Annotated in this window: 53 protein-coding genes (2 of these 53 running past the window's edge); 44 read left to right on the forward strand and 9 right to left on the reverse strand. The window is 37.6% G+C overall.

The window, feature by feature from the left end:
- Window positions 1–646, reverse strand: partial view of a tyrosine-type recombinase/integrase gene (locus IGI67_RS12875; RefSeq protein ID WP_207107170.1) — the 5' portion only. 563 nt of this gene lie to the left of the window's left edge; only the first 646 of its 1,209 coding nucleotides appear in the window; the start codon lies at window positions 644–646; its stop codon lies off the left edge, out of view.
- Window positions 633–836, reverse strand: coding sequence for a DUF3173 domain-containing protein (locus IGI67_RS12880; protein WP_207107171.1), 204 nt, complete (start codon window positions 834–836; stop codon window positions 633–635). The genes IGI67_RS12875 and IGI67_RS12880 overlap by 14 nt, the downstream gene beginning before the upstream one ends.
- 742 nt (window positions 837–1,578) lie before the next feature.
- On the opposite strand from IGI67_RS12880, the gene IGI67_RS12885 reads away from it, so the two are divergent.
- The 10 genes from IGI67_RS12885 (at window position 1,579) to gtfA (ending at window position 14,059) form a co-directional block, all read left to right on the forward strand.
- Entirely contained in the window at window positions 1,579–2,571 is a 993-nt protein-coding gene (locus tag IGI67_RS12885) for a LacI family DNA-binding transcriptional regulator (RefSeq protein ID WP_207107172.1), read from the forward strand.
- Window positions 2,572–2,641: 70 nt separating this feature from the next.
- Entirely contained in the window at window positions 2,642–3,028 is a 387-nt protein-coding gene (locus tag IGI67_RS12890) for an RDD family protein (protein ID WP_207107173.1), read from the forward strand.
- Window positions 3,029–3,323: 295 nt separating this feature from the next.
- A complete protein-coding gene (pgmB, locus tag IGI67_RS12895; RefSeq protein WP_429957965.1) occupies window positions 3,324–3,986 on the forward strand; it encodes a beta-phosphoglucomutase in 663 nt (220 codons plus the stop codon).
- Window positions 3,987–4,010: 24 nt separating this feature from the next.
- A complete protein-coding gene (locus tag IGI67_RS12900; RefSeq protein ID WP_207107270.1) occupies window positions 4,011–6,311 on the forward strand; it encodes a glycoside hydrolase family 65 protein in 2,301 nt (766 codons plus the stop codon).
- Window positions 6,312–6,323: 12 nt separating this feature from the next.
- Window positions 6,324–7,595: a sugar ABC transporter substrate-binding protein gene (locus tag IGI67_RS12905; protein WP_207107176.1), complete on the forward strand. Its 1,272-nt coding sequence runs from the start codon at window positions 6,324–6,326 to the stop codon at window positions 7,593–7,595.
- A gap of 93 nt (window positions 7,596–7,688) precedes the next feature.
- Window positions 7,689–8,591: a carbohydrate ABC transporter permease gene (locus IGI67_RS12910; protein WP_242550197.1), complete on the forward strand. Its 903-nt coding sequence runs from the start codon at window positions 7,689–7,691 to the stop codon at window positions 8,589–8,591.
- A complete protein-coding gene (locus IGI67_RS12915) occupies window positions 8,591–9,427 on the forward strand; it encodes a carbohydrate ABC transporter permease (protein WP_207107177.1) in 837 nt (278 codons plus the stop codon). The genes IGI67_RS12910 and IGI67_RS12915 overlap by 1 nt, the downstream gene beginning before the upstream one ends.
- A 16-nt stretch (window positions 9,428–9,443) precedes the next feature.
- On the forward strand, window positions 9,444–11,414 hold the full coding sequence (locus IGI67_RS12920) for a glycoside hydrolase family 65 protein (RefSeq protein WP_207107178.1): 1,971 nt from the start codon (window positions 9,444–9,446) through the stop codon (window positions 11,412–11,414).
- 23 nt (window positions 11,415–11,437) lie between these two features.
- Window positions 11,438–12,544 (forward strand): ABC transporter ATP-binding protein, encoded by a 1,107-nt coding sequence (locus IGI67_RS12925; protein ID WP_207107179.1) that lies wholly within the window; start codon window positions 11,438–11,440, stop codon window positions 12,542–12,544.
- Between the two features lie 72 nt (window positions 12,545–12,616).
- A complete protein-coding gene (gene gtfA / locus IGI67_RS12930; protein ID WP_207107180.1) occupies window positions 12,617–14,059 on the forward strand; it encodes a sucrose phosphorylase in 1,443 nt (480 codons plus the stop codon).
- A 318-nt stretch (window positions 14,060–14,377) separates the two neighbouring features.
- Here the strand turns inward: gtfA and IGI67_RS12935 are convergent, their stop codons facing one another.
- Window positions 14,378–15,694: a TerB N-terminal domain-containing protein gene (locus IGI67_RS12935; RefSeq protein WP_207107181.1), complete on the reverse strand. Its 1,317-nt coding sequence runs from the start codon at window positions 15,692–15,694 to the stop codon at window positions 14,378–14,380.
- Window positions 15,695–16,191: 497 nt separating this feature from the next.
- On the opposite strand from IGI67_RS12935, the gene IGI67_RS12940 reads away from it, so the two are divergent.
- From IGI67_RS12940 to IGI67_RS13030, 19 genes are all read left to right on the forward strand, one after another.
- The gene (locus tag IGI67_RS12940) at window positions 16,192–16,446 is read left to right on the forward strand and encodes a hypothetical protein (protein WP_429957966.1); all 255 of its coding nucleotides are present in this window, start codon (window positions 16,192–16,194) and stop codon (window positions 16,444–16,446) included.
- Between the two features lie 46 nt (window positions 16,447–16,492).
- The gene (locus IGI67_RS12945) at window positions 16,493–16,813 is read left to right on the forward strand and encodes a DUF961 family protein (protein WP_429957967.1); all 321 of its coding nucleotides are present in this window, start codon (window positions 16,493–16,495) and stop codon (window positions 16,811–16,813) included.
- An 11-nt stretch (window positions 16,814–16,824) separates the two neighbouring features.
- Window positions 16,825–17,220: a DUF961 family protein gene (locus IGI67_RS12950; protein ID WP_429957968.1), complete on the forward strand. Its 396-nt coding sequence runs from the start codon at window positions 16,825–16,827 to the stop codon at window positions 17,218–17,220.
- A 16-nt stretch (window positions 17,221–17,236) separates the two neighbouring features.
- A complete protein-coding gene (locus tag IGI67_RS12955) occupies window positions 17,237–17,725 on the forward strand; it encodes an antirestriction protein ArdA (protein WP_429957969.1) in 489 nt (162 codons plus the stop codon).
- Between the two features lie 6 nt (window positions 17,726–17,731).
- Window positions 17,732–19,159, forward strand: coding sequence for an FtsK/SpoIIIE domain-containing protein (locus tag IGI67_RS12960; protein ID WP_429957970.1), 1,428 nt, complete (start codon window positions 17,732–17,734; stop codon window positions 19,157–19,159).
- Between the two features lie 473 nt (window positions 19,160–19,632).
- Window positions 19,633–20,808: a replication initiation factor domain-containing protein gene (locus tag IGI67_RS12965; RefSeq protein WP_429957971.1), complete on the forward strand. Its 1,176-nt coding sequence runs from the start codon at window positions 19,633–19,635 to the stop codon at window positions 20,806–20,808.
- A 120-nt stretch (window positions 20,809–20,928) separates the two neighbouring features.
- Window positions 20,929–22,989: an MSCRAMM family protein gene (locus tag IGI67_RS12970; protein WP_429957972.1), complete on the forward strand. Its 2,061-nt coding sequence runs from the start codon at window positions 20,929–20,931 to the stop codon at window positions 22,987–22,989.
- Between the two features lie 80 nt (window positions 22,990–23,069).
- Window positions 23,070–23,783, forward strand: coding sequence for a class A sortase (locus IGI67_RS12975; protein WP_429957973.1), 714 nt, complete (start codon window positions 23,070–23,072; stop codon window positions 23,781–23,783).
- A gap of 11 nt (window positions 23,784–23,794) precedes the next feature.
- Window positions 23,795–24,358, forward strand: coding sequence for a hypothetical protein (locus IGI67_RS12980; protein WP_429957974.1), 564 nt, complete (start codon window positions 23,795–23,797; stop codon window positions 24,356–24,358).
- A 9-nt stretch (window positions 24,359–24,367) separates the two neighbouring features.
- Window positions 24,368–24,748, forward strand: coding sequence for a hypothetical protein (locus IGI67_RS12985; RefSeq protein WP_429957975.1), 381 nt, complete (start codon window positions 24,368–24,370; stop codon window positions 24,746–24,748).
- 360 nt (window positions 24,749–25,108) lie between these two features.
- On the forward strand, window positions 25,109–25,987 hold the full coding sequence (locus IGI67_RS12990; protein ID WP_429957976.1) for a conjugal transfer protein: 879 nt from the start codon (window positions 25,109–25,111) through the stop codon (window positions 25,985–25,987).
- The gene (locus IGI67_RS12995) at window positions 25,984–26,325 is read left to right on the forward strand and encodes a TcpD family membrane protein (protein WP_429957977.1); all 342 of its coding nucleotides are present in this window, start codon (window positions 25,984–25,986) and stop codon (window positions 26,323–26,325) included. The genes IGI67_RS12990 and IGI67_RS12995 overlap by 4 nt, the downstream gene beginning before the upstream one ends.
- An 11-nt stretch (window positions 26,326–26,336) precedes the next feature.
- On the forward strand, window positions 26,337–26,801 hold the full coding sequence (locus IGI67_RS13000; protein ID WP_429957978.1) for a TcpE family conjugal transfer membrane protein: 465 nt from the start codon (window positions 26,337–26,339) through the stop codon (window positions 26,799–26,801).
- Complete coding sequence (locus tag IGI67_RS13005) at window positions 26,776–29,292, forward strand: ATP-binding protein (protein WP_429957979.1); 2,517 nt, start codon at window positions 26,776–26,778, stop codon at window positions 29,290–29,292. The genes IGI67_RS13000 and IGI67_RS13005 overlap by 26 nt, the downstream gene beginning before the upstream one ends.
- 14 nt (window positions 29,293–29,306) lie before the next feature.
- Complete coding sequence (locus IGI67_RS13010) at window positions 29,307–31,235, forward strand: CD3337/EF1877 family mobilome membrane protein (protein ID WP_429957980.1); 1,929 nt, start codon at window positions 29,307–29,309, stop codon at window positions 31,233–31,235.
- Window positions 31,232–32,344 (forward strand): phage tail tip lysozyme, encoded by a 1,113-nt coding sequence (locus tag IGI67_RS13015; protein ID WP_429957981.1) that lies wholly within the window; start codon window positions 31,232–31,234, stop codon window positions 32,342–32,344. Before IGI67_RS13010 ends, IGI67_RS13015 begins: the two co-directional genes overlap by 4 nt.
- Window positions 32,345–32,357: 13 nt before the next feature.
- Window positions 32,358–32,975: a hypothetical protein gene (locus IGI67_RS13020; RefSeq protein WP_429957982.1), complete on the forward strand. Its 618-nt coding sequence runs from the start codon at window positions 32,358–32,360 to the stop codon at window positions 32,973–32,975.
- Entirely contained in the window at window positions 32,968–33,285 is a 318-nt protein-coding gene (locus IGI67_RS13025; RefSeq protein ID WP_429957983.1) for a thioredoxin domain-containing protein, read from the forward strand. The genes IGI67_RS13020 and IGI67_RS13025 overlap by 8 nt, the downstream gene beginning before the upstream one ends.
- A gap of 2 nt (window positions 33,286–33,287) precedes the next feature.
- Window positions 33,288–33,689, forward strand: a complete 402-nt coding sequence (locus IGI67_RS13030; RefSeq protein ID WP_429957984.1) for a hypothetical protein — start codon at window positions 33,288–33,290, stop codon at window positions 33,687–33,689.
- A gap of 84 nt (window positions 33,690–33,773) precedes the next feature.
- Here IGI67_RS13030 and IGI67_RS13035 read toward each other — a convergent pair whose 3' ends face one another.
- Together IGI67_RS13035 and IGI67_RS13040 are read right to left on the reverse strand one after the other, a co-directional pair.
- Window positions 33,774–34,058 carry a hypothetical protein gene (locus tag IGI67_RS13035; protein ID WP_429957985.1) on the reverse strand — a complete coding sequence of 95 codons (285 nt, stop codon included), beginning with the start codon at window positions 34,056–34,058 and terminating at the stop codon, window positions 33,774–33,776.
- A 265-nt stretch (window positions 34,059–34,323) separates the two neighbouring features.
- Window positions 34,324–35,343 carry a LacI family DNA-binding transcriptional regulator gene (locus IGI67_RS13040; protein ID WP_429957986.1) on the reverse strand — a complete coding sequence of 340 codons (1,020 nt, stop codon included), beginning with the start codon at window positions 35,341–35,343 and terminating at the stop codon, window positions 34,324–34,326.
- A 173-nt stretch (window positions 35,344–35,516) separates the two neighbouring features.
- On the opposite strand from IGI67_RS13040, the gene IGI67_RS13045 reads away from it, so the two are divergent.
- The 15 genes from IGI67_RS13045 to IGI67_RS13115 all read left to right on the forward strand — a co-directional run bounded on the left by IGI67_RS13045 (window position 35,517) and on the right by IGI67_RS13115 (window position 53,183).
- Window positions 35,517–37,187, forward strand: coding sequence for a sugar phosphorylase (locus IGI67_RS13045; RefSeq protein ID WP_429957987.1), 1,671 nt, complete (start codon window positions 35,517–35,519; stop codon window positions 37,185–37,187).
- A 94-nt stretch (window positions 37,188–37,281) separates the two neighbouring features.
- Window positions 37,282–38,571, forward strand: a complete 1,290-nt coding sequence (locus IGI67_RS13050) for an ABC transporter substrate-binding protein (protein WP_429957988.1) — start codon at window positions 37,282–37,284, stop codon at window positions 38,569–38,571.
- 9 nt (window positions 38,572–38,580) lie between these two features.
- The gene (locus IGI67_RS13055; protein WP_429957989.1) at window positions 38,581–39,456 is read left to right on the forward strand and encodes a carbohydrate ABC transporter permease; all 876 of its coding nucleotides are present in this window, start codon (window positions 38,581–38,583) and stop codon (window positions 39,454–39,456) included.
- Window positions 39,449–40,288 (forward strand): carbohydrate ABC transporter permease, encoded by an 840-nt coding sequence (locus tag IGI67_RS13060; protein ID WP_429957990.1) that lies wholly within the window; start codon window positions 39,449–39,451, stop codon window positions 40,286–40,288. Before IGI67_RS13055 ends, IGI67_RS13060 begins: the two co-directional genes overlap by 8 nt.
- Window positions 40,289–40,312: 24 nt before the next feature.
- Window positions 40,313–41,362 (forward strand): zinc-dependent alcohol dehydrogenase, encoded by a 1,050-nt coding sequence (locus IGI67_RS13065; protein WP_429957991.1) that lies wholly within the window; start codon window positions 40,313–40,315, stop codon window positions 41,360–41,362.
- A 40-nt stretch (window positions 41,363–41,402) separates the two neighbouring features.
- Window positions 41,403–42,203 (forward strand): sugar phosphate isomerase/epimerase family protein, encoded by an 801-nt coding sequence (locus IGI67_RS13070; RefSeq protein ID WP_429957992.1) that lies wholly within the window; start codon window positions 41,403–41,405, stop codon window positions 42,201–42,203.
- 39 nt (window positions 42,204–42,242) lie between these two features.
- Window positions 42,243–43,274: a Gfo/Idh/MocA family protein gene (locus IGI67_RS13075; protein WP_429958642.1), complete on the forward strand. Its 1,032-nt coding sequence runs from the start codon at window positions 42,243–42,245 to the stop codon at window positions 43,272–43,274.
- On the forward strand, window positions 43,271–45,442 hold the full coding sequence (locus IGI67_RS13080; RefSeq protein ID WP_429957993.1) for a glycoside hydrolase family 65 protein: 2,172 nt from the start codon (window positions 43,271–43,273) through the stop codon (window positions 45,440–45,442). The genes IGI67_RS13075 and IGI67_RS13080 overlap by 4 nt, the downstream gene beginning before the upstream one ends.
- Before the next feature lie 4 nt (window positions 45,443–45,446).
- Window positions 45,447–46,568, forward strand: a complete 1,122-nt coding sequence (locus IGI67_RS13085) for a glycerate kinase (protein WP_429957994.1) — start codon at window positions 45,447–45,449, stop codon at window positions 46,566–46,568.
- Window positions 46,561–47,202, forward strand: a complete 642-nt coding sequence (pgmB, locus tag IGI67_RS13090; RefSeq protein ID WP_429957995.1) for a beta-phosphoglucomutase — start codon at window positions 46,561–46,563, stop codon at window positions 47,200–47,202. The genes IGI67_RS13085 and pgmB (IGI67_RS13090) overlap by 8 nt, the downstream gene beginning before the upstream one ends.
- A 24-nt stretch (window positions 47,203–47,226) precedes the next feature.
- Window positions 47,227–48,336 (forward strand): ABC transporter ATP-binding protein, encoded by a 1,110-nt coding sequence (locus IGI67_RS13095; RefSeq protein WP_429957996.1) that lies wholly within the window; start codon window positions 47,227–47,229, stop codon window positions 48,334–48,336.
- Window positions 48,337–50,096: 1,760 nt separating this feature from the next.
- On the forward strand, window positions 50,097–50,738 hold the full coding sequence (locus IGI67_RS13100) for a hypothetical protein (protein WP_429957997.1): 642 nt from the start codon (window positions 50,097–50,099) through the stop codon (window positions 50,736–50,738).
- A 28-nt stretch (window positions 50,739–50,766) separates the two neighbouring features.
- Window positions 50,767–51,003, forward strand: a complete 237-nt coding sequence (locus IGI67_RS13105; protein ID WP_429958643.1) for a hypothetical protein — start codon at window positions 50,767–50,769, stop codon at window positions 51,001–51,003.
- A 126-nt stretch (window positions 51,004–51,129) separates the two neighbouring features.
- On the forward strand, window positions 51,130–52,368 hold the full coding sequence (locus IGI67_RS13110) for a glycosyltransferase family 2 protein (protein WP_429957998.1): 1,239 nt from the start codon (window positions 51,130–51,132) through the stop codon (window positions 52,366–52,368).
- A gap of 371 nt (window positions 52,369–52,739) precedes the next feature.
- Window positions 52,740–53,183: a CPBP family intramembrane glutamic endopeptidase gene (locus tag IGI67_RS13115; protein ID WP_429958644.1), complete on the forward strand. Its 444-nt coding sequence runs from the start codon at window positions 52,740–52,742 to the stop codon at window positions 53,181–53,183.
- A 596-nt stretch (window positions 53,184–53,779) separates the two neighbouring features.
- On the opposite strand, the gene IGI67_RS13120 is transcribed toward IGI67_RS13115, so the two are convergent.
- The 4 genes from IGI67_RS13120 to IGI67_RS13135 form a co-directional block, all read right to left on the reverse strand.
- The gene (locus IGI67_RS13120) at window positions 53,780–54,553 is read right to left on the reverse strand and encodes an ABC transporter permease (protein ID WP_429957999.1); all 774 of its coding nucleotides are present in this window, start codon (window positions 54,551–54,553) and stop codon (window positions 53,780–53,782) included.
- Window positions 54,546–55,493, reverse strand: a complete 948-nt coding sequence (locus IGI67_RS13125) for an ATP-binding cassette domain-containing protein (RefSeq protein WP_429958000.1) — start codon at window positions 55,491–55,493, stop codon at window positions 54,546–54,548. The genes IGI67_RS13120 and IGI67_RS13125 overlap by 8 nt, the downstream gene beginning before the upstream one ends.
- A 77-nt stretch (window positions 55,494–55,570) precedes the next feature.
- A complete protein-coding gene (locus IGI67_RS13130) occupies window positions 55,571–56,209 on the reverse strand; it encodes a TetR/AcrR family transcriptional regulator (RefSeq protein WP_429958001.1) in 639 nt (212 codons plus the stop codon).
- Window positions 56,210–56,794: 585 nt separating this feature from the next.
- Window positions 56,795–57,671, reverse strand: the 3' portion of a protein-coding gene (locus tag IGI67_RS13135) for an IS30 family transposase (protein WP_429958002.1). 116 nt of this gene lie beyond the right edge of the window; the window shows 877 of its 993 coding nt (coding positions 117–993); its start codon lies off the right edge, out of view; it ends in the stop codon at window positions 56,795–56,797.

The raw sequence follows: 57,671 nt of genomic DNA on the forward strand, positions 1-57,671 counted from the left end.
TAAAATAGACCCAAAGCATTATAAAACATAGGTGTTCGTAAAAATCATCAATACAAATTTCCGCAATCACTTTTTCAAAGTCTTTTTTCGTCCAATAGGGTACGACTGCTTTCCCTTTTGGAATAGCCTTTACACGCTTCGAAATATTCGCCTCTAAAAATTGCATCTCAACTGCCATATCTAGACTCTTCCGAAACATCCCGAAAACGAGACTGGCATAAGCTTGCGAGTAACCAGCCCCTTTTGCTGAAAGTAACCATGTTCGAAATTGTTGAACATCTGCAATAGAGATTTCTCGGAGTTCTAAATGACCAAAGCGATCTCGCATGTTTTCCAGCGTTTTTTTGCGTACATAAAAGGTACTTTCTTCTACATCTGTTTCATAATAGGGAATGTAGACAGCATCCATAAAACGACCGTACGTCATGTGATAATCCGCATAACCATTTGTTGAGAGGGATTCATTTTTGACTCGGATCAGTTCTTTATGTGCTTGTTGGGCAGAAGTGAATTTCTTACCTTGTTGATTTTTTCGTCCTTTTTTTCGAATCTTTTTTCCTGTAATTCGATCTTTTCCTAAATAGACTTCATAATAAAATTGTCCATTTTTATCGACATAAACACCTGCATATTTAGTTTTTGCCAAGAGTGTTTTCCTCCAATTCTAGTTCACAGCCTAGAATTGATTCAACGATCTCTTTTGGCACTCGTCCTAAACGCTTATTATTATAAAACGGGTACCCTTTTTGTACCATAATTCTTTTCCCTTGTCTAATAAGCACCATGGCAGTGTGCTTGGAGAAGCCAATTTCCATCAAATCATTCTTCGTAATCATCTCTTTTATTATGATTTCCTCCTATTAAGACTAATTCCTTTACATCTATAGCATTAGTTGCAATACATATCATCGTTTGATTCTCCTTTAGTAATTTAAGTTGTTTCGTCATTTTTGAACTGCCTTGGAATCGGCACACAGGAATTTAACCTCTCCCTGTAGTTAGCAGCGAGACACGTTTTGAGTGTGAGTATCATTATAGTAAGTTGATGTCATGGTGTCTTGATTCTCCAAATCAAGACTAAGATCAGATATCTGTTCGCTCAGCGGAAGCTTCTTGGCGTATCTGTCTGATAACTCGATCAACTAACAATGTTGTCCAAAAATGAGTATTTGATTGTCAAAGAACTAAATTTTATCTTCGTATATAAACAAACTTGAACGGCTCATTTTTGAAACCATTACCAAATTCCTTAAAGGAATATTTAGATTAGATATGTATAAAAGCTATCTGAATGCAAAAACATGATCAGTTTGGGCTATGTGTCATACCTGATAGGGAGACTGATTAATGAATTGAAAATCACTAGTGATTAGAAAAAAACTTGATGTATGAAGTTATTAAAAGTGAAATAGCATTGAGAGATTTTCAAATAGATTCAAAAAAATTTGATTTTTTTTTTTTTCTCTATAGAATACAATTATCAAGTTCACTAGGCCTGTGTATACTACTATCAGAAAAAAAATAGATTGAATGGATCTGCTATTACAAAATTTAAAAATGAGTAAGGAGTAAGATAACTTGAAAAAAATAACGATTCGAGATGTTGCTAAATTAGCAAATGTCTCAGTGAGTAGTGTCTCACACGTTTTTAATCATTATGATGATATTAGTGAAGAGACAAAAAAGAAAGTATACGAGGCATCAAAAGAGTTGGGCTATGTACCAAATTCTGCGGCACGTAGTTTGTCTAGTAAGCAGTTGAAAACTGTTGCACTTATTTTAAGTGATATTAATGTTATTGCCAGAGGTGTGGCAATGCCTTTGGAAATAATCTCTGGTGTCAGTGATTATTTGGATGATACTGAGTATGAGTTCGTTTTCTATTCCACGAACTTGAAGAAACAGAAGGAAAAAACTTTAAGCCAATTTTGTAATGAACATAATATTTCAGGCGTGATAATACAAGGTTTAAGGACTACTGATCCTTATTATGAAGAATTAAAGCATTTCAATCTTCCTGTAGTGGCGATTGATTTGCATTTTGATAATGAGTCAATAGGAATTGTTAGTGTTGACAATGAGCGAGCTACCTATGAAATGACCAACGTTCTTCTTGGTAAAGGTTATCAAAATATTTTGTTTTTGAATGGTGATCCCAAAGCATCTGTATCCCATGAACGAGAATTAGGGTATAGAAAAGCTATAAAAAAACCCTCGGTTGTGTATGCTGATTATAGTGAAAAAAAAGCTTTTGATTTGGTATTCGATTTGTATGAGTCTAAAGAGCTTCTTAAGTATGATGTAGTTTTTGCTGCCAGTGATTTAATGGCTATTGGATGTTTGAAAGCATTAAAGGAATTAAATCTGATTAATCAAATAGCACTAGTAGGTTTTGATGATATTACATTAGCTTCTTATACAACACCGACGTTGACCACGGTTCGACAAGATGTTTTAAAAATAGCTCAAGTAGCTGCAGAGAATGTAATCGAACATATAGAAACAGGTATAGCTAAGCATTCACTAGTAGATTTTGAGTTAATTGAAAGAGAAAGCGCAAAAATTTTTTAAAAGTGGTTGACATTGGAAGCGGTTCAAAATATAATCCGAATATACCTAAAACGTTTTAGGGGTGATAAAAGTGAAATTACTGATTCTTATTCAAAGGGTTTTGGCAACTTTTATAGACTTGATTGTTATCTATATACCGGTGTATTTTTTGGTGAACATCATGGTAAAAGGTTTCTTTACCCCTGGGATTCTGACTGCTACACTTTTCGTGATTTATAATGTTTTAGCTATTCATTCCTTTCAAGGCCAGACGATTGGTAAGTATTTTGCAAAGATCAGAGTAAAAGATGTGGGAAGAAGTATTATGGAAGATAGTATACGTGAAGTGATAAAGCTTCTGTATTTCTTGCCGTTGTTAGGGGTTATAACGGGTGTATTAAGCTTATCCTGCTATTTTATTCGTGGAAGTTTTCTGCATGACATTATAGGGAAAAGCGAGGTGGTTATTCTTGGGTGAAATTCCAACACTCTCGCTTCTCTCAACCGTACTTGTTACAGTTGCGATTAGCTATTTCGTTGCGTGGTTTTATCGGAATCATTACAATCCTCAAAAGATGCTGATCGCCTATCTTGTTTATGCGCTCCCTTTAAGTATTTTAGGATATTTTTTACATCTAAATTTTATCTTAATTGTCGGTATTTACCTCTTTGGCGGAATCATCTTAATCTTTAGAAATAGTACCTATTTTAACCAGTAATTTTTTTTACAGTTCTCCTAAAACGTTTTAGGAAAAAGCAAAAGGAGTTTTTCTATGTTTAAAGCAGTTCTATTTGATTTAGACGGTGTCATTACGGATACAGCGGAATACCATTTTCTAGCTTGGAAAAAGTTAGGTGAAGAGCTGGGTATATCAATCAACAGAGAATTTAATGAACAATTAAAGGGAGTCTCAAGAGAGGAGTCCTTACAACGCATTCTAGCCTTTGGGGATAGGGAGCATGATTTTTCACCGAAAGAAATTACCACTTTGGCAAATCGTAAAAACGATAATTATGTTGAAATGATTCAAAAAGTTTCTTCAAAAGACGTTTATCCAGGCATTTTAAAATTATTACAGGATTTAAAAGCGATTAATATAAAAATTGCTCTTGCTTCAGCGTCCAAAAACGGTCCATTCCTTTTGGAAAGAATGGAATTGACAAGCTATTTTGATGTTGTTGCTGATCCTTCTAAAGTAGCGGCAGGAAAACCGGCACCAGACATTTTTCTTGCAGCAGCAAACGGAGTTGGTGTAGGAGCTGAGTACGCAATTGGTATAGAAGATGCTCACGCGGGAATCCAAGCAATAAAAGCTGCGGGTATTTTACCGATTGGAGTAGGTGATCCAGAAGTATTGGGAAATGATTTATCAATTGTTAAGGATACCAGTGAATTAACTTTAGAATATTTAAAAAATGCATGGAATACAAGGTAGAAAGAGGGACAAGATTTGACGAAAATGAATTATGTTAAAGAAAATCTTTGGCAAATTGAAGAAGTAGGTTTTGATAGTCGCTATTTAGGAAAAACAGAAAGTATCATGGCACTAGGAAATGGTTACCTTGGTAGTCGGAGTGCTACGGAAGAGCATTATACAACAGAGCGTCGAGATACTTTTGTAGCTGGTACATTTAATAAATTTGCTGAAAATGAAGTGAGTGAACTGCCGAATATACCTGATATGTGGTGGATGGATTTTATTATTAATGGTGAAATTTTTTCATTAGAAAAAGGAATAACGAGCAACTTCAGCAAGCGATTGAATCTAAAAAATGGCGAATTGATCCGAGAGTTTGATTGGGAGTTTGCTACAATAAAATTGCATTTTACTTTCCGTAGATTTGTTTCCAAAGCACGCCGGCATTATTTATCGAGTTTTGTAACAGTTGAAAATTTAACAGATATACCAATCAGTATTCAAATTCGTTCTGGTATCGACGGACAAGTGACAAATTCAGGCAGTCAACATTTTCATGAAGGAGAAAAGGGACTAGTAAATGGAAAGTATATTCAAATGATGCCACAAACGAATGAAAGTGAGATTGATTTTGTTTTTACAATCGGGCATCGACTCAATGCTAAAAATGTCAGTGAACGTATTGAAATGGGACGTCGTCAAATTTTTATGAATTATTTCTTTGATCTCCCGTCGAATAATTCAGCGACTATTGAAAAGCGAATGAGTGTGTATACTTCTATTGATAACGACATTTCAGATCATGAAATTTCTGAAATCCGGGAAACAGCAATATCAGAAATGGAAGCGCTTGAAGTCTTTTCTTTTGAAGAGTTATTGCAAGAATCAGCTGAAAAGTGGAGCGAGATATGGGAGAAGCATCCCATCGAGATTGAAACGGAGAATTTTAAAGATCAGTTAGCTATTCACTTTGCTAAATACCATTTACACATAATGACACCTGCTCATAATGAACACATGAATATTGGTGCGAAAGGTTTAAGTGGCGAGGGATATAAAGGGCACACTTTCTGGGATACAGAAATCTTTATGTTACCCTACTTTAACTTCACTCATCCAGAGATCGCGAAGAGCTTAGTTACTTATCGTTACTTAGGTCTGGACGGTGCACATAAAAAGGCAAGAAATAACGGTTATGAAGGTGCTCAATATCCATGGGAAGCAGCAAATCCAACAGATGGCGAAGTAACACCTGTTTGGGGTGCGGCAGATATTGTTACTGGGCAATCGACAAAAATTTGGTCAGGTTTTATTGAACAACATATCACCAGTGATGTGACCTTTGGAGTAAAGCAATATATTGATGTGACTGGAGATCAAGAGTTCACTGAACAAAAGGCATATGAAATTTTATTTGATACTGCAAAGTTCTGGGGCAGCCGTTTAGAATATAATACTGAAAAAGATTATTATGAAATCAAAGATGTAATTGGACCAGACGAATACAAAGAACACGTAAATAATAATGCCTATACAAATTATACCGCCCACTGGAATGTTACTTATGCGTTGAACCTGGCGAAAGAGCTTAAGGAACACGATCCAGAAACTTTTGAACGACTGAATCAAAAACTAGAATTAGATAATGTCCTAGCAGATTTAGCGAGAAAGGTGGATAAAATTTTTCTCCCACAACCAACGGATGAAGGGATTATTCCTCAAGACGATTCTTATTTATCAAAGAAAACTATTGATCTTACGAAATATAAATCAAAAGATGGCGTTGATGGGCTATTTCACGATTACAATTTAGAACAAGTAAATGAAATGCAAATCACGAAACAAGCGGATGTATTATTGCTCTTATATTTGTTTGAAGGTCTTTTTCCTCGAGAAATGAAATTAAAAAACTTTGAATACTATGAACCGAAGACGACTCACGATAGTTCACTGAGTTTATCGACGCATGCGATTCTATCAGCGGATCTTGGAAAATTAGATGAATCATATGAGTTTTTCGAAAAGGCTTGTAACATTGATATGGGTGAATACATGAAGTCTTCAGATGATGGAATACATGCTGGAAGTCTTGGAGGAATCTGGCAGATGATTGTCTTTGGATATGGCGGTGTTCGTATGATCGATGGAAAACTACGTATCGAACCGCATTTGCCGAAAGCATGGAATAAATTGACTTATGGATTTGATTATCATGGCGAATCTATCACTGTTGTTGTTATGAAGGAAGGCTTTGAGTTAACCAAAGAAGATAATGGAAACGATGTGGTGTTTTTCTCAAATGGAGAAGCATATACATTAAAAAATAAGCTGTCAATTTTATAGGAGGAAATTCAGATGAAGAAATGGAAAAAGGTATTAACATTAGGAGCATTGACACTTGCATCAATTACTTTGGTGGCTTGTGGAAATAAAACGGACAATGGCGCAGATGAGACTGATTTCAAAGATAAAACGTTGAAATTAGGTGTATGGGGCGGAAATGAATCAGAAGAAAAGACATTAAAATCTTTGATCGCTGATTTTGAAAAAGAAACTGGAGCAAGCGTCAAATTAAAAACGTATACAGACTATAACACGCAAATACAGACTGATCTAATCGGGAAAACTGCACCAGATGCTTTTTATGTAGACTCCTCTTATTTTCCATTTTTGGCTAGTAAAGGCGCGCTTGCACCGTTAGATAAAAAGACGTTTTCTTCTGATGAGTATTATAAAAACTTGACAGATGCTTTTACGGATGATGGAGAATTATACGGAATACCTAAGGATTTTTCGACATTAGCATTATATAAAAATACAAAAATGTTTGAAGACGTGGGAGTCGATCCTGAATCAGTTCCGACATCTTATGAAGAATTAACCACTTGGCTGCCAAGCTTCCAAGAAAAATTGGATGCCAAATATGGTGTGGGAAAAGTCAAAGCGATGAGCTATACAGATGAACTATCTCGTTCGTATCACTTGGCAGCACGCGCTGGGGCAAAGCCAATTAAAAACAACGGCAGACCAGATCTTGAAAATAAAAAAGTAGTTGATAATCTTTCGATCTTGAAAAAATTAATTGATACTAACGCTGTTGCAACACCACAAGAATTAGGTGCAGGCTGGAACGGTGAAGCTTTTGGAACAGGAAAAATCGCGATGATGGATGAAGGCAACTGGGTATATCAAACTTTGAAAGACGAGTTCAGTGATATTCAGTTCTCCGTTTCACCAATGCCTACTTATAAAGGTAAAGAAGGCGGTATGATGTTCACTGTTGGTTGGGGAAAATATGCTGGTACGAAGAGTTCAGCTTTAGCAGATGAATGGATTAAGTTCGCAACTGGAAAAAAAGCAATGACTAAATGGGTCGATGGAACAGGTACTTTACCTACACGGGAAGACGTAGCTACTACTGCTAAAATTAGTAAAAATGAAGACTTAAAAGTTCACTTAAATGCGGTCGATTATTCAACTGTTTGGCAGAATGGTACCAGCTTAGCAACAATCAATAAAGCGTATCAAAATTACTGGCCAGAAGTTTCTTCAGGAAAATCTAGTTTAGAGGACGCTATGAAAAAAGCTGATAAACAAGCAATTGACGATATCGAAAAATCAGAATAATTGAATAGGCAGGGGTTCAATTCCTCTGCCTACTATTTATTTAAACAAGCGGATGATAGTTGGAATAAAATAGGCGGTCCAAAGGAGGATGACATGGCAACAAAGGTAAGAAAGTCTAAAAGAGAGATCAATGAGATGTTGCAGGGGTATGCATTTATTACGCCAGCAATTTTAGTGCTATTGGTATTTTTTGTTATTTCGATTGTTTTTGCTATCTATTTATCATTCAATAAGGTGGATTTATTTACTGGAGAATACACATGGAATAATTTTGAGAACTATGTCAATATTTTTAAAGATCCTCGAAGTATCATCGCATTAAAAAATACAGCGACCTTTGCGTTATTCGTTGTACCAATCCAAACAATTATTGCTCTTGTAATGGCTTATGTGTTAGCAAGTCGTGATGTCAAAGGAAAGAAAGTTTTTAGAATGGTATATTTTCTACCGACTTTGACCAGCTCAAGCGCGTTGACAATCATTTTCATGTTCCTCTTCAACATCAATGGGCCAATTAACAATTTTCTGATGAATCTTGGATTGTATCAGACACCGATAAACTTCTTACAAGAACCTACTTACGCTTTAAAGGTGATCATGGCGATGAATATTTGGTCGACTGTTCCATATTTTATGACGATTTATTTAGCTTCTTTAGTTGATCTACCCTATTCATTGTATGAAGCAGCAGAAATTGATGGAGCCAATGCGTTGGAGAAACTAAGATTCATTACTATTCCGTATCTTCGTCCAATTACGACTTATGTTTTATTGACAGGGATTATCGGAACTTTCCAGATGTTTGATCAAGCTTATATTTTCAGTAACGGTAGTGGTGGTCCGAATAATTCAACATTGACACTTAGTCTTTTGATCTATCAGAATGCTTTTGGTCAGATGCCTACTATGGGATTTGCAGCGGCTTTGGCAGTAATTTTATCAATTATCATTTTTATGGTCAGCCGAATTGCTGAGAAATTGAATGGAGGGAACTAATGAAAAAGACGGGTAAACAAAAATTTTTGAAGATTTTACTTTATGTCATTATGATCTCGTACGCGCTGATCACTTTTTATCCATTCATTTGGGCAGTTGCCGCAAGTTTCAAACCATTAAAAGAAATCGTTTCTGGAGGAATGAGTATTTTTGGAGGTGATTTCACACTTGCCAATTATGAGTATATTTTAGGTCGAAGTGAAAACTTTCCACGTTGGTTTATGAACTCATTAATCGTATCGATCATTGGGACTGCAATAAATTTATTTTTGAATACGATGGCAGGTTATGCGTTGGCGCGGATTAATTTCCCAGGACGCGAACGAATCTACTGGGGGATGTTAGCCATGCTAATGGTGCCAGCCCAAGTATTATTAATTCCGAATTATTTAATTATATCCAGTTTAGGGATGAAGGATACATTTGCAGCGTTGATTTTACCAGCGGCGATCAATATCGGGAATATCTTTATGATGCGTCAGTTCTTTTTGAGTTTTCCAAAAGATGTGGAAGAAGCGGCAACAATCGATGGACTTTCACGAACAGGAACTTTTTTCAGAATCGTTATGCCATTAGCTAAGCCAAGTATTTCTACACAGGCAGTATTTGTTTTCATGAGCTTTTGGAATGAATTCTTAAAACCCATGTTGTATATGACGACACCGTCAAAGTACACGTTGACGTTGGGACTTCAAACCTTTAAATCACAAAATGCTGGACAACGTTGGGATCAAATCATGCCAGCTAGTATTATCTCCATTGTACCGATCATTATTTTGTATATCATATTTAATAAATATTTCCTACAAGGTGTCCGAATGGACGGAGAGAAATAGGAGAAGCAGACAGACTATGAAAGATTTTATTTTAACGCTAGACGACATAGGAAATAAATCCGTTCAAAACATCGAGACGCTATTTGCTCAAGCAAACGGAACTTTAGGAGTACGTGCAAGTCTTCCTATTCGAACAGGAGAAAGTACACCTGGGACATTTTTGAATGCCTTTTATGAGAGTCACGACATTGTTTATGGTGAGAATGCCTACGGCTATGCAAAGCAACATCAAACGATGGTAAATCTATTTGATTTGCGAAGCATCGAGTTAATGATTGATGGTAAAAGTGAGTTTTTGTTGAGTGATCAATCAGTTGTATTAGATATGGAAAAAGGACTATTGTTTGAGAGTTATATTTATGAAACTGGTGATGGAAAAAAATTTGAATATCTGCTTGAGAGTTTTGCTAGTCACTCTGAACGAAGCGTGTATGCTCAAAAAATTCAAATAAAGGCACTCAACTTTTCAGGAGTAGTTAAGCTGGTCAAAAAAGGACGGCCGGTCTCTGTTAAAAAAGGAGAGGCGTTTGATCCCCGTATTAAAAATTCGAGCACTGAGTTGATTCAAGAAGGAAATAAATATACTACGCAAAATAGTAGGCTAAGTATCTATGTGAAATTTGATTCTCTTTCAGAAGAACGTAGACTGAATGAAGGAGAGTCGATTTCTTTTACTCAGCTTTATCACATTTCTCGTGAAAATCATTTTTCTTCACTCAGTTATGATGAGTTAAAAAATAAACAGGTCGAGATATTTGCTAATTTCTGGAAGAGTTCAGATATTGAAATTGAAGGAAACACTCGTTTGCAAAAAGGAATTCGTTTCAATATGTATCATCTATTCAACTCTGCTGGACGTGATGGAGCTAGTAATTTTTCTGCCAAAGGCTTAACTGGTGAAGGATATGAAGGACACTACTTTTGGGACACTGAGATGTACTTACTGCCCTTTTTTATCTATACACAACCAGAAATAGCAAAAAGTTTATTAAGCTATCGAGTGAGTATTTTGCCAAAAGCACAAGCTAGGGCAAAAGAGTTAGGGTTTCAAGGAGCACTTTTCGCTTGGCGGACGATTAATGGAGAGGAAACATCCGCCTATTATCCAGCAGGAACTGCACAAGTTCATATCAATGCTGACATCGCATATGGCTTTGAGTTATTTGAGAAAGTTACTGGAGATACAGATTTCATTGAGGAAAATAGTACTTTGATCTTTGAAACAGCTAGATTTTGGTTGGATTACGGTTTTTACTCTAAACGGGGATTTGAGATCCACGAGGTCACAGGACCTGATGAATATACTGCTTTAGTGAACAACAATTACTATACAAATAAAATGGCACAAAATAATCTTTTCTATGCAGCAAGACTAGCTAATCGATTAAAGTCAAATGAAGATGAAGCGAAATATTGGTTTAATGCTGCTGAAAATATGTATTTTGGTTTTGATCAGGAATTACAGATTATTCAACAGGATGATAGCTTCTTAACTAAAGAACCGTGGGACTTTGTGAATACGCCAAAAGAGAAGTATCCATTGTTGCTACATTATCATCCAATGAAGATATATAAACATCAAGTATTGAAGCAAGCAGATACGATCTTAGCTCACATGTTATTTGATGAGTCGCAAGAACAAGTTAATCGGGATTTTGCTTTTTATGAACCTTTGACTACACATGATAGTTCATTATCGAGAACCGTTTATGGTGTTGTCGCTAGTAAACTTGGACGTAGTGAGTTGGCTTATAGATTTTTCAAAGAAGCTGCCATAATGGATTTGGAAGATTCTCAAGGAAATGCGAGTCATGGAATTCATGCTGCAAACATGGGCGGTTCATGGTTAGGACTAATTTATGGTTTTGCAGGACTTTCATACGAAAATGGGGAGATCAAGACTAATAATAATTTACCTAAAGAAATAAAATCAATGAAGTTTACGATAACGATTCAAGGAGAAAAGAAGCATATCATTATCGAATAAATATTAGAAAATGAGGGATAAAAATGACTACAATGACTCTGTCGCATATCTATAAAAAATACCCGAAAAACGAGAATTATTCTGTCGATGATTTCAATTTAGAGATTTCAGATGGTGAGTTCATCGTATTTGTAGGACCGTCAGGTTGTGGGAAATCAACGACTTTAAGGATGATTGCAGGCCTTGAAGATATTACAGAAGGAGAGTTCAGGATAAACGAAGCTGTGATGAATGATACGCCGCCAAAGGATCGAGATATTGCTATGGTCTTCCAAAATTATGCGTTATATCCACATATGACGGTGTTCCAGAATATGGCTTTTGGGCTAAAACTTCGTAAATATCCAAAAGAAGAGATCAAAAGACGGGTAGAGGAAGCGGCAGAGATTTTAGGATTAACTAATCTATTAGAACGAAAACCTGCTGATATGTCAGGGGGACAACGCCAGCGCGTAGCAATGGGACGGGCGATTGTTCGTGATGCAAAAGTGTTCTTGATGGATGAACCACTTTCCAATTTAGATGCAAAATTGCGTGTTCAGATGCGTGCGGAGATCGCAAAGATTCATCAACGCATCGGAGCAACGACTGTTTATGTGACACATGATCAGACCGAAGCAATGACATTGGCAAGTAGAATCGTTATTATGAACGATGGAAAAATTCAACAAGTAGGAACACCGCAGGAATTATATAATCATCCGGCTAATAAGTTTGTTGCTGGATTTATCGGGAGTCCAGCAATGAATTTCTTTACTGTGACATTTGATGGTGAGCAAATCTCAAATAGACAAGGTTTAGATTTGAAAGTACCTGAAGGTCAAGCAAAATTACTGAAAGAGAAAGGATATGTCGGAGAAGAAATAGTATTTGGTATTCGTCCAGAAGATATTAATTCTGAGGCATTAGCGATTGATACCTATATGGATAGTACAGTCGAAGCACAAGTAATTGTTTCCGAGCTTTTAGGGCATGAGTCGATGCTCTATTCAACGATTGGTAATACAGAGTTTATCTCCAAAGTTTCTGCACGGGACTATCACAAGCCAGGAGAAACGATAAAACTTGCTTTTAATGTTAGCAAAGCTAGCTTTTTTGATAAAGACTCGGAAGATGTGATTTCGTACTAGGAATGACCAAATGTTTTAATTCAAAAAAGCGCTTGAATAACGATGATAGCGAACTGCAAAGGAGTCAATGGAATGACAATTGAGAATAAAGCGATGCTAATTACGTATGCAGACAGCTTGGGGAAAAACTTAAAAGAGTTAACCCAAGTGATGGAAAACCATTTTAGTCAAGCGGTAGGTGGTGTACATTTGTTGCCCTTCTTTCCTTCAACAGGTGATAGAGGTTTTGCCCCTAAAGATTATTCGGTTGTCGATCCTGCATTTGGTACATGGAAAGAAGTGGAAGATCTAGGAGAAAAGTACTATTTAATGTTTGATTTTATGATCAATCATATTTCTCGCGAGTCGTTCTTTTTCCAAGATTTTAAGCAAAAACACGATGAGTCAAAGTATAAAGAAATGTTCATTCGAATCAATCAATTCTTTCCAGAAAATCGACCAAGCCCAGAAGATATTGATCTTATCTACAAACGTAAAGACAAGGCCCCTTTTCAAGAAGTTTGTTTCGCTAATGGATGTACCGAAAAAGTCTGGAATACTTTTGGAGAGGAACAAATTGATTTAGATGTCACTAAAGCAGTTACGAAGGAGTTTATTCGTAATACGATCAAGGATATGGCTGCACATGGTTGTTCATTGATCCGTTTGGATGCCTTTGCTTATGCTATCAAGAAATTAGATACGAATGATTTTTTCATTGAACCGAACATCTGGGAACTGTTAGATGAAGTTCGCATGGAAGCTGAGAAGTATGCGATTGAATTGCTGCCGGAGATCCATGAGCATTATTCGATCCAATTCAAAATCGCTGATCATGACTACTTTATCTATGATTTTGCGTTGCCGATGATTATGCTACATGCACTATATAGCGGAAAAACAGAGCAGCTTGCAGCTTGGCTAAAACAAAGTCCTATGAAGCAATTCACTACACTAGATACTCATGATGGAATTGGAGTCGTGGATGCTAAAGATTTATTGACAGATCAAGAGTTAGACTTTACTTCTGAAAAGCTTTATGAAGTTGGAGCGAATGTCAAAAAAATATATTCATCTGCTAGCTATAACAATTTGGACATTTATCAAATCAACAGTACTTACTACAGCGCTTTGGGTGAACAGGATGACAGTTATTTACTCGCACGTGTCCTACAAATTTTTGCACCAGGTATTCCTCAGATTTATTATGTCGGATTGCTTGCAGGAAGAAATGATATTCAGTTATTAGAGGAAACAAAGGAGGGGCGGAACATCAATCGTCATTATTATGATATTGAAGAGATTGCAGAAGAAGTTCAGCGCCCAGTGGTGAAGAAGTTGCTGGAACTGTTAGAATTTCGGAATAAGGAGCTAGCTTTTGATTTGAATGGATCAATCGAAGTAAATACACCGTCTGAGCACACAATCGAGATTGAACGTAAAAACCATGCAAAAACTGAAAGTGTAAAGTTAATTGCAGACTTGAGTTCAAAGAAATTCTCAATTTATAAAAATGATCAACAATTTTCATTTTAAAATACAAATTGTTTACTGAACTAAATAATGGACAAATTTGTTTTTCATCAGTGCTGGCAATTTGTTAGAAATGGGAAAAAAATTTATTTATTTCCCATAAGAAAAACAGGAGAGAAACGTTGAAATTTCAACGATTATAGAGATTAATCAAGTATAAATTTAGTAGTTACTACCCCCCTAGTTAGATACTGGGGGTTAATACTTTGTGACGCGCTACGCGCGCCACAAAGACGAGCTTCTCAGCTCGCCGCTTAGCACTAAGGTGCAGCGCCGAGCTGAGGGCTCGATGAATTGAATTAACGCAACTAATTGTAACAATTATTTCATCTTATTCTCCAATTTGTCTTTTTCATTCAATTCAATAGCTTTTGCTAGTCGCTCAGTTAGCTTGGGAATATTCCCAGCATTCTTGATTCCTATTTTTAAGATTTCAACTTCATCCGAGAAACGCTTTTGTTTTCGATAAAGAATCCCTAGTTTTTCATAGAGAGCTGGTGCATCAAAATTTGCCTTTACTGAACGCAGTAACCATTCTTCTGCATCTTTCAAATTTCCTTCTTTATATAATTCTATTCCTCTCATTTCTTCATCAAAACCATCGGAAATTGCCTCTTTGGATAATAGTATCCGCTCCTTTAATGATAATCCATCATTTGGAGTATATATTTCATCCTTCTTTTTAGTATCTTTTGCTTCTTTTTTCGGGTGTTTATTTGGCTTCTTTTTTCTAAGTTCAGCTAGTTCGACTTTAGTTTTTTCGTGGGCTTCCTTTATTAATAAGTAAAAATCTGAATGTATTTTGGAAGAAAGAATCAAATTAGGATATTGAAATTCTCGCTCTGGAATAGAGGTATTGGCTAACATCAACCTAATCAATTCCTTAGTGTCTATTTTAATAGCTTTATCCAAGATATATTCATCTCGTCCATACTTTTTTTGCAATAACTTTTTAAGATTATTACTGAACAATTCTGGATCAGATTTAATATATCTTTGGTTCGAGAAACCAACCGCTTTTGCCATCACCATTAAATCTTCGGGACTAAAACTACCAATGAATGATCCTTTTACTAAAAATAAAAGTTCAGGTTTAAGATAATTAAGATTAATTTTGTACAAAATTGAAGGATCTTTCGTTTTCATTGCTGCAAAAATCAGAGCATCGTTTGAGTAACTCAAAAAGGATTTATTTGTATGATAATGCTGGAGTTTAACAATCATATCAATTGATTCAGCAAATTTTCGATTCATATAAATGTTTCTTTCCAATCCGTAGTAAAAAACAAAAACGTAACCGATATCAATAGGATTAGTAATGTCTGTTAAAAATGATAAGTATTTGAAACGTTGTTCAGGTGACATTTCAGAATAGGAAGGGTAGTAACCTAAAGGAATTTCGTTTCCTTGCCGAACAGGTAAAGAGGTAGTGATTTCTGATGGTTCAAAATCACTACTCAACTCAAAAGAGATGGGACCATTTTGAGTTTTGTTCCAAACTGTAGGTTTATCAGAAATGAACAGCAAATCTTTTACATCTGAAGGTATTGAGTTTGTATAAACTGCTATCTTATTTCCTCTATGTTTCTTTTGCTTATTAGAATTGTTATCCTTTTTAAAAAAATTAAATAACCCCATAGTATTCTCCTTTACATTTTTACATAGTCAAAATAAGTATAACAAAGACTTAGATAGTAAAAATGAATCTAGAAGATTTTGAATCAACAAATTTATGGAATGTAGAATATAAAAAAGAGATATCATCTAAGACGATATCTCTTCAAGTAAACCAGACTTTGTTATCTTAAAATCCCTGGCGGAATTTTGGCGGACAACTTTGTCAGTTTATATGGTTTTTACCCGTTTCTTCGAGTGTCAAAAGCCCGTTAAATCAACGTTTTGATATCAAACGAAGCATATCAATTATTCCCACTCCGTATTTGACCAATGCAATATCATGTAAAATGCTTGATATCAAGGCATTTTAAGAGAGAAAGAAATACAAAAATAATTGAAATTTGATATAAGGCGTGCCATCTGTGTGCCACATGATATGAAGAAAGAGCCGATTTGAGAAATCATTTCGTCTCTTTCTTTTTCGCCAAATTGAAAATTTCTCTAGTGAAGGTGAGAAAATGCGGAAACCAGCTTTAGCAAGACGTATCGCAAAACTTTTAATTATTACAGGTTATTTAACCAATTGGCAAGATCCGATTCTTTCATTTGGTCCTAGGCAATCAGAGGTACATCTTTTCTATTATCTGATGAGTTATTCCGTGAAGGAATTGAATGAATTATTAGATGATCTAATTCATATATTGGACAATTCGCCCATACTCATAGATCAGAAAAATAAAAGGGACGAATTAAAGGAGGCGAGAAAAATGTAAATAAATGTATTTTATACTTAAAAAAAAATATTTAGGAGATGGAGAAATGGAATTTTTAAAAATTAAACCAAAAGAAACCTTTGGAACAGTCTCATTTGTAGGAGTACCGATGAGAGGGGCGGAATACAATCAAGGAAGTGGAAATGCAAGGAAACGAGTAGGAACTTACTGCCGCTTCTTGAGCTCCAAGCAATCTGAAACGATTGAAGTCGTGGTTCCCACGCGAGTGAACTTGAGTGAATTCAACTATGGTGAGGTTGTCGAATTGGAGGATGTTCGAGCTGAACCAGTGTCTGAAGGGACAGAAAATGGAGCTATTTCGGGTTGGCGACTATTTGCTCAAAAAGTAAACAGAGGAATAGAATAGGAGAGGATTAGATGGTAAAGAAGAATGAACTTAATGCTGGAATGGAAATTGATTCAAAAGAAACGTTTGGAGAATTACTCTTTCTGCGGATGAAATCCCCAAAAACAGTAGTAAATGAAGATACCGGAATGCGAGATAATGTCGCAAATAGATACGTTGTTCAATCAAGTAAACAGTTGGCGGAAGAAATTATTACAATTCCTATTGAAACGCCAGTAAGAGAGCTTGTTGCTGGGGATAAGGTGGAAATTGTATCTCCAACGACGAATCTATATAGTTTTGGTAATGGAAACTTTACGAACAACTACATTCAAGTATTTGCTGAAGATATTCGTAAGATTGAGACTTCAAGAAAGGCTACTCCAAACGTCACTGAAGGAAAAGAATCTAAAGCACAACTGAAGTAGTTTGAGGTGGGACAAAATGGTTCGAATTTTTGTTGAAAATCTAGGAATGAGGAATTCTGGATTGATAAAAGGAATGTGGTTCGATCTTCCAGTATCTTTCCAAACAATAGCTGAGAAAATTGGACTGAATGAACAGTATGAGGAATACATCATCACTGACTATGAGGCCCCATTCCCCATAGGGGAATTTGACTCTATCGACAAATTGAATCAAATGACAGAAGAGCTGGATGAACTTCCAACATATATTGAAGCCTACGTAAAGCAATTGATTGAGGAATACTATGGGAGTTTTGAAGAATTGCTTAATGATTGGGAGAATATCATCTTTGTCGAAGGAGTAACGAATGATAAACTTTATGGTCAGTATATTATCGATGAAGGGTATTTCAATGTTCCCAGTGAATTAGAGTTCTATATTGATTATGAATCACTCGGGCGTGATTGGCGGATCAATGGGAATATTTTGTATGTTGATGATGGCATGTTTATAATAGTCGGGTGAAATGCAATGAATAAATGGATCCATTACCGCGGAATAAGAATCAGAAATTTCCATAAAAATATCTATAATCTATATCTTCTTTTGATGGCACTACCCTTTCTAGTTGGGATAGGCTTTTTTTATTACCCAAAACTGGAACGAATTTTTGTAAAGAGCCAAGGAAAGAACGTTGACTATGGTGAAATACTTTTACCTAGCGTGGAAATTTTATTGATAATTAGTATGCTTTTTGCTGTGTTGGCACTCGTAAGAAGAGATTCTAAAACAAAAGGAGTGTTCTTCGCCCGAGTATTGCATCGACAGATGCTGGCTAGAATGGTGATCAGTCGTAATTGGGTAGATCGCAAAACACATAAAGGAACGGATGGAAAAGTAAGAGAAAGGATTCGTTTCCCCAATGTATATTATTGGAATGGAAACCACATAACCGAAATAACTGTTCCAACAGATGGAAAAAAGTATCATGAACAAATGCTGAAACTGGGGCCTATTCTTGAACAAATGTTTTTTGCAGATCTCATTGAAACAACTAGTGAATTAGGTTATACAAAATACAAATTATTAATTGGCTTAGGAACGAACAGATTATCTGTGGAAGAGGTAATGGTTACTAAAACATCGATTCAATTGATGAGGGATTTCGTATGGGAGTATGCGAAATACCCACATATGTTGATAGGTGGTGGAACAGGCGGAGGAAAGAGTTTTTTTCTTTTCATCCTTATTCAGAATCTAGCCAAGATAGGAACAGTGTACATTTGTGATCCAAAGAATGCGGATTTAGCCTCTATCGGAGAATTACCTGTTTTTAAGAATCATGCTTTTACTGGGCTGGAACGGATTACGCGGTGTCTAAAAGATGCTGAGAAGGAAATGTTGGAACGCTTCGTCTATATGAAGACGCACGCACAGTATAAATGGGGAGAAGATTACACCTACTATGATATGGAACCGTACTTTATAGTTGCTGACGAGTGGAGTGCGCTGATGGCTGAGGTAAATGGGGACTTCAGGGGACGCTCAGAAATTATGAGACCATTGACACAAATTATTCTTAAAGGGCGACAGGCGGGAGTATTTGTCATATTGGCTACACAGCGGCCAGATGTCGAAGACATCGATGGAAAACTACGGGATCAGTTTAGTGTTCGTCTCTCACTTGGAAAGCTTGAGGCAACAGGCTATCTTCAGATATTTGGGAAAGCTGGAGAGAAGAAAAACTTCTTTAATAATAACATTCGTGGAAGAGGATATATTAGTTTATCTGAAGATCCAAGAGAATTTTATGCACCATTAGTACCGAAAGACTATGACTTTAAAGCAGCATTGCTAAAAATTCCCCATATGATCGAAGAAGATTATGGACGGGTACCATTGGATAAACAGGAAAAGGACACGATTGAACAAGAATTAGATACAAACGGTGGTGTCTAAGGCACGCGTTAGATTAGAGAGTAAAGGTATGGGAGGGGGTTCCCTAGCGAATGCTGGGTTGAAAGGATTTCCGAAGTTGTTGCATTCTGTGCAGAACGAACAAGGTCTCCTTGTGAGAGCTGGGTGCCAAAGCACCCAGCGGTGAATGCAGCAATGTCCCAAAGGTCTCCTTTGGGACATTGCAGGCAGAATCCATACAAATTCGTGAAAGACGAAGGTTTTGAGGCACTTTCAAGCATTCGTAAACGGGAAAACCTGGCTTGGCAGGCAAAGCCTGTCAAGCCTTACCCCCCGTATTCTAACAGGGGGGTAGTGAAGACAGAAATCGAAGAAAAAAGAAAGAATAAAGCTTGAGTTAAAGCCTTTTTTCTTAGGCGCACGTTCAAATTGAAAAAGGGCCATTTTGTCAACTAAATATAGAACAAATGAATAATTGATGGAAAGGAGGAAAGCAGATAAGCAAACGTGAGAGAATGGTGCTTGGAACGAGTATTCGCGCATCAAGAAAACGATTTCGTATGACGCAAAAAGAATTTTCAGAAAAAGTAAATGTGAGCCGTCAAATTATTTGTGATCTGGAAAATGGAAGGAATAAGGTCTCGGAAGAGACGTTACAAAAAATTCTAGATTATATTGCGGAAAGGGAAAGACAAAGTCCCCTAGAAGCAATCATTGACTATTTGAGGGTGAGTTTTCCATTAAAAAAGGCAGATAAAATTTTTACGGAGGTGTTGGGAATCCGCCAAGAGTTTTTTGAAGAAATAGAGTCACACATGTACGGATACGTTGGAGGCTACCGTCTTGACTATATTCAGGTGCTCTATTCAAAAAATAATGATGAGCGTGGTGTGCTCGTTCAATTATCTGGTCAGGGGTGTCGACAGTTTGAAGCCTTTCTTGAAGCACAAGGACGAACTTGGTTTGATTTTTTCTATGCTTGTCTCGATTATCGATGCAGAGTGACGAGATTAGATTTAGCTATAAATGACTATAAAGAATACTTAAGTATTCCTACTCTGTTAAATAAAGTATTGAGGCAGGAATTAATCTCACGATTTAGAAAATTTGAATTCAATGGATCAGGAAGTATTGCAGAAAAGCGTCAAGAAGGAACGAGTATCTATTTTGGGTCAAAAAGAAGTGAATTTTATATTACCTTCTATCAAAAAGATTACGAACAAGCACGAAAATTAAATATTCCAGTAAACGAAGTTCCGATAAAGAATCGCTATGAACTGAGATTCAAGAATAAACGAGCGATGTTAGTTATTGATCAATTTCTTCGAACAGGGGATCTGCCTTCGATCATTCTAGGGATTATGAGAGATTACATGCTGTTTACTGATAGTAAATTCGGGGTTTTACGAAAGCACTGGAAAATAAATAAGAAATGGGATTTCTTTTTAGGGGATGCGGAAAGAATGCGCTTAGCGGTAGAACCGAATGATCAATTGTATGAACGTTCTAAGAACTGGTTCAAACGAACAGCGGCAGCTACTGCAAAAATGATACAGGAAGTGGATGAGTTAAAAGGGACACAAGAGTATCAAGAGATGTTAGATGAAATTGAGTTCAGTGAAAAGCAGCTACACATCATTGAGGTGCAGACAATGAAACTCAAAGATATGATTGTGGAACCAAAAGAATAACTACCTGCTATAAGGGCTCTAAGGCGAATGAAATGTAGGCGTCTATTTTATTATCTGATGCAACGAAGATCATCAAAGATAAATTAAGAACGTAAAAATAGTAGAAAAGAAGGGAAAAACGTGAGTAAAAAGAAAGTTCACTTAAAAAAGATACTGTCGTCATTGACCTGTTTAATAAGTGTTTTGGGCTTGGGATTTGTAAACGTCCAGGCTACGGAACGCTCTCAACCTGTGAAGATGGGAATGACTCCTTATGAAAGTGGAACCGTCTATTACGATTTAGATCACATTTATACATTGTCTGGAACCAGACATGGAGAAGCTTGGTCCGATCGAACTGCAAGTATGGCGGTCTTGAAAGAAAATGGGGATCGAGAAATGGTTTTTTGTATCCAACCAGGCGTACCTCTATCTGGAGGACCTACGACAGAGGATTATGAGTCAATTCCTACTGATCAGGTATCAGAACGAGCACAATTGGCCTCAAGCTTGTGGACGAGAGTCTTTCCAAATAAGACACAACACGAAGAAATGGTCGCTCGAGCGTTGGTGTGGGAAAGCCTGCCGGAATATGGAATAAAGGTAACGAGTATCAGTGGTATTCCTGACTTCTCCACATTAAAGGCAAAACTATCAAAAGCAATAGATGACTATTTGAAGAAACCAAGTTTTGATGGTAAAACCACTCTGCTAAATTATGGAAAGACAACTAAGCTTGATTCTGGTGGTGTGGATCTTCATTTATATGACACAGTTACAAACAATGATGCGAATGTCGCATTTAGTGTAGCAACTGATGGCTTATCTGCTTCAGTAACACCTAAGGATAAAACAAAGGTTAATGGAACTTATGCAGCGAAAAGTAGTTTTGCAGAGGGAACTCCGATTGCGTGGACAAAAGAAGGCTCTCAAACAGTCATGATTTCTAGAATAAAACATACGGCGAACTTTTTAACAAAATTCTTAATTCAACTATCCGGAACAGTGAATGTAAAGAAAGTAGACGATAACGGAAAAATATTAAAAGGCGCAGAGTTTACATTAACAGATCAGAAGGGAAATCAGACAAAGAAAGTAACTGATGATAAAGGATTAGCTAGTTTCTCTATCCAATCGGGAAATGTTTATCAATTGGAAGAAACAAGAACCCCAGAGGGGTTCCACGGATCCTTTATACAAAAAAATATTACGCTTAAGGAAGACGGACAGACCTTTGACTATACGACCAAAAATTCTCAAAATAAGGGAATCATTTTTATCAATAAGAAAGATGAGGACGGGAAAGACTTAGCTGGTGCAGAGTTTACTCAATATGGAAAAGATGGCAAAACTATTGCCGTTAAGAAGACAGATAACGATGGAAAGGTATCGTTTGACCTACTATCGAACAACACGTATGAAGTGAAAGAAACCAAAAATCCGTTAGGTTATCACGGAACATTCGACAAAAAAGATATTACTCTGGCTAATGATGGACAGATCTTTGAGTATACAGCGAAAAATGTTCAAGATAAAGGAAGGATTATCGTTCATAAGATAGATGAAGCTGGAAAGGGACTAGCCAACGCTGAATTTACTCAATATGGAAAAGATGGAAAAGTGGTTTCTGTGAAAAAAACAGATATAGAGGGGAATGTCGCTTTCGATATTCAATCAAACAATACGTATGAAGTGAAGGAAACAAAAAATCCATTCGGTTATCATGGAATGTTCGATCAAAAAAATATTACGTTAGCCAATGATGGTCAGACTTTCGAGTATTCAGCCAAGAATATCCAAGATAAGGGAAAAATCATTATTCATAAAAAAGATGAATCTGGTAACCCTGTGGCTGGCGCAGAATTTACTGAGACAAATAAGGCAGGAAAAACAGTTGCACTAAAGAAAACGAATCGAGAGGGCATTGTCACTTTCATTATTCAATCAAATGATACGTACAGTGTGAAAGAAACAAAAGTACCAGATGGCTATGATGGCTCATTTGAAAAGAAGAATATCACACTGAAAAATGATGGGCAGGTATTTGAATATATGGCGATTAACAATCATAAACATGAGGAACTACCTCAAACAGGTTCAACGAATTACCAAAATAAAGGGTTCTTGGGATTAGTTGTTGCAGGTATTGCGACTGCGATCGGTGTAGCTGTCTACTTCATTCGTAAATATAAGCAGGCGTAAAGCAAAGAATGGGGGCATCCGCTAGGGTGCTCTCAAACTGTAGGCAAAGTCCATTTTATGATTTTTCAGAGGTGAGTATAATGAGAGTTTGGACCAAATATCGTAAAGGACAACTAGCATTCTTTCTGTCTATTTTTTTTACTGGATTAAGTATTTTCACTTACTACATGTACCAACAGCAGCGATTCAATAATGTCACCAAAGAGAAGCAACAGATCGCTTTAAAGGTAATGAAAAGAAAGAATGACCATCAAGCACTTTCGGTAGTAAATTCAGCTGTTTCGGGTAAGTCTTCTGCTCTTCATAGGAATCAAAAGAAGGTTGATTACTCTGGAAAAGAGGTTAAAAGATTAACATTATCACAAATGAATCAAGTTGATGCGAAGAAAGTGACCCGTTCATTTGGTACAGGATTACTTGAAATCCCAAGTATTGGAATGAACTTACCCATTTTAGAGGGAGTGAGTCAAGCCAATTTAAGTGTTGGTGCTGGAACGATGAAAGCTGGACAAGAACTAAAGAAAGGAAATTTTTCATTAGCTGGACATTATATGACGGATGCTGGACTCTTATTTGGTGGAATCAAACGTGTTAATTATGGTGATTCAATTAAGATCATGTATAGAAATAATCGAGCCATTTACCATGTAATTGAAACAAAGAGAATCACTAAGAGTGACAGCTATGTTACCTTTGATTCACAAGGGGAGGGACTTTTAACACTGGTTACTTGTGATCAGGCAGTGGACGGTACGAAGTACCGTTTTATGGTGCGTGCTGCAATTGTTGATTAGAGGTGAGGTCAATGACATACGTAGAAACTGGTTCAGAGATCCAGTTAGCAGAATACCTTTATAAATATGAGGAAATGGTTCGATATATCTTGGAAGAGAAAAGTTTTGCATCCGTAGATTCTGAGCGAACAAAGGTTTTATTGCAGGCTGAATTACGTAAAGCTGAAACATCATGGTATGAATACTATTCATCCAATTATCGGGCCCCTGATTATTCCTATTTACAGCAACAAGTGACAGATTTCGGCGTTTACCGTTTAGATTTATTTGATTGTCGTGATGAAAAATTAACTGTGGATAATTTTGTTTACTATTACATTGAATTGTTAAAGTCTGAAAAATTGCTATCTGGACAAGTCTTCTCAAATCAGGATGTACAATTTATTGAAAAATATGAACGAGATCAAGCACAAAAATATTTTGAAGAGCATGATCAATATTTGAGAGGATATGAGAACGATCGTATTTCAGTAAATGAAACAATGCAACGGCTCGGTTATCAGCAGTTGAAAAATCACTTTGTAGAAGACCCGCTGATTCGTTCTTATCAGATAGTTTCTGACAGAATTCTTTGAGGAAGAGAAATGAAAATAGAATATAGTTTGCCATTAAGCCGTATTTTGCATAAAAAATACGGTTTTTCAGTTTTTACCAGTAATCCAACATTACAGCAAATGCAAGAGTATTTGCGGGTTTGTCGGTTATTAAAGAGATATGATCTTCCGTTTACTCCGTACGTGTCCGTGGTCTATGAACGACAGTTGTCCATCGTGACCAGCCTCATTATTGAAGGAAGTATCGCCCATACGGATCTGGGATTATCACTGGGTTATCGTTATGACTTTTACAAGGCGAGATACATTGGCTCTGAAATTCCACAGGATATTAAACTATATTGTGAACAAGTTGGGTATAAAGAGTTATTGCATGTCGTTAGCCGATTCAGGTTTTTAGAAAAGAAATGAGAATCGGTTTATGAATGGATCGGAACCTATTCCTATGAGGACCAACCAATTGTAACGGTAGGATGTTAGGAGAAGTCAGCTTATAGCCACTACTATAAGCTAACAGCTATCATTGATGGAAAACCTTTGTCAATATGTTTCCGCATATTGCTACAACAAATTAGTGGGTGCTGTATATCTATAGTTTAACAAGAAACAAGTCAAAATGGAAAGGACGTTCTTATGCAGTTCATTAAAAGAAGGAAGGTACCAAAGTCCGAAGCCCTCCAGGAGAAAAAAGAACTAAAACCAAAGACCGCTAGGATTATTTTTATGATTCTAGCTACTTTTTTGCTCATCTCTGCTCCGTTAGGATTTTTAATGGGAAAGCGTGCAAACGTGAATGCGACGAGTAATAGAGCAGCTATTAAGGTGATTCAAAAGACGTTGCGTGGAGAAAGCCAACAGGAATTTGATCGTCTTCTAGCCCAACGGTTTCTCGCATCTTTTATTCCACTATATATGAATAAATCCAATAGTAGTGAAGAGCAATCCAAGCGAAATGAGCAGCTAGAAGAATACTATGCGTCAACAATTTCAACAGAAGAAGAAGGAAACAGCGTACAAACATTGAAAAATCAAACCTTATACCATTTCAAAAAAGAATCTGGAGCAATGATTGCGCAATATATGGTTCATTATACTGTTTCTTATCCTGTTGAAAAGGAAAAAATGGTTCAAAGAAAAGAGGGAAAAAAGACAATTTCAGAAAAACAACGTTACACGGATCAAGAAGAAGCAGATCAAACAGTGTTATTGAATATTCCTTTGATCCAAAAGGATCAACGATTCAAAATAATAGGATTGCCTTACTACACGTCTGTTCCTGAATTGGTTGCAAAAAAAGTAACTGAGAGAAAAGTGGATTTCAGTCAGTATAAGAAGCTTTCAGAAGAAGAAGCAGGAGGAGTCACGGCATTTCTGAAGGAATTCTATCTTTACTATACGTCAGGAGACAAGAAGCAGGTGACGTATCTAATGAAGAGTCCGGAGGTAGCCCCAAAGGGCTATGAAATCTCTGATTCGGAACCATCCGTTTATAAAGACAAAGGGGGATACAAAGTGACTGACACAGTGACGTTGAAGGAAAAAGGATCGAAAAATACTCATAGAGAATCGTTTATGTTTGATATCACCAAAAAAGGTGAGGTCTTCTATATTAAGCAATTTTCACATGAATTAGGGGGAGTCACTAAATGAAAAAAAGAATGAAGCATCTGTTAAATAGTCCATTGATAGTTCGTAGTAAAGTGCTCTGGACGGCAGTTATTAGCTCACTAAGTTTAATTATAAGTATGCCAGCATTTGCGGATGGTGGCCCTTCTGCCAAGAGTTTTTCAAGCTATATATTATCTGACTGGGTATCCCCGCTTTTCGCAATTGCTTGTGTGGTTGGGATCATTCGCTTTTTTATGAACCAAGATATCGCAAAAGCAGTCATTTTATTTGTGGCAGGAGGCATCATTTATTTCTTTATTAAAGACCCGTCGGCCTTTTTAGATAAATTGGGCTTTTTTGCGACAAAATTTGGGTTTTAGAGGAGGTTCAAATGGAGAAAAAGAAAGGAGAAACTTCAAAAGTAAAGCTCGTATTTGACTATCGAGAGCCGTTTCAGTCTCCGTATATGGTAAAAGAACTGACAAAAAAATTACGGTTGCGAAATGCGATTTCTGGACAAACCATTTTTGTGGCAGGGATTAGTTTTGTGATGACGGCATTCGCTTTATTTTCAACGATAGGTTTCAACCATTGGACATTAGGATTGTCTGTCTTGATCCCGTTTGGGTTAGTGGAAGTATTCAATCGAATTGAACCGGATGGGAAAAAAGTCCACCGATTCATCATTGATTATCTTTCCTACTTATGGACATTTGTCTTTCCTAAAAAAGGGATTCATCAAGGAAGAAAGTTAACTATTGTCAAACATCGAATCTCTTATGACCGAAAGAAAGTATCGGATATCCAAGTGAAACGAAAGGGGGGATCCCATGAGATTGACCGTACCAGTTGCTAAAGTGTATGAGAATTTTTTATTAACAAAGAGTAATGACGTCTGGGCCTATTATGAAGTACCAGCCGTCAGCATTACCAATCAGAATAGAGAGAAGCAAGAAAAACATAAAGAGGTCATGAGCCAATTCTTGCAAGGACTACGCCGGTACCGCGACATTGATATGAGTCTACAACCGATAACTTTAGATATTGATGGGCGGGTCAAAGAGCTTTCTGGGGATTTTGCGAATGAATACAAAGAATTAGCAGAAAACATCACGGAACGAACGGTTCAAATTTTGGATCGGGAGTTAGGCTTTATTACTTCTGAGCGTTGGATTATTGGGGTGAAATTGAGTGAAGTTTTTGCCTCAGAAACGCTAAAAGGGAAAATGGGCGAAATGGCAGATCAATTCGTTAGTCGAACGTTGTCTGTCGCAGGCTATGAAATGATGATTGATGAAACGTTCTTTGAACGATATGGCAGCTTAGAGGAAATGTTGTTTCAACGCTTTGGGGCCGTTCAAGGACACCGCTTATCCGAACAAGAATTGATGCACCATGTACATTATCCGTTTGCTAGAGGGTTAGAAAGTGCTTTATCGAACATGTCGCAAAGCTTTACAGGTTCTTATTCACTTACGGATAGTATTATCGATACCTATGATGACCAAGGCCTAATCGAACTGTCTGCGCCTGAAGGTAAAAGTTATGTGGCAATTTTACCAATTTTTAAGTTTGCTAAAAACCTACGGTTTAATCATGTAGTGGATCGTGTCCAAGAGTTGCCATTTCCTGTGGAGTTTGCATTTAAGGGTCGGTTTGAGTCGTTAAAAGGAACGAATGGTCTGCAAGGGAAAAGCAATCGAGCGAACAAACGATTGAAAAATTTTGCGATTGAGTCTCTGAAAACGGGCGATTCTGAAACGAAAAACGGCAAATTAAATCGGTATATTCTGCTAGACCTGGATGAAAAAATCGAAGAACGTGTGCCGGTGATCAAGTGGCAAGGAGCATTTGTGGTGTTTGGGAAAACAGCGAAAGAATGTCGAAAACGAAAAAATGAAGTGATCGATCGCTGCGAGTCTTTACGAGTAGAAGTGGTTAGCGGAATTGCAGATCAAGCAAAACTATTTCATTACTTCTTGGCAGGACAAAAGAGTGATCTAATCAAGAGTTGGGCACATTATACAACCGCTGAGGGAATTTCCGAGTTGATGTTAGGAACCAGCAATCGAATCGGCGACAATGTTGGCTTTGCGATAGGGCGTGTCTCTGAATTAAGTAACGTATCTGGTTTGAAACCGGACGCGATTGCTCGAGCGTGTCGAAAAGTAGTTTTATTGAATCCCAATTTAGCCAATCAGTCAGATGTGGCGGGTAAAGCATCAAGTTCACCACATATTGCGATCACAGGTCCCACCGGCGGTGGGAAATCCTTTTTAGCAAAATTAATTTTCTTTTATTGCAGCTTATTGAATGGTCGTGGACTCTATATTGATCCCAAATCTGAGTACAAGGAATGGCTATTGAAAGTCGCCAACAATCCATATTATCAAGAGAATTATCCGTTATTTGTAGACTACATTCGTTCTTTTAACTTTGTGACATTGGATGCAAACAACCCGGAAAACCATGGAGTGTTGGATCCCTTCAATTATTTAGAAGGCGTGTCTTTACAAGATACGGTTGAAACAATTTTTGAACAGATTTATGACTTTTCCGAGCGTGAAGACGCTCAAACCGATATGATCAAAGGAATTAAGCATGTTCGTTCTTTAAAAGGAGAAGGACAGTGTGTCGGCATATTGACTATTGTGGATTATATGCTCGACAGCAACAATGAAGAAACGAAAAAGACGGGACGTGCTTTGTTTGAGCGAATCGAGGGTTCGATTTTAGAATTGGCGTTTTCGCGAGGCGAGATCAAAGGGTTGGATGTGACTTCAAAAGTGACGATTTTAGAAGTTGCTGGATTGGATGTGCCGAAATCTACAGAAAGTATCCGGAATTATACCTCTAGCCAGAAAAAGTCCGTGGCTTTAATGATGTGCCTCGGGCGATTCTGTGAACAATTTGGCCTGAAAGATCGGAATGAAACAACGTACGTTCTTTTTGATGAAGCATGGCTTTTTTCGAGTTCAGATGGTGGAAGAAAGATCATTAAAGCCATGCGACGCGTTGGGCGAACCTATTCCAATACGTTAGTATTGATTACACAATCCATCAAAGACACACAAACAGATGATGACTCCGGAAACTTTGGCCGGATCTTTGCGTTCGATAATCCGGATGAACGAGAAGAGATCCTGCGGCATCTCGGGTTGGAAGTAAACGAGAAAAATCTTGAGTTTCTAGAAAAAATGCCGCAATACCATTGCGTGTACTTAGATATTTATGGCCGCTGGAATCGAATGCTGGTCTACTGCCCATTTGAGGAAGTTACTGAAAGTTTACGGACGGTTGCACGAAATAAGAGTGCTTCTGCAGAAGAAAGCTACAGAGCCGCATAGCGGGAGGAGAGAAAATGTTTGATAATTATTTTGAGTTAGATTCGTTGCTCTCGTTACTTAAAAAGGCAGGTTTTTGGTCGGGATTTGATGAAAAAGCCGTTGGTGGATTGAATGGCTTGTTAAACTTATTGTTTGGCATTGGAAAATTAATCGTTCAAGCAGGAAATACTTTGATTGATAAGGTGTATTCTGTTGATGTTTTAAATAAATATATTGATTCGGCTTTCTCGTCTGGAAAAAATGTATGGGATACCGTATTTAGTACCTTTGGAGTTGTCTTTCTGACACTCCTTTTTGTTTATGGCATTCGAGATTTTATGAAGGTTGGGCTGCATAAAATGTATTTACGCTTATTGACGTTTTCGGTCTTAGCAATCCTAGCCATTGGCTTCTTCTCACAAGGCAGTCAAATTTTGAAAGAAGTCAATACTATTTCTAGTAATGCTCAAAATACCTTAGTGACAAAAATGTCTCCCAATTATAGCAGTGGTGGAGAAAAGATTGCTAAGGATCTGGGATTAAAGCAGCCTTCAGAGCCAACTAAGAAGGTAGAAAATATGATGTACTACAAATTTGTGATGGAGCCATTTGCCTTAATGAATTTTGGTAAGACGAGTATTTCTGCGAGTCAGTACAAGGACTATTCTGCTGGTAAGGGGAAGTTTAACGATAAGAGGGACGACGAGATAAAGAATAAAGTAAATGCAGAAGCAAAGAAGAATGCGTATCTAACTGGAAAGAAGCTAGGGGATAAATATGCAGTTTTACTCAATACGGGGATTGATTATTTGATCGTTGCGGGTATCGTTTTACTAATCTCTGTTTTGAATTTTTTGACTCAGATCTTTATTTTAGCCATGGTTCTGATTGCGCCGATTTGGTTAGTGCTAGCCCTGTTGCCGGACAACGAGCATGTTTTAGCCAATGGAATGAAGTTGTTGTTCGGTGCTTTTGGTGTGAAGATCGCTCTAGGCGTTGGGTTTGGTTTTACCTTTATGATCTTAGGATGGATTGATTCCGCATTTGCGTTATCAAGTGTGATTGAGGTTATGGCTAGTTTGATCGTAAAGGTCATTTTAACGCTATTAGTAGTGAAAAACTTTGCCTCTTTTCGTCGATTACTGATGCATGGCGAACTGGACAATGGACTTAAACGAGGGATTCAAGAAACGGCTTGGCAGAATTTTTTGCCTAATTTTAACTCGTCAATACCATCACTATCAACAGCTGAATTTTCCCCTGACGGGGAATTTGATTCTGCCTTTAAAACGGTATCACCGACGAATGATCTCTATGGGGAGAATGTTCAACTAACTTCCGCCCTAGAGGGATCAGAGACGCCAAATTTTGGAGAAAACTTGTTAAAAAAAGCTGGATATATGAATGAACGAGGACTAGTTAAGAGTGCCAAAGACAAAGCCTCGGATGCTTTTCATCACTATTATGACGATAGCCTTGCGGAAAACGCCATCACTGAAACAGGGCAGTTGATCGGAAATCCAGTAGATTATATGAAAGGAAAAGCAGCTCCTTACATGGATGCTTTCCAAGAAGGGCAATTCAATGCTCTGGAACGAGAAGTGGTTGCTTCTGATTTTCATACCCGCGACTATGCACATGAGAGACAGGATACAGAAGAAATACGATATGCTTTAGAGGAAGAGAAGAATGAGAAAAAGATCACCGTTTCTCCAAGAAATGATGATGCATATATTCAACGATTTTACACGGAACTTGCACAGTTACGAGGCGAATCCTTTATGACCTATCAAGATGAATTGACTCGGAAGTATGAAAATAATTGGCCTGTTCAGAGGGGAAATAGAAATGATCAATTAACTAGTGAAAACGAGAACGGTTCATCGGAACCAAAGCTTGATCCTGTATCGACAGACCAAGTACCTCAAGAACTTGAAGAAGCGACTGGCGGTGATGAAGAATGAAACGATGGCTAAAATGGAGTGGAGTCGTAACGATTATTGTATCGTTAGGGCTCCTTTTTTCTTTGGTTGGCACATTTGGCGGTTCAGCACCAACGGGTGCGTGTGGAAATGATCCTAATATTCCAGCAATTGATAGTAAAACGATGGAAGATAATGCGGATCAGGTCTATAGCCATGTTAAAAAGTCATTTCCAGAAGCGACAGTAGAGGGACTTTCTGGCATGATTGGAAACTTCCAGCAAGAATCGCAGGTGAGTCCCAAGTCAATCGAGCGTTCAGATGATCCTTTGTCGGGACATGGTTTGGCACAATGGACATCGGGACGTGCGACAGCATTAATAAACTTTGCCAAGCAAAAAGGTAAAGAATGGTCGGCATTGGATCTACAAATCGAATACTTGATTAGTGAATTGAAAGGTTCCGAAAAGGGATCCGTTAGTGTACTAAAAGAAACCGATGTTCATCAAGCAACTCTTGACTGGCAAACAAAGTTTGAACGTGCAGGAGTGCCAGCGATTCAAAATCGATTGAAATATGCAGATCAATGGTATGCGCGATTTGGCTCACATGATCCGGGCAGTTCTTCAGCAATCGGTAATGCATCGGATGGGGACAGTGAAGTATTAGAGTGTGATTCAGGAGAAAGTGGCGACATAGTGAAAACGGCAAAAAGCTTGATGGGCTACTTTCATTATTCACAACCTAAGCGAACGCAATTTGGGACTGTAGAAAAGCCGGATAAAGAGGGCTTCACGGATTGTTCAAGCTTTGTTTGGTTGGTTTTAACAAAAGCTGGGTACAAAACACCAAGCAATGTGGGGTGGTTTACTGGCTCTATGACACTAGATGCTCGAGATACAAAGCAATGGTTAAAGGCAGTTCCTGAAGGTGAAGCTAGGGCTGGCGATATAGTGATTGTCAATCAAGGAGCCGGTGCAGGTGATAACGGACACACAGGTATACTAGCGGAAAAGTGGCATGGTAAAGAGACGGAGATTATTCAAGAAGGTGGCAATGGAGATCGAGTGAATATCGATGCCTTCGGCACGTCGTTTATGAGTCTAATTGAGGGTGGCGATATTTGTTTGGCCCGTCCAATCAAGAAATAGGAGGAAAGGTACAATGAAGATAAAAATGGTGCTGCTATGTGGGATGTTGTGTGTTCTTTTGCTTGCTTTAGGTTTTGCTTACCATAAGCAAGCAAACCAACTAGAAAACCAGAGAACCGTTGTACAAGTAACTAAAAAGGCAAATAGACAGTTGAAAAAACAAATAGTTCAGCAACAGGTGGACTTTAATAAAATTCGAAGGAAACTTGTAAAAAAAGAAGCGACCCAACGTAATGATCCAACGAATGATGTGTATCAAACTTACCAAATAGCTACTGAAAAGGTATTTAACGGACTGTTTACCTTTAATCCATCAAATTATAAAGAACGACAACGATTCATTGGTTCGTATTTATCTGATCAGTTGAATGAACGTTATTTTGGAAAGAAGGGTTACTATGGTGATGCCAATCAAACAACATCAAAGGTACTGTCGCTTCATATCTATAATCGCACGATTCAAAATGATTCGCTGGATGGTGTTGTCGTTGTTACCTATCAAAGTAAGATCAACGACAATGATTTTAGAAAAGCAACGGAACTTTTTGAGGTGTCTTTTAATGTGGAAAGTAATAAGCTCCAGTCCATTCAAAGCTTAGGAAATCCACTCAAGGGTGAATTGCTTGAATAAGAAGTTCATCATTGTTATAAGCACTATTATTCTTTCTGTAGTTTTTCTATCCACAGGCCTAATGAAGAAGGACGAGAATGATCGCAGGGCAGTTTCAAATGAAGAATTAAAAGGAAAAATCGTTGTCTTTTATCGAGAGGATTGTTCCGTATGCCAGAGCGTTTATCCACGATTATGGCTGCACCAAAAGATAGTGAATGATTCTGTCTTTGTAAATATGAATCAGAAGAAGAACCGTCAATTTATTAAGAAATATCGGTTAACGAAAGTACCCACAGTTATCCACAACGAAACTCATATTGGAAAATGAAGGTGGAAAAGTTGAAAAAATGTGTGTTAGCAGTGATATTAGCGCTAGGTTTTATAGGTTTAGGTGCTTGTGGCTCAAAACCAGATAAAGGAACACAAGAGGTTATTGACAAAATTGTAGACTATCAAACAGAGGTTGCTAATACAGGATTTGATGATATAAAAAAGAACCATAAATATACTGAAGATGATTTCAGTTTTAAAATTTCCTATGATAAGGCTCAAGATGTCTATTTGATTAATGCATGGATTCCTTATGAGAATAAAAAGGATGATCAGAATTGGAAATATTGTTTTACTTCTGAAAAAGAATTGATAATATACGATTATGATTCTGACTATACGGATCATTTAAAAGAGGGAGTATTTAAGTTGGTTTATCGATCTGGAAAATTTGATAAGTAAAAAGTGAAAAGCTCTATACAACTCTTTTGAATAAAGAGAGAGTTGTATAGAGCTTTTTACCATTTAACAAAATCATTGAGATAGTTAAAAAATAATTTTGTTTCCAGTAATTCTGTATCCATAAATTTTTATCTTATTACCACCGTTCCAAAAATAAATTGTTCTGTTCTCATGCAGTAATAAAATGGAATAAATCTTTCTCATAGATAATTCCTGTTTTTTGTTTTGACTGAAGAATATTAAGTTGTTTTCACGATCAGGTTTTATTGCAGTTATCGGTACAAGCTTACCATCAAGATTCGCGTAGATACTTGTGAATTCGGTAAAAGGATTATTAGTAATTTTTTTTAAAAATTCTCCAGCTTTCATACTCATACCTCATTTTTTCAATAAATTTAATTATACCAGATAACTCGTAGTAAAGAATCTAAAAAAGTGGAAAGAAAGAAATAAATAGAAAGACCAAGGCAAATTAATTCTACTCAGAATATACTAACATTTTTTTGAAAAAGTTCATTTGTTTTAAAGATGTTTTTTCAGATAAGAGAATCATCTAATAACTTCATAAAATATATGAGCTAGTAAAAAAACAAATCAAACAAAGATCTACTATAGAAATTTGTTTGATTTGTATCTATGTCCTTAAAACAGAATCTGTCAGAATCAACTCGGTTTTAACGATTACTTTTTTTGGTAAATCTTTCTCTCCGTTAATTAGCTTGAAGAGTAGCTCTGTTGCCTTCGTACCTAAAATATTTGTAGGAACATTGATTCCTGAAAGACGAGGTGTGAAAAAGGCAGAATAAGATTCATCATTAAATGCAATCAGAGAGAAGTTATCAGGAATTTTATATCCTTCCTTTTCAATGACTTGGAATAGACTCAAGGCTTTTAACGCATCCGTCGCAAATATCGCGGTTGGCAGATGTTTGCCGATAAATAGTTTTTTGGCAGCTTGGATAGATTCTTCAAGAACATAGCCACCGTCAACGATCCATTCGTTTTTTATATCTAAATAATTGTCGAACAGGGCTTTGCGATAGCCGTTAACGCGATCAGTGGATACGTGAATATCTAAAGGTGCATGTAGGCAAGCAATTTCTTTGTGGCCGAGATCAATTAAAGATTGGATCATCTGATAACTATCACTATAGTTGTCTGTATCAACTGAATAAATGTATTCGTATTCTTTTTCCAATTTTCCAATGATGACGATTGGAATTTTCAGAGTGTTTAATTCCTCCAAATATTGCTCATCTTGAGAAGCACTGAGGATAATAATACCGCGGATCAGCTTTTCGTTAAGCTTGTTTCGGATCTTTTGAGCTTCTTCTTGATTGTTCTTCGATGTTTGCAAAATCAAATCAAAATCATTTTTCTCTGATACAGCTGAGATTGATTGAATAACATCAGAAAAGAAAGGGTTTCCGCTAGTTGAACTGACTGATCGATGTGAAAGAGCTAAAATTGCGTCGAACCCATTACCGGTGAGTCCTCTGGCGAGTTTGCTAGGCATATAATTTAATTCTTTAATAGCTGCTAGAACCTTTTTCTTAGATTCAGGTGAAATATTCTCTTGATTGTTTAAAACGCGAGAAACGGTTGATTTAGAGACCCCCGATTTGTTCGCGATATCATAAATTGTTGGTTTCAAAAATATCCTCCTAACGCTGGTAGCGGTACCATTACAACTAGATATTACTGGATTATGAGATGTTTGTCCATAAAATCAGTGTTTTTCATAAAAAAAGTAATTGACAGAAACCGCTTACTATACTATCATTTTGGTGTGGTCTGGGAGCGCTCCCACAGAAAGGAGATTTAGCATTGATCGAACAACTAATTCACGCGATCTATCAAAATCAGGCAGATGCCGCGTTTTTGAGCGAGGCGATTACTGAAAGAATTGATAGCTATAAAGATAAAAACAAGCGAGCTAGAAAGCAGCAATGGGACCAAGATGACGTCTTTTTGATTACTTATGGCGATCAGTTTTATCAAGAGGAAGAGGCGACGTTAACGACTTTCAAAACAATGTACCAAAAATTTTTCTCGGATACTTTTCCTATTGTTCATTTTTTGCCGTTTTTTCCTTATAGTTCAGACGATGGTTTTTCAGTAATTAATTATGAACAGGTGAATCCTGAGCTAGGTGATTGGGCGGATATTCAAGTGATGAATCGTGATGCCCGTCTGATGTTTGATTTTGTCTGTAATCATATGTCTGCCAAAAGTGATTGGTTCATAGGGTATTTAGAAAATCAGCCTATCTATCGAGACTTTTTTATAGATATGGATCCATCTACTGATCTGAGCATGGTTACAAGGCCAAGAACTTCTCCCTTATTGTCAAAGTTTACTGATGCCGATGGAGAAGTGCGTAATATCTGGACAACCTTCAGTGACGATCAGATTGACTTGAATTTTTCCAATCCGAAAGTTCTTTTGAGAATGATTGATGTCTTACTATTTTATGTGGATCAAGGGGCAGACTTTATACGTTTGGATGCAGTTGGTTTTTTATGGAAGAAAATCGGAACCAGCAGTATCCATTTAGAGGAAACACATCAGGTCATTCAATTATTCCGCAGTATCGTCGATGAAGTAGCACCTGGGACGGTATTGATTACTGAAACGAATGTTCCGCATAAGGATAATATTAGTTACTTAGGAGACGGAACAAATGAAGCGCAGATGGTCTATCAGTTTCCATTACCACCGCTCGTGCTGCATGCTATTCGAACCAGTAATACTAGTTATTTACAAAAATGGGCGAAGGATGTCCAGCCCCCAACAGAGAAAACAAGCTTCTTTAATTTCTTAGCCTCACATGATGGGATCGGGATGAATCCAATTCGAGGGATCATTGATGAAGATGAGATTCTTGCTCTAGTAGCAGACTTAGAAAAAGAAGGCGCTTTAGTAAATTATAAACAAAATCCAGATGGCTCACTTAGTCCTTATGAAATTAATACAACCTATATCGATGCTTTGAGTAATCGAGCGGATGAGGATGAGCTGCGTGTGAAACGCTTTATGCTAGCACATTCAATCTTGTTAACGATTGTTGGGATACCAGCAGTTTATGTTCAAAGTATTTTAGGGGGTCGTAATTACTATGAAGGAGTTGAAAAAACTGGGGCAAATCGAACGATCAACCGTGAAAAATACGAAGCAGCAGCACTTTGTGACAATCTTTTAGAGGTAGGCTCATTAAGAAATAAAGTCTATCGACAGCTGCAAGAATTGATCCAGCTTCGACGACACGAAAAGGCGTTCCATCCTAACACCTCAATGCGGATACTTGACACCACTGAGAAGGTATTTGGACTTGTTCGTAATGATGAGGTGTTCGTGCTGCACAATATGAGTGACGAAGCGCAGGCTATTTCACTTGATTCAGGAACGTATCTCAACCTATTAATGAAAAATGAATGGAACCTCCAACAAGATGTTATTTTGGAACCCTATCAATTTGTATGGTTGAGAAAAAAGTAGTCGTCAGTCCGGTTTAATTAGATGATGTATAGCTTGAAGATCAAACTTACTTTTTTTGTAAGAAAACATAAAACATGAAAAAGGAGATAGTGGAATGAAAGCAAAGAAAATGATTTTTGGAACAGCGTTGGCAATGCTGGCCCTGACTTTAGGGGCGTGTGGTGGAGGAAGTGCAAAGGATGATGGGAAAACAACGATTGAATTCATGCATTCGTCTGTGGAACAGGATCGGTTAAAAGTAATCGATAAACTGGTTGCTGATTTTGAAAAAGAAAATCCTGATATTGAAGTAAAACAGATTCCTGTTGAAGAAGATGCCTACAATACAAAAGTGGTCACTTTGGCTCGTTCAAACAAACTTCCTGGTGTCATCGAAGTGAGTCAAGATTTTGCGAAAGTAATGGATAAGGATGAATTGATCGATCACAAGGCAGTCGGCAGTGTCATGAAGAAAGTTGGAGAAGAAAACTATTATGATGGTGCCAAAAAATTGGTTCGAACGGAAGATGGTTCAGACTATATTGCAGCGCCGATCAGCGGTTGGGTTCAAGGAATCTGGTATAACAAAAAGACGTTGAGTGATGCGGGATTCTCAGAGCCAAAGACCTGGGAATCAGTCTTAGAAATCGCAAAGCATTTCAATGATGCTGGCAATAAAAAGTACGGTATTGCGATGCCGACAGCCGATAGCACCATGACGGAGCAAGCATTCTCACAATTCGCTCTTTCAAATGACGCGAACGTTTTAGATGATAAAGGAAAAGTTACGATCAATACGCCAGAAATGACAAAAGCATTGGAATATTATAAAGAGTTATCTCAATTCACGATGCCTGGTTCAAACGATGTGACAGAAATCAAGGATGCATTTATGAATGGTTCAGTTCCTATGGCGATCTATTCAACGTACATTCTGCCTTCTGTTTTTGAAGAAGGAAAAGCGGAGGACATCGGTTTTGCGATCCCAACGAATAAACAAGAAGCCGTTTATGGTACGGTTTCAGGCTTGACAATTTCAGCTGGTTTGGATGAGAAACAAAAAGCAGCCTCTGAAAAATTTGTGGAATACTTATCTGAAGCGAAGAACATGGAAAAATGGGTCTTGATGTCTCCTGGCGGTGCGCAGCCTGTTAATAAGAAGGTCGTTGATAGCTCTACTTACCAATCAAATGAAGTAATCAGTGCTTTTGGTGAATTGCCTAAAGAAATCGCCGATTCATTTGATAAAGTGCAAGTTTTCGGTCTAGTTGGCGATAAGAACTTCACAAAAATGGGTGACATCACTAGCTCTGGTGCCATTTCGAAAGCAGTCAACGGTGCAACTGTCGGAAAAGAAGACCCGGGAAAAGCGTTAAAAACTGCTCAAGAATCTATTGAAGAGTAGGAGTGGACTATGAAAAATGTAGCAAATAAAACTGATACAAAATTTGCGATCGCACTATTAGCACCAAGCATGATTTTATTAGCTGTTTTAGTCTTCTTTCCAATGTTGTCCAACATTCAAATTAGTTTTTTAGATTTGCCGTTAAACGCAAATCTAAAATCTACTTTTGTTGGTCTGAATAATTACTTGGATATTTTAAAGGACCCGGCTTTTTATAAGTCATTGGGGTTGACGATCGCTTATACTGTCTTAGTTGTTTTAGGAAGTACCGCTTTAGGGTTAGGAGTAGCCATTGCGTTTAATCGTGAGTTTAAATATCGTGGACTGGTTCGTTCTTTGATCATTCTTAGCTATGTTACTCCTTCGATTTCATTGATTTTTGCTTGGAAGTATATGTTCAATAATGGCTATGGTATCATCAATAACTTTTTAGTTGATAAGCTGCATCTTTTTAGCGAGGCACCTTTGTGGTTTGATAATCCGGGATCCAGCTTTGCTTTAGTCGTGATTTTTGCGATTTGGCGCTATTACCCGTATGCCTTTATTTCTTTATTGGCTATTCTACAAACAGTTGATAAAAGCTTATATGAGGCGGCGGATATTGATGGAGCAAACTTTTGGCAAAAATTCAAGATCGTTACCTTACCTGCCATCAAACCAGTTTTAGCAACAGTTATCGTACTACGTTCAATCTGGATGTTTTATATGTTTACCGATGTGTATTTGCTGACGAATAAAGTGGACATATTGGGTGTTTATCTTTATAAAACAGCCTTTGCATTCAATGATTTAGGCAAGGCTTCGGCTATTTCGGTGATTTTATTTGTCATCATCGCTGTCGTAATTTTATTCTCAAGAAAGCGGGTGGATCTAAACAATGGCTAAAAATAAAAAGGCAAGAAAAATCTTCTTTTATGCCATGGTCATTTGTTTCTTAGCAATCAACCTATTTCCTTTTTGGATCATGTTGATGACGGCATTTAAAGGCAGCAGTGAAGCAATCTCAACGTCACCGACGATTTTGCCGCGACAATTTACGACAGAACATTTTGTCGACATTTTTAATCCGGACATTTTTCCCTTTGTCGATTATTTCAAGAACAGCTTCGTCATTTCACTATTTGCCTCAGTGATTGCCGTGATTATTGGAATCGGCGGTGCTTATGCTTTAGCACGACTAAACTTTAAAGGACGTAATAAGATTAATGCGAGTTTCTATACAGTATATATGTTCTCAGGAATATTGATTGTTGTTCCGTTGTTCAAAATCATCTCTTCATTAGGTTTGTATGACACGAGAACTTCTCTGGTTATTACGATGGTTGTTCAAACATTGCCGACAGCGATTTTCATGTTGCGCAGTTATTTTGAAACAATTCCTAAAGATATTGAAGAGGCTGCGATGATTGATGGCTTGAGTCGTTTTCAGATTATTATCCAAATTATGATTCCACTAGCCTTTTCAGGAATCATCTCAGTCTTTGTCTATTGCTTCATGGTATCGTGGAATGATTTTCTATTTGCCTCAATTTTCTTATCGTCAACGGATAAATTTACATTGCCGATCGGATTGAACACCTTATTTAGCACACCAGATTATGTGTGGGGCAGAATGATGGCCGCATCTTTGATTACAGCATTGCCAGTAGTAATCATGTATTCACTTTCAGAACGCTTCATTAAAAGTGGAGCCATCGAAGGCGGAGTCAAAGGATAATACTTTAAAAAGAGGATGAAAAACATGAAAAAATTAGTTGCACTTGAACCGCGAGTAGCGGGCTTGAAAGAATATGAAGAAAGAGCTATTTCAGAAGATGAAGTGCTGATAAAAGTGAAGTTTGCTTCACCAAAACCTGGTACTGAAGTCGTTGATTTTAGAGGAATCAGTCCTTTTATTGATGATGAATTTTCTTCTGAATGGAATATGTTTATGCCTCGTGAAGCGGGCAGTCCTCGTGGGATTGAGTTCGGTGATCTGCCATTGGGAAATATGGTCGTCGGCGAAATAATAGAAATCGGCAACGCTGTTACTGACTATCAAATCGGAGAGATCGTTTGTACTTATGGACCCATTCGAGAAACCGTGATTGCCAAAGGTGTTGATAATTATAAACTGCGTAAAATGGACAGTCTGGATAATTGGAAAAATGCGGTCTGTTATGATCCAGCGCAATTCGCAATGGGTGGTACCAGAGTAGCCAATGTGCGTGCTGGTGATTTTGTCGCGATTTTTGGACTTGGTGCGATTGGTTTAATCGCTGTTCAGATTGCGGTAAATGCTGGTGCGAAAGTCATCGCGATCGACCCAATTGAAGAACGCCGAGCGTTAGCCGAAAAATTTGGTGCGATTCATACTTTGAATCCAATGAATGAAGATGTCGGTTTAAAAATGAAGGAATTTACCAACAAAATGGGTGTAGATTCAGTCATTGAGACCAGTGGGGCGGCGAGTGCTTTGCAAGCTTCCTTGCGAGGGATCGCTTATGGAGGAATTATCTCATATGTGGCTTTTGCTAAACCATTTCCTGAGGGATTGAACTTTGGTCGTGAAGCACACTTTAATAATGCGAAGATCATTTTTGCTCGTGCTTCCAGTGAGCCAAATCCGGAATATCCACGTTGGGATCGTAAACGAATCGAGGATACTTGTTGGGATCTATTGATGAGCGGTTACTTGGATTGCTCGGAAATAGTTGCTCCAATCGTACCGATTACTGAAAGTGCTGAAGCTTATATGCGTTATATTGATCAAGAGCCATCACTAAGTGTAAAAATGGGTGTAGAGCTATAGGACACGAGTATCAAACTAATATAAATAAGGAGATTTCGTCATGAAATTCGGAACACAAGATCAAGCATTTTTTCCAACGGATATTAAAGAAAAATTTCGTTTTATCAAAGGGTTAGGATTTGAAACTTATGAAATAGATGGAAAACTATTGCTTGAACATACAGAAGAAGTAAAAGAAGCGATTAAAGAGACTGGAATTTTAGTAGAAACGGCTTGTAATGGCTATGACGGCTGGATCGGTGATTTTATCGAAGAGCGTCGTTTACGTGGAATTGAACAGATTTCTGAAATTTTACGAGCATTAGCTGAAGTAGGTGGGAAAGGAATCGTTGTTCCTGCCGCTTGGGGAATGTTTACCTATCGCTTACCTCCGATGGTTTCTCCGAGAAGTCAAGCAGGTGACTTCAAAGCAGTCAGTGATTCTTTGATCCAATTGGATAAAGTTGCGGCTGAAACTGGGACTAAAATTTATTTGGAACCATTGAATCGGTACCAAGATCACATGATCAATCTATTATCTGATGCACGGAAATATATCGATGAAAATCAATTGAAGAATGTTGAGATCACAGCGGATTTTTATCATATGAATATCGAAGAAGATAGTATCTCAAAAGCTTTGGTTGAACAAAAGGATCATGTTGGGCATATTCATTTGGCTGACAACCATCGGTATCAGCCTGGATCAGGTGCGATCGATTTCGTTGAGCACTTTAGAACCATCAAAGAATTGAATTATGCGGGCTGTTTGGTGTATGAATGTCGGCTGCGCGGAGATGATCTTCCAAAAATTTATCAAGACTCTATCAATTTCTTGAAGGAATGCATGAGAAAAGCGTAGTTGATTTTCCAACTATGCTTTTCTTGAAAGGAACGAATGATGAAAAAAGTAGCGATTGTCGGTGCTGGTCAAGTGGCGGAAAAAGTCCATGCAGCATATTATCAAACAAAACCAGAAGAATTTCTTTTAACGGCGGTGGTCGATCCTGATTTAGCTAGAGGAGAGCTATTTTGTCAAAAAAATCAATTTCAAAAAGCCTATACTTCAATCGCAGAAATGCTGACTGTAGAGCAGCCAGATATTGTAAGTATTTGTACCCCAAATCGATTTCATTATGACAGTGTGATGAGTGCGCTTGAGGCAGGATGTTCTGTTTTTTGCGAAAAACCACCTGCGATGACAAGTGCTGAAGCGAAGAATATGTGGAAGCGGGCAGAAGAAAATGGGGTTGTTTTAGCCTATGATTTTCAACATCGTTATTCACCAGAGGCTCAAATGTTAAAGAAAAATATTGCTCTTTTGGGAGATATTTATTATAGCGAAGCCAATGCTTTGAGACGTTCCGGTGTCCCTGGCTGGGGGAACTTTATTGATAAAGCTCTTCAAGGCGGCGGTCCATTGATCGATTATGGCATCCATATGTTGGATACAGCGCTGTATCTGTTGGACTTTCCAAAAATCAAGGCAGTTTCAGCATACCAATATCAGAAAATTGGTACTCAGAAAAATCAAGGAACCTTTGGCTTTTGGGACCCTAAAAAATATACAGTAGAGGATTCTTTATTTGGTACTTTAGAATTTGAAACTGGCAGTATTCTCCGAATAAATACTTCCTTCGCATTGAATATCCAACCGAACAAGGTTTTAGATGTTCAGTTATGCGGGGATCAAGCTGGTGCAAATCTCTATCCTGGGAAAATTTATACAGATCAAGCGGGAGAGCTTGAGGTTATCAAACAAATTGACAGTGTGGATAGTAATAACCATTTCACTAGCATAGATAATTTTTGTCGTAGAGCCGCAGGCGATTCGCATGCGATCGTTGCAGATGGCGAACAGGGGTATATTATTCAAAGAGTGATCGAAGCATTATATCAATCGGCTGAAATAGGTGGAAAAATAGAACTATGAAAATAGAATTTAATCAATTTGATGAGGAAACGTTAAACAAAGAAGCTACTCTGATGACCATAGGAAATGGTTACTTAGGTGTTCGAGCAGTTCATGAGGAAAAGTATCGAAATCAAGATCGTGGTTTTTTTGTTCGTGGAATTTTTGATCAAACAATCGGTACAGAGGCGGCTGAACTAGTCAATTTGCCAGATATCACGGAACTGGAGCTGAGGATAAACGGCGAGCTTTTCTCGCTAAATAGTCCGCGAGTGACAGATTACCAACGCTTCTTAGACTTATCAACGGGTGAATTGATCCGCTCATTGAAGTGGCAAACAGAACGTGGCGAGCGGGTCAATATTATCAATAAGCGAGTTGTCAGTCAAAAAACAAAAGAGCAGATCGTCTTTCAGCTAATCGTTGAACCATTAGATGCAGCCTGTGAACTATCAGTTAAAACAGGAATTGACGGTCAAGTTTCAAATGGCGGCAATCAACATTTAATTGAGCGTGATCTACGTGTCTATGATGAACGTTTACTAATCGCAGAATATGAAACGATCGAGAGTCATTTAACGGTAGGACTGGCGATGCGTCTAAATAAAACAGGAGTTATTTCAGCCAAAAACAGAAAAATTCAAACAAGTATTAAAGAGAGCTGTCAGAAAAATGATTCTTTCATTTTTGAAAAAGTCGTGTATGTCTATTCTAGTTTAGAAGATGATCATCCTCAAGAGTCTGTAAAAAAAGCGGCAGAGCAAGAAATGACTTACAAAGAAATTGCAGAGCAAGCAAAAGAATCTTGGGCAGATTTTTGGCTGAAACATCGTGTAGTGATTGACAGTCAAAACACATTTGACCAATTAGCCTTGGATTTTGCTTGTTATCATCTACAGATTATGACACCTGACGATCCTCAATTCAGCGTCGCGGCGAAAGGATTGACTGGAGAAGGCTATAAAGGGCATGTTTTCTGGGATACAGAAATTTTCATTCTCCCATTTTTCTTACATAATAAGCCGTCTATCGCAGAAAGTTTATTGAAATATCGATTTTTCCGGTTGGACGGAGCAAAAGAAAAAGCGCGTCAGAACCACTATCAAGGGGCCCTGTTCCCTTGGGAAAGTGCTTTGACGGGTTATGAGGAGACTCCTAAGTATGCGGCGATAAATATTCGAACGGGGAAACGTCAAGTCATCTCTTCAGCAATAGCAGAGCACCATATCGTCGCGGACATTGCATATGCCGTGATGGATCTTTATCAGGCGACAGGTGATCAGTTGTTTATGGATCAGTATGGAAAAAAACTATTGAAAGAGACAGCTCTTTTCTGGATAAGTCGTGGTGTTGAAGTAGATGGCAGAATTGAAATTCATGATGTGATCGGACCAGATGAATACACGGAACATGTGGATAACAATGCCTATACGAATTACTTAGCCGCATATAACGTGCGAGCTGCTTTGGAGCAGCAAGTAGGCGATCAGAAGATGCAAGAACAGTTTGAACAATTTCTTGACAAAGTGTATTTGCCAACTATCAATGAAGACGGTTTGATTCCGCAAGACGATACTTTTTTAAGCAAACCTGTGATTGACTTGACCAAATATAAGGCACAGGCTGGAAATCAATTAATTCTAACCGATTATTCACGTCAAGAGGTCATTGATCGACAGATTTTGAAACAAGCAGACTTGGTTATGCTGCTTTATCTAAAGCCACATTTATTTGATTTTGAAACAATCAAACAAAATCTCTATTACTATGAAGAACGAACAATTCATGATTCGTCGTTAAGCAAGGCGATTCATGCGATTGTTGCTGCTCGGATTCATGAGGCCGAATGGGCTTACGAGATGTTCCAAGCAGCTTGTAAGATCGATTTGAATGACTTAGCCCACACTAGTGATGAAGGAATCCACGGTGCGGCATTAGGAGCAGTTTGGCTAGCGTCAATTTTTGGTTTTGCAGGAATTACCAAAGGTGAGGTGCTGGAAATTAATCCACAATTGCCAAAAGCTTGGAAGCAAATGACGTTCAATTTTTATTGGAAAAATGAGAATATCACTTTCCACCTGACACAAGATTCTATCTTACTATCAAAAGAATCTAGCAAGAAGTTGCCAATCATGATTGAAGGTCAAAATTATCTATTGGCAGAAAAATTAGAATGGAGCCGAAAGTGATACGATGAAGATTTTAATGATGCCAGATTCGTTTAAAGGCAGTCTTTCTGCAAAAAAAGCGGCAAAAATCTTGGAAAAGGGCTTTCGAGAAGTTTTTCCATCAGCGGTGATTGATCTATTGCCAGTCGGAGATGGCGGCGAGGGCACTCTTGATGCACTATCGCAGAATATCTCATTGAAAGAAGAATGGCAAACTGTCAGCGGCTGGGATGGTCAGCCCTTCTCAATGCGCTATATGCATTTTCAAGATCAAGCATTTTTTGAAATGGCTGATTTAGTGGGTTTGCCGATGTTTTCCGAGGAACAGCGACGACCATTGGAGCTTTTGACTGTGGGGCTTGGAGAATTAATTCTTTACTTACAGGAAAATGGAATCAAGAAGATCTATATTGGGGTCGGTGGAAGCGCCACTGTTGATGGAGGAATCGGACTAGCAGCGGGACTAGGATATCGATTCTATGATAAAAAAGGAAATCTGTTACAACCGAATGGTCGAAGTTTATCCCAAATAGCCAGAATCGATGAGACACATGTGAAAGAATTGACCGCCGAAATTTATGCAGTGACAGATGTAAAAAATATTTTATGTGGAGAAACTGGCGCAAGTTCTATCTTTGGTCCTCAGAAGGGTCTAAAGCCTGAGGAAATAGCTGTAACAGACCAATCATTGAGAAGTGTTTATAGTCTGATTGATCAGGAATTGGTTGATGTTCCTGGGAGTGGAGCTGGCGGCGGATTAGCTGCGGGAATTATTGGTTTTGCTGGAGGAAAGATCGTTCATGGGATCGATTTTGTTTTAGATGTGCTGGAATTTGATCAGCGGTCACGGGATGCGGATTTCATCATTGTTGGAGAAGGAAAAATGGATCAGCAAAGTATGGCTGGAAAGGCACCTGTGGGTATTGCTCAGCGAGCCCCCGCTACAGCAATTGTTCTTGCGATTTGTGGCAGTGTTGATCAAGAGATAATTGATTTCTCATCCTATGGAATCACTGCTTGTTTTCCCATCATTGGACAGCCAGAAGATTTAAATGAGGCAGTGGAAAAAGCTGAAATAAATTTGGAGCGAACAAGTCTGAATATTGCCCGATTAATTAAGAATGTAAGGAGTAAACATTTTGCCTAAATATCTAGGAGCTATTTTTGACCTTGACGGTGTCTTAGTCGATACTGCAAAGTACCATTTTTTAGCATGGAAAAAATTAGCCGATCAATTAAATATCCCTTTTACAGAAGAGGACAATGAACAACTGAAGGGTGTTTCTAGAGTGAAATCCTTGGACATCTTGTTGTCCTTAGGAAAGAAAAGTTATTCAGAAGACGAGCGCAAATGCTTTATGGAAAAAAAGAATGAAGACTATGTTCACTATATTAGTCAAATGGATGAAAGCGAGATTTTACCAGGTGTGGTTCAGCTGCTAGATCAGTTGAGGCTTCAGCAAATAAAGATTGCTCTTGGTTCTGCAAGTAAAAATTCAGGACTTATTTTAAGAAACACAAAGTTGCAGACTTATTTCGATGCCATTGTAGATGGAAATGATGTTTCAAAAGCGAAGCCAGACCCGGAAGTATTTCTGTTAGGAGCACAAAAATTAGGTGTTCCAGCAAGTCGATGCATGGTTTTCGAAGACGCAAAAGCCGGGATCGAAGCAGCTAAACAAGCGGGTATGTTGGCCATTGGTGTGGGAACTAAAAAAAATCTGCCCAATGCGGATGTGCTATTCGAAAACTTGGAAGCATTAGATTTATCGGTACTTTAAAAAATAAGAAGGATGGGATTTCAAATGACGCAGCTTTCACTAAAACATATTCATAAAAAATATGAAAATGCTGAAAAATATTCAGTTACTGACTTCAATTTAGAAATTGATGATAAAGAATTTATTGTTTTTGTGGGTCCGTCGGGTTGTGGAAAATCAACCACTTTACGAATGGTAGCGGGATTGGAGGACATTACAGAAGGTGAGCTAAAAATTGGCGATCGTGTCATGAATGATGTTGCTCCGAAAGATCGTGATATCGCAATGGTCTTTCAGAATTATGCCTTGTATCCTCACATGACGGTTTTTGACAATATGGCATTTGGTTTGAAATTAAGAAAATATGATTCTGCTGATATTAAGGAAAAAGTAGAAAACGCTGCCTCTATTTTAGGTCTAACCGAATATCTAAAGCGTAAACCTGCGGCTCTCTCTGGGGGGCAGCGCCAACGTGTGGCATTAGGACGCGCGATCGTAAGAGATGCGCAAGTCTTTTTAATGGATGAACCGTTATCAAATTTGGATGCCAAATTAAGGGTATCTATGCGGGCGGAAATTGCTAAATTACATCAGCGATTGGGAACAACTACGATTTACGTGACCCATGATCAGACGGAAGCAATGACCATGGCTGACAGAATCGTGATTATGAAAGATGGGATCATTCAGCAAGTGGGAACTCCGCAAGAGGTATATGATACCCCAAAAAATATCTTTGTTGCAGGATTTATTGGTTCACCAGCGATGAATTTCTTTGAAGTCACATTGAAGGATGGCTATATCCGAGATGGACATGGTTTGAGCTTGAAAATTCCTGAGGGCGAAACTAGTGCTTTGGTTCGTAAAGGGTATGAAGATAAGACAATTATATTTGGCATTCGCCCAGAGGATATCCATAGTGAGCAAATTACTATTGATTCTTCTGACGGTGCAGTAGTGGAAGCAGAAGTTATGGTATCAGAATTATTAGGGGCGGAGACCCTATTGTATACTAAAGTGGGGGAAACAGAATTTGTCTCTAAGGTTGATGCTCGAGATTTTCATAAGCCAGGAGCACGAGTGAAACTGGCTTTCAATCTTGGAAAGGCTCATTTCTTCGATAAGGATACCCAGGAAGTTATTATCCTACAATAATTCATTGATGATATTTTTCACACTAAGAATCAATTCATCGTTGAGACTCGCAAGTTAAATCGATAAAGAACTGAATAAAAACAGATTACTACGACTGCAATAGCATTGTAATTACTAAAACACCAGAGAATAAGCAAATTGAATACGGTGTAGTCGAGTATCAAAAATTAGTGTAAGTGTTCATTTTGAAAGTGTAGATTGCTACAACTAGCCGATCGAGTGATCTGTGATCTATCAGAGCTAAGAATTGAAGAACTGATTAGCTTATAAAGTAGTGAAGTCTGCCGTAATGTTTTGGCAGACTTTTTTTTAATGAGTCGCCCTTAAGTAAATAGGAAGGTCACGGCACTTTATATCTAATATAGAGTGCCGTAGCTATTGGGGGAGAGATAGTATGTGTCAAGTGTTACTTCTAACTAAGAATATGATGTCAGAGCAATCGATTAAAAGTAAATTACAACATTTAAATTATGAAGTTTACTGTTCCACTAATGTGATTGAAAAATTGAAGAGCCGTTCTTTTACTAAGCAATTCTTGATACAATTTCCAATAATCATATTAAGTGAAACAATTCCAAATTTAGAAATTCTTGATATTTTAAACATTCTCCGAAGGGGTTATGCACTATTGTTCGAAAAGATACGATTATCTCTTCAAATGGTTTGTTGGAGGAATGGAAAGAGATAGGAATCAATGAATACATTTCTTCTGAGGTTACCAGTAATCATTTAAGAGAAAAGATGACAGAATTTCAGACATCCATACAAAAAGAGAGAAGAAAATTCAATTCTAATTACACAGAAAAAAATCTCGATTTGTTCAAAATGACGCTAACAGGGAAGAGTAAAGAGTTCTTTTTAACTCTATACAACGCTAACAGGTCTTTTGTATCAAGAGGAAATGTGTTAACTTCTCTGGGGAGAACCGAGCACGCTCTCTCATTTATCTCAAATATCTAGTATGGTCAAACGGATTGAAATAAAATTCTCTCAAGCATTTAACATTTCAAATGCTATCCAAACAGCTTGGGCACAAGGCTATCGCTTGTCAGAGAAACTTCTAGGTTTATTGGATGAATTTGAGTGAGTCAAAGTGGCTACATGTCGGCAGGAAATTTTAGTGTGTTTGTGTCACTGCTGGTCTTAAACGTCGTTTTTCTTATTTTTTCGTTTATTTGGTGGAGCAGTGGTACCACTTTTAAGATAACGCTGGTGATACAAATGATTAGAGTTCATTTATACAGAAAACATATTTAGTTGCGTTCAGGAAATAGTCCAGTGGTGTGCATTAATTGAGGTAATGGAAGAGTTGGACAAGAGAGAATAAAGAAGGTATTATCTAATGGGTAAAAAACATTTTTTTAAACTTTGTAATTTTTTTTATTTTTATGATGCCGATTATGCTAAATTTACATTGTAAGGAGTGAAAAAAAGAATTATTAATCGGAGGTTTTTAATATAGAGTTAATGACAGGAAGGTCGTGATTTATGAACCGAATGTATTATCATTTGAAAGATAAAATCGAATGAAAAGAAGCGCATATTGAAGTGATAGGATTTGAACATGTGGGATTACCAAATGCAATTTATTATGCTTCTCGAGGGTATTCTGTCTGCGGATTTGATACGTGTTTCCCTTTTGAGAAGTGGGAAGAGCTATATCGAAGATATCTCAAATGAGCAAGCTCAAGCATTTTTCGAAGAAAATAAAGTTACTGAGACATTTGAATCTGTTGGTGAACAAGATGTAGTGATCATCGATGTTCCAACGCCGAATACACCAGACAAGCAACCAAATCTTTCCCATATCCAACAGGCTGTACAGTCGATCATTCATCCACCCAAGTCAAGTGCTTATTCTAGAGAGTACAAGCTATCCAGGAACAACGGGAGACTACCTAATTCAACCGTTAGAGCAAGAAGAGGGTACGATTGGAAAAGACCTGTTCATTGCGTTTTCGCCAGAGAGAGAAGCCCCAGGGAATTCCACATTCGAAGTGAGAAATACGGTCAAACTGGTTGGAGGAGCCGCTCAAAAATGTACGACACTTGTTCAATCTGTGATAGGAGAGCAGGCAGTTCCTGTCCGTTCGATAGAAATAGCAGAGTTAGCAAAGGTATATGAAAATAGCTTTAGATTTATCAATATTAATTTAGCAAATGATCTTCATTCGATATGTTATCCGTTAGGGATCGATCCTTACTATTTAAAATGGTGTGCGAATCAGATGAATGTCGAGGTTCCGCTTATTGATGCAGCTAGCCAAATGGAGGCGCGAACAATGGACCGACTGGTTCAAGAGGCACTCCGATTGTTAAGTCGGTGTTCTGTACCGCTTAGTCGTTGCTTGAGGTGGACTATAAAAAAGCATAGGAGACACACGGAGGTCTGTAGCATATGAAGTCAAGGAACAATTAGAAAGATACCATATAAAAGCCGAACTGTATGATCTGTATGTATCTAAAATAACTATAAATGAACAAGAAAAGGGTGTTCTCTCACCAAAAGGACAACAGGCTATCGAAGGATATGACCTTGTGGTTTTGTTGATAGATCATTCGGACATAGACTATGGCAAAATAAAAGAAGAAAATAAATTTTTTCCTGATACAAAAGGACTGTTATCATCAGAAAAAAATGAAGATAAGGAGAGGGTGGACGTATGACGATCTTTTTGCTTACCTCGAAAGCAACCATATTACTTGCTCTTTTATGTGCTGCTTTTTGTTTTATTTATCGATTTTTAACACGAAAAAAACGTTATGACGAAGTACAAGAGGAAGGGAGAAGAGATGAAAAATCGTAAAATCTTAAATAGTATTCTCTGTTTGTTCTCAACAGTTTTTCTTTTAGGTGTCTTCTATTTCTTTATTATACAAAGAGCGAATTCATTTTACTTGGGGATCGCTTGGAGTGTCAGTGGTATCGCATTACTGGTTTATTACTATAGCTATACCTTTCGTTGGCTCCCCAAAGATATTCAGCTAGAAAAATACAAAGAAGCCCGCGTCTATGGTCTTATTCCAGCATTTAATGAAGAACCTGAACTGTTGAATCAAACGATTCGATCGATCCTCAATCAGAGCGTTGAAGTGGCGGAGATCCACGTCGTTGATGATGGGTCAACACCTCCGGTGGTTCCATTCGATCATTCAAAGGTCGTTTGGCACCGACAAGAAAACAAAGGAAAGCGTCACGCTCAAGCCCGTGCGTTAACTACTATGGACCCTAAAGATGTTGATTTCATATTAACAGTCGATTCAGATTCGGTACTAGAGGAACATGCCTTGGAAAAGCTCATGTTAGCCTTTGAAAAGGACGAAGAAGTCATGGGGTGTACAGGGTTTGTTTTGACCAGAAATTTCCGAAAGAATATAATTACACGTCTTTCCGATTTGAATATAGGGATATCTTGCTTAGTCACACGGCCTTCAAGGTCGTTGACCGGATCATTGGAAACGACCTCCGGTGCCTTGTCCTTGTACAAAAAGGAGATACTCTTTGATCATTTGCCCCACTATCTTACTTCAGGCACGTATAGTGATGACCGACAGTTGTGTCTTTACAGTGCAATACGAGGAAAAGCAGTGGGCATTCAAGAAGCCATCGTTTATTCTAATATGCCTGAGAAATTCTCAGGGTTATTGAAACAGCGTTTACGGTGGGGCAAAGGGGGATGGAAATACTTTCCCTATCAAGTGTCTCATCTTTCTCTTGTAGACCTGATCTTTCCTTTTATCGGGATGGTTCAATGGCTGGCTGCGCCGATTTTTCTAGTAGCAGTGGTTGTATCGATCGTAGTACAACACTATTCTTTTCTTCTCTTTTATTTACTCGTACGCATGGTAGTTCGTTATGTAGAGTCAGCCATGTATTTGTTAGGTGCGCCACATTTGAGATCCATGGAGAAGTTTGTTACATGGCTCTTTTTAACACCATTAGAAATGTTGTTAACTTCTTTTGTCTTTGTATTCGTTAAATACTATTCGCTGATAACGATTGGAGAAGAGAGTTGGCTAACGAGGAAATAATGAACTAAAAAGTTTGAATAAAGAAAATTATAGCAGCTTTTTTTAACTGTCCTCTTAGAGGGGCAGTTAAAAATGGATAGGCAACTTTTTTTTATAAGAATTATAAGGTGCGGTCTGGACGAGTTCTAAATAAAAGAAAGAGGTAATTAATGATCTATAGAGATTCTTCAAAATCACTTAGTACGGTAGTACTATTTGTTCTTATTTGTATATCTACATATACTCAAGGCTATATATTAACCAAGGATTTGAACATAAATATCTTATCTAGTATAAATACTTTCTGGCCCCTTTTGGATATAGCAATAGTTACAGTTGTACTCTGTTATTTTAAAGAAATATTTCAATCAATTGGTTTAATAAAGGATAATATGGTAAAGACTATCATTTATGGAGTACTGAGTGGAATTCTAATTCTATTTATATATATACTTTCATATTTTATCGTATTTGGGGAATCCTTAAAGGGCGTACAGGTGGGAGTATCGAACTTTTCACTTTTCACATTTATTCTTGGAGCAATATCAGAGGAAATTATTTTTCGAGGCTATATAGAAACAAGACTCAGGACGTTTTTTTCCAAGTCATTGTTAGCCTCAGTTGGTACAGCTATTTTGTTCATTTTTAGTCATTACCCGTTTCATTGGGCAGTATCTGGATTTTCACTTAGTAGCCTTACCCCGTTCCACATCTATTTATTAGCAGTATTGCATTTTTTATGTTCAGTGGTTTATAAAGAATCGGGTTCATTATGGGGAGCGATTCTTTTACATACCTTGTATAACTTTGGAATTTCTATAATGATCTTAAATTAGTTTAGTGCTTTCATGCACTAAGGACTGGAGAAGGAAAATTAAAAAATTTGGAGAAAAGGGATTATCTGCAAACGCACTAAAAGAGGTCTTATAGCAAAATGGAGTTTTTACATCATCTATCCACTTCATTTGCTATTTCTCTTTTTTCTTTCGAAGTTCATTTTGCAAAGGTAACACAATGATTTTGAAAACAAAAAAGTGAAACTCAATTCTACTTTTTTAGAGACCGATTTCTTTTTTTGAGGGGAGATCACGTAAAAAAGTCTCAAAACTGAGACTTAAAAGAAAAATAATTTACGAAGTTTTTCGTTTTGCAGTAACCCGTCACGAAATGTAGTTAAAAAGCATTGCAAACGAGCCTGTCGCACCTACAAGAAAGTACCAATTGGAAGTAGATAAAGAAAGACAGAAAAAGAACAATAAGATAGTTTCCGTAATAACAATGCCCAAATTAGCTTGTTTTAGATTCGAAAGTTTCCTTCATAAAAGAGGAAAAGCAGTACAACAGCGTAACAATAACGATCTAATACTGCTTTATAGAAGTCAAAGAGATAGAATTAGTATTATTGAGTTTTCATGGGTAGTAATAATTCATCTTATTTCAGCATTTTTCTTTTAAATGCACTTCTAGAGAGAACATAGAAAAGCATTATTAATGAGAGAAACCATGTAAGCGATAATAAAAGATCATTCATTTCAAGTTTCTTTCCTAAAAGTAAGGCTCGAACGGTTTCGATAAGCGGAGTCATCGGTTGATTTTCCGCAAAAAACTGCAGCCACTTGGGCATCGTATCAACTGGGACAAAACCTGAGCTTAGGTAGGGAAGCACGATAGCAACAATCGAAAAGCCACTAGCTCCTTCTGGACTATTGGCTAAAATGCCAAAGAGCACAGCGCTCCAAGAAAGAGCGGCAACGAATAATAAAATTATGCCGATTGCTAGAAGCCATTCATGAATTTGTGCTTCTGGGCGAAAACCGACAACCAAACCAACAACGATTAAAGTGATGATCGTCAACAAATTTCGGATCATAGCTTCTAATACATGACCTGTCAGAATCGAGGATTTTTTGATAGGCATCGTAAGGAAGCGATCAATAATTCCTTGTTTGATGTCATTGCTTACTCTAATTGCAGTCGTAGCAGCACATTGTCCGACGCATTGAAGGATGACACCTGGAAAAATGTAGTTGATATAGGAGATCCCGCCTACATCAATCACGCCACCGAATAAGGAAACAAAAAGCAATAGCAGCAAAAGTGGCGAAACCAGACTCGTCAAAACAGTGTCAATATTTCGCATGGATAAGGTGAGACATCTTTTTGACATGATGATGGTATCGCTAAATAATGGAAGACTTTTATTCATTTGTGACGCGCTCCTTTTCTCCGATTAGTGTTAGAAAAACATCCTCCAAAGAAGGATCCTTTTGCTGAAAATGCTCGATTTGAACATCATTCGACCTCAGCAATTCCAGAATTTTTATAAAGGTTTCGACCGTACTGTCAGTATAAACGATCAATAAACGTTGTTCGTCATCAAGGGTAAATTTGTAGGAAGAAAGCAAGAGCTGAGCCTTTTGATAATTTTCTATATCTGCAAATGAAAATTCAATTAATCCTTGTGGAACGGCCTGTTTCAGATCAGCAAGAGTGCCATCCACAATGATCCCCCCTTTGTCCAGGATCGCGATATGATCGGCTAATTTCTCAGCTTCATCCAAATATTGAGTGGTTAAAAAGATCGTTGTTCCCGCTTTTTTGAGTTTCTTGATAATTTGCCACATGCTTCTCCTACTTTGGGGATCAAGCCCCGTTGTTGGCTCATCCAAGAATAGAACGTCCGGGTCATTGACTAGACTCATAGCTATGTCGATCTTTCTGCGCATGCCACCAGAATAGGTAGAGACCAGTCGATCCCCGGCCTTTGTCAAGTCAAAATACTCTAACAATTTTCTAGCTTTTTCCTTAGGATTTTTTACCCTGTTCAATTGGCCGATCATAACTAGGTTTTCAAATCCACTCAAGGATCCGTCCACCGATGCAAATTGTCCAGTTAAACTAATAACTTGGTGAACTTTGCTTGGTTCAGATACAGGGTCATAGCCATAGATCGAGATTTTTCCGCTGTCCGGCTGGCTAAGGGTAGTCAGAATTTTGATGGTGGTTGTTTTGCCAGCGCCGTTTGATCCCAGCAAAGAAAAAATTGAGCCTTTTTTTATTGCAAAACTGACATTGTTCAAGACACACACACCCTGATAGCTTTTTTTGAGTTCTTGAACAGATAGTGCAACAGTAGAAGTGTTCATTTTATATCCTCCTTTTATCATACATTTTGTATGTATGTATTTAAATAAAAAATAAAATTGCTAGGCAATTCTATTTTTTAGATACGATTGATCAATTTTTTAGTTCCTTCAAGCATTTCGTCATCAATGATAGGGACACCCAATTTTTCAAAAGTATCTTTTGCAAAATATAGCTTTTCAAGCAGCTCTTCATGGGACTCAGAGGTGAGCGAAGGGACTAGCCAAATATCAGTAATCAAGACGAAAAAGCTGGCAAAAGCTTTCGGATACTTCACACCTTTGATCGATCCGTCATCGATACCTTCACGGATCAATTCTTCAAACAACGGAGCAACTACTTTTTGATTGCTTTCAAAAAACTCAGTGAAAATTTTCGGATTCTCTACTAATGATAAAGACATCAAGTTAATCTCTTGCAGATCTTGACTTTGATGTTGAAACCTGACAACCTGCCTAATTTTTTCTAAACCATTCAAGCCTTTTTCTTTTTTTACTTTTTCGAAGGGATTGTTATCATAAAAAATTCGATCGCCAAGTGCATCCAACACTTCTTCTTTCGATTTGAAGTGGTGATAGAAAGCCCCACGCGTCAATCCGCCTAAATCATTCACGATATCCAGCACCGTTGTTTCCTCAAAACCTTTTTCCATGAAAAGCTTCAACGAGACATCTAATATTTTTTGAACCGTCTCTTCAGGATACTTATTTCTTGCCATGATCACTCAACCTTCTCGAATACATACATCATGTATCTATAATGTAAACTTGTTTGTATCATTTGTCAATGTCTTTTAAGTGTTTCATTCAATTCTAGGTTTGTCCTATAAAATTCCGTATTCGATCCAATGTTTTTTCTTCTTGAAATCCAAATGATTTTCTTGAAAAAGTTTCACATATAAAAGTGAAAAGAATGAATTCGAAATATTTTCATAAACAATCAGTGAGAGAAGAATACTGCTTTTGGTAAAATAATATCCAACTCTTCATGGGTGAATACGATTTATTGGGTAGCAAGAAAAATCAAGTTCGAATGACTATTGCCGATAATTAAGATCGACGACACATTCTTAGAAAATATTTGTAAAGTCACTTGATAAAAGAGAGTCAGGATAGGATAACGTAATGAACGTTATGCAACGTTCATTACAGAAGGCGAATGTTAGGATTAAGTGCAACATATGATTTTTTTAATATAACGATCGTTCGTGATTTGCTCTATTATATCATGTTTCAATTTCCATATATATAGTATTGTTCGTTTTACTCTTTTTTATAACAATGTAAAATCGCTTCATTGGTTTCTAGAAAACTTTCGAATACTCCAAATTAAATTTGTGCTGCGGTGATTTCCACTTAAAAAGTTTTCGTGGTCGTAAATTCATATTTTGAACAGCTTGATTGATTTTATTTTGAGAAATATTTTTGAAATTAGATGGCTTTGGAAAATATTCTCTGAGTAATCCATTATGATTCTCGTTAGATCCACGTTCATGCGGTGCACACGGATTGGCATAATAGATTTTGCAGCCAAAAGTGTCTTCAATGAGTCCAATTTCAAACTGATTGACAAATTCGCTGCCACGGTCGCATGTGATCGATTTCACACCATTAGGATACATTTCAACTAGACGCTTAATTGCCGCCATCATTGATCTCCCTGTCTTATTCGGTATTTTAATAGCTACATAATGTCTTGTCTTACGCTCAATAAATGTCGCTAGACACGCTGCTACACCTTGCTTAGACACAACGGTATCAGCCTCCCAATGACCGAATTCTGTTCGTAGCTGAACCTCTTCTGGTCTATTGTCCAATGTACGTCCTTCGAAAAACGCTCGATCTGGACGTCTTAATTTACTTCCAGTATTCTTTATTTTATAGCGTTTTCCACGCCCACGTAATCTCTTAATATCAAAAGGAACGATTTTCTTGTATATCCAGGTGTATATCGTTGAAGTACAGACTTTTACACTACGGACCGCATTTGCTATCTGCTCCGGTGAATATTTCATATCCAGATATTTCATAATCGTCTTTGTGTTGTGTACGGTTGCTTTGGTGGTCGTTCCACAATTTTTCTTGCGAAGGCTAGCTAGATTTCCGGCGCTAGTCGCTTGATAAGGCAAACTGGCAAGGCTATTCTTTTTTCTTTGTTCGGTACCACGTTTAATCTCTCCG

The sequence above is a fragment of the Enterococcus sp. AZ196 genome, from assembly GCF_050498845.1.
Classification (GTDB): Bacteria; Bacillota; Bacilli; order Lactobacillales; family Enterococcaceae; genus Enterococcus_A; species Enterococcus_A murrayae.

Coding starts and splice junctions, on each gene's coding strand:
- IGI67_RS12880 (WP_207107171.1), bottom strand. CDS start 836: ATGATTACGAAGAATGATTTGATGGAAATTGGCTTCTCCAAGCACACT.
- pgmB (WP_429957965.1), top strand. CDS start 3,324: ATGTTTAAAGCAGTTCTATTTGATTTAGACGGTGTCATTACGGATACA.
- IGI67_RS12900 (WP_207107270.1), top strand. CDS start 4,011: ATGAATTATGTTAAAGAAAATCTTTGGCAAATTGAAGAAGTAGGTTTT.
- IGI67_RS12905 (WP_207107176.1), top strand. CDS start 6,324: ATGAAGAAATGGAAAAAGGTATTAACATTAGGAGCATTGACACTTGCA.
- IGI67_RS12910 (WP_242550197.1), top strand. CDS start 7,689: ATGGCAACAAAGGTAAGAAAGTCTAAAAGAGAGATCAATGAGATGTTG.
- IGI67_RS12915 (WP_207107177.1), top strand. CDS start 8,591: ATGAAAAAGACGGGTAAACAAAAATTTTTGAAGATTTTACTTTATGTC.
- IGI67_RS12920 (WP_207107178.1), top strand. CDS start 9,444: ATGAAAGATTTTATTTTAACGCTAGACGACATAGGAAATAAATCCGTT.
- IGI67_RS12925 (WP_207107179.1), top strand. CDS start 11,438: ATGACTACAATGACTCTGTCGCATATCTATAAAAAATACCCGAAAAAC.
- gtfA (WP_207107180.1), top strand. CDS start 12,617: ATGACAATTGAGAATAAAGCGATGCTAATTACGTATGCAGACAGCTTG.
- IGI67_RS12935 (WP_207107181.1), bottom strand. CDS start 15,694: ATGGGGTTATTTAATTTTTTTAAAAAGGATAACAATTCTAATAAGCAA.
- IGI67_RS12940 (WP_429957966.1), top strand. CDS start 16,192: ATGCGGAAACCAGCTTTAGCAAGACGTATCGCAAAACTTTTAATTATT.
- IGI67_RS12945 (WP_429957967.1), top strand. CDS start 16,493: ATGGAATTTTTAAAAATTAAACCAAAAGAAACCTTTGGAACAGTCTCA.
- IGI67_RS12950 (WP_429957968.1), top strand. CDS start 16,825: ATGGTAAAGAAGAATGAACTTAATGCTGGAATGGAAATTGATTCAAAA.
- IGI67_RS12955 (WP_429957969.1), top strand. CDS start 17,237: ATGGTTCGAATTTTTGTTGAAAATCTAGGAATGAGGAATTCTGGATTG.
- IGI67_RS12960 (WP_429957970.1), top strand. CDS start 17,732: ATGAATAAATGGATCCATTACCGCGGAATAAGAATCAGAAATTTCCAT.
- IGI67_RS12965 (WP_429957971.1), top strand. CDS start 19,633: ATGGTGCTTGGAACGAGTATTCGCGCATCAAGAAAACGATTTCGTATG.
- IGI67_RS12975 (WP_429957973.1), top strand. CDS start 23,070: ATGAGAGTTTGGACCAAATATCGTAAAGGACAACTAGCATTCTTTCTG.
- IGI67_RS12980 (WP_429957974.1), top strand. CDS start 23,795: ATGACATACGTAGAAACTGGTTCAGAGATCCAGTTAGCAGAATACCTT.
- IGI67_RS12985 (WP_429957975.1), top strand. CDS start 24,368: ATGAAAATAGAATATAGTTTGCCATTAAGCCGTATTTTGCATAAAAAA.
- IGI67_RS12990 (WP_429957976.1), top strand. CDS start 25,109: ATGGGAAAGCGTGCAAACGTGAATGCGACGAGTAATAGAGCAGCTATT.
- IGI67_RS12995 (WP_429957977.1), top strand. CDS start 25,984: ATGAAAAAAAGAATGAAGCATCTGTTAAATAGTCCATTGATAGTTCGT.
- IGI67_RS13000 (WP_429957978.1), top strand. CDS start 26,337: ATGGAGAAAAAGAAAGGAGAAACTTCAAAAGTAAAGCTCGTATTTGAC.
- IGI67_RS13005 (WP_429957979.1), top strand. CDS start 26,776: ATGAGATTGACCGTACCAGTTGCTAAAGTGTATGAGAATTTTTTATTA.
- IGI67_RS13010 (WP_429957980.1), top strand. CDS start 29,307: ATGTTTGATAATTATTTTGAGTTAGATTCGTTGCTCTCGTTACTTAAA.
- IGI67_RS13015 (WP_429957981.1), top strand. CDS start 31,232: ATGAAACGATGGCTAAAATGGAGTGGAGTCGTAACGATTATTGTATCG.
- IGI67_RS13020 (WP_429957982.1), top strand. CDS start 32,358: ATGAAGATAAAAATGGTGCTGCTATGTGGGATGTTGTGTGTTCTTTTG.
- IGI67_RS13035 (WP_429957985.1), bottom strand. CDS start 34,058: ATGAAAGCTGGAGAATTTTTAAAAAAAATTACTAATAATCCTTTTACC.
- IGI67_RS13050 (WP_429957988.1), top strand. CDS start 37,282: ATGAAAGCAAAGAAAATGATTTTTGGAACAGCGTTGGCAATGCTGGCC.
- IGI67_RS13055 (WP_429957989.1), top strand. CDS start 38,581: ATGAAAAATGTAGCAAATAAAACTGATACAAAATTTGCGATCGCACTA.
- IGI67_RS13060 (WP_429957990.1), top strand. CDS start 39,449: ATGGCTAAAAATAAAAAGGCAAGAAAAATCTTCTTTTATGCCATGGTC.
- IGI67_RS13065 (WP_429957991.1), top strand. CDS start 40,313: ATGAAAAAATTAGTTGCACTTGAACCGCGAGTAGCGGGCTTGAAAGAA.
- IGI67_RS13070 (WP_429957992.1), top strand. CDS start 41,403: ATGAAATTCGGAACACAAGATCAAGCATTTTTTCCAACGGATATTAAA.
- IGI67_RS13075 (WP_429958642.1), top strand. CDS start 42,243: ATGAAAAAAGTAGCGATTGTCGGTGCTGGTCAAGTGGCGGAAAAAGTC.
- IGI67_RS13080 (WP_429957993.1), top strand. CDS start 43,271: ATGAAAATAGAATTTAATCAATTTGATGAGGAAACGTTAAACAAAGAA.
- IGI67_RS13085 (WP_429957994.1), top strand. CDS start 45,447: ATGAAGATTTTAATGATGCCAGATTCGTTTAAAGGCAGTCTTTCTGCA.
- IGI67_RS13095 (WP_429957996.1), top strand. CDS start 47,227: ATGACGCAGCTTTCACTAAAACATATTCATAAAAAATATGAAAATGCT.
- IGI67_RS13100 (WP_429957997.1), top strand. CDS start 50,097: ATGTTCCAACGCCGAATACACCAGACAAGCAACCAAATCTTTCCCATA.
- IGI67_RS13110 (WP_429957998.1), top strand. CDS start 51,130: ATGAAAAATCGTAAAATCTTAAATAGTATTCTCTGTTTGTTCTCAACA.
- IGI67_RS13115 (WP_429958644.1), top strand. CDS start 52,740: ATGGTAAAGACTATCATTTATGGAGTACTGAGTGGAATTCTAATTCTA.
- IGI67_RS13120 (WP_429957999.1), bottom strand. CDS start 54,553: ATGAATAAAAGTCTTCCATTATTTAGCGATACCATCATCATGTCAAAA.
- IGI67_RS13125 (WP_429958000.1), bottom strand. CDS start 55,493: ATGAACACTTCTACTGTTGCACTATCTGTTCAAGAACTCAAAAAAAGC.
- IGI67_RS13130 (WP_429958001.1), bottom strand. CDS start 56,209: ATGGCAAGAAATAAGTATCCTGAAGAGACGGTTCAAAAAATATTAGAT.